Raw genomic sequence first — 57,671 nt, forward strand, 5'->3', positions numbered from 1 at the left:
TATCCTACAAATCCTATTTTGCACAAGATTTAGTAGCACCTGTTAACCATGTTTATGCGGCAACTATTCAATCTGGTGTGACAGGGGATGTAGCGAAACAACTAATGATTTGGGCTATTCCAGGGGCATTGATCCAATTGATTGGTGGCTCGAAACGACAAATGGGTATTCTTTTTGCGACAGGTTTATTACTGATCAATCCAATTGCTGGATGGGCGGTATTAGCAGGTATCTTACTTCGTGTTATTTTCACGTATGTGACGAAAGGTAAGAGAGAATCTGAAATGACAGTCTTTGCGGCAGGGGTTATTGCTGGGGATGCTTTATACAGCTTCTTCTCTTCTATTCTAAAAATAGGGAAATAGAAAGGAGTAATGATCGATGGCAAAAGTATTAACATATGAGGATGGAATTGCAGCGGTTTATGGAGGTGCAATCCTTGGCGGAGGCGGAGGTGGCCTCCTAGAGGAAGGACTTAAACTGGTGGAGGAAATTTTTGCAGCCGGGGAACCTCAAATAGTCGATATGACAGAATTAGATGGCGAAGATTTAGTAGCGTGTGTGGCAATGGTAGGCGCACCTTCAGCAGCCGATCAATATATTTCAAACGAACAGCTTTGCTGGAGCTATCGTAATATGAACGCACATACCAATCACCGTCTAAAAGGCATCATTACCAATGAAAATGGTGCCATCACAACGATTAATGGCTGGTTGCAGTCAGTTTTATTAAAGGTGCCTGTCGTGGATGCTCCGTGTAATGGGCGGGCACATCCAACGGGTATTATGGGTTCCTTAAATCTTCATGAACAGCAAGACTATCAATCAGTGCAATTTTACGCAGGTGGTAAAAATGACTTTGCGGTCCAAGGGTTTGTGGAAGGCCCACTACAAAACACGGCTAAAACAGCCCGACAAGCGTCTATTTTAGCAGGAGGGTTAGTAGGGGTAACGAGGAATCCTGTGACGATAGATTATTTACAAAAACATGGGGCACCGAATGCCATTACAATGGCTATTGAGCTTGGCTATCGTTTCCTCAATGGACAAACCTTTGATGATAAATTGTCCAATATTTTACAGCAATTGAATGGGGTGCATATCGTAACGGGGAAGGTCCAACATTATTCATTAACGAAGGAAAATGGCTTTGACGTAGGGAAATTATCCGTTGGCGATTACGATTTGACTTTCTGGAATGAATACATGACGTTATCGAAAGAAGGACAGCTACAATCGAAGTTTCCGGATCTTATGATGACATTTGATACGGAAAAGATGCTGCCAGTTCCAAGTGCGAGTATAAAAGAAGGCATGCATGTAGCGGTCATCCATGTTGATCAATCTCATTTAAAATTAAGTTCAACGATGCAAAATCAAGAGCTATTAAAAGAAATTGATGAGGTCATCAAGGGCGTGTTGTAGGATCTACTGTTAACTAGCAAATAACATAATAAAAGCTGCCATCATCTACATGACTGTAAGATGGGCAGCTTTTATTCGTCCTTCAGCGGGAAGGTATTACATTTTATCACGATCGTTCCTACTTCCTTTATACTTCTAACTATTTTGGCTTACATGAATCTTCATTGTGTTTGTACGACTCATTCATCTGGTTTCATAAACAGGCAGTCATCATTGTGTACGATTTTCATTAAAGGGAGGAGCTACGTTCATACAACTTGAAGAAGGCAGCAACCAATAACGAAAAACAATTACACATGGCTTCCATTTAATAATAACCTTTTGGTCGTAAAAACAACTAACTTGTTGTTCACAATTTTCGGCTGTACATCATGCTATGCGGGTTAAACAAAGAATTTCTAAGGGAAAGTGTTCACTTTTATTTGTTTGATGATTGGTTTTCTTTACTTATGTCATCTTGCAAACATACTATTCAATTGTAAGCCCGCTGAAGTTGATATTCATTCTGTCAAACACATAGCTGTTTGTACATAGCTGAAAAATATGAGGTGCAGAACAAAATGTTTGTTCTGCACCTTTATCTTATAATATTCTGAAAAATTAGTCAATTGAAAAGGTATTGATTTTTTATTTTTCGTGGGGGCTATAAATACAGTATAATCGTGTAGGAAGGGAATGAGTTTGAACTATGGATTATTTAATGAGTAAAGTACGTGAAATTTATGAACAGTTTGACGCTAGCCATGATTTCCAACATATTGAGCGTGTCTATCAAAATGCACTAGCGATTTTACATACAGAGCCAGTAGCAGATGACGAAGTTGTAAAAATTGCAGTGCTGTTGCATGATGTGAGCGACAAAAAGTATACCGATAGTAAGGAACAGGAGGAACAGCTTATTGCAGAGCTCCCTGTTAGCGAGGAAAAAAAGCAACATATTCGAGATTGTATTGCACAAGTATCGTTTAATGGTGGAAATGAGCTAGAGGCTACATCCTTGGAAGCGAAAATCGTTCGCGATGCAGACCGTTTAGATGCGATTGGAGCAATTGGCATCGCTCGAACATTTGCATATGGTGGTGCGAAAGACCGCAAGCTTTATGATAAGGATGAAGAAGCACGTACTAACATGTCGGAATCAGAATATCGTCAAAAAAATACGTCATCTGTCACTCACTTTTACGAAAAGCTATTGCTCCTAAAGGATTTAATGGTAACGGAAAAAGGCAAGCAAATGGCACTTGAACGTCATCAATTTATGGAAAGCTTTTTAAAGCAATTACAACACGAAATTGGTCAATAAAACAACACGAACCGCCTTTCAATTGAAGGGCGGTTCGTGCGCTTCATTAGCATATTTGTTTGACATAATCATTTTATTGTAAGCTGCAGTTTTATTGGATGAAATCTGTAGCACTCGCATAGTGTTGTTATCGCAAAAATGTAAAAGAATGTATTAAACAATATCCTTTTGCGACGGGTTTTTTTAAAATCGGATTTTGTTTTTACACCGCATAACCCTTTTAAAAGCGTCCTAACTTCATCTTCGGGTGTGTCAATTTTAACATTCTCTAATAACTTACTTACTTTATTTACAATTCTTTTTTTATTATCAAGGCAATGATAAAAATTTTATTTCATAATGGAACAATTGAATTAGAATAGAATCAAAAGAATCATCTTATTAAATAGTAAAAATAATTTAAAATTGACTTCTATTCTTTAACAGTTTTTAAAAATATAAATTCATCTTAATATTTTGTCATATAAAAACACCCCAAAGGTTAGATTTTCTACTCTAACTTTTGGGGTGCATCACCTTTTCCTCGGCTTTTGTCGCATCACCTTGTTCTTTGAAACATTGATGATTAATCGTGATATACCAGAGGACTGTTTCGCTATTCAGATACTTCTGGACATTAATCTTGTATTGCTACCAATATTCCATCTTCAAAATAAAGATATTTATCATATGCGGAATACACCCATTGTTCTGATATATGATCAGTAGTAATCGTTCGGTTAATATCATTAGGTTTGCCCCAATTAGTAGCGAGAACTTGTTCTTTTGTCATTCCTATGTATACTCGATTTTTGGCTTCCTCAATTATTCTAGCTTTTTCCTTTGCTTCATTTTCAGCTTTCATATTTGCATAACTTTCACGTGCTTCTTCTTCGTTATTTTTTATAAATGCTTCAATTTCTTCAATGTTTGTTGGAAATTTTTTATTTATAAGAGATAGAACATTTTCATTTAAGTTTTCCATATCTAGCGATAAAAGATTATAATCATAGTAATTAAAGGTTTCAGCCTTTTCTATATATTTTTCAACAGCAATATTATAAAGTTCAATCGTTTTTTCTGTTGGTTTTAATTTTTTATCGACATTTTTAATAAATGAATTTTTATAATGGGTGATTGTATCTAAATAGTTTTCCTGTTCGATAAGTTCAATTATACTTTTCTCAATGTTTTCAGCTTTTTCTTGACGCTTTTGATCTTCAGCAGATAATTCTTTCATTTCCTTTGTATCATGTATTTCTTCATTTCCGTTTAACTTATTTGTAGTCTCTTGATTAGTACAACCAGTAAGTGTTAGTAAGCATAATGTTGACATTATAAACCGTTTGTACAAATTATTCATTTTCAAAACGTTAACTTTGTTTTTCTGCAATTTTGATTCCCCCAAAACTAACTATGGCATATAATATCATTTTACTATATATGACTATATTGGTATATAAAATCAGACTCTAATTGGGATAACCAAAGCAAATCAGTATAATGTATTAACTTTCACTAAAGATAAAAAATGCTAGGTGTTTTTTAAATTGAGCACCGAGCATTTTTTGGTTTCTGCAAGTATTTCGCAGCAGTATTTTATTTAAAAATTACTGTTGAACGAAAAGGTGGCGCACATCAAACCCTTTCAATCACAATAGACTCATTTATTAAATTTGGACAAGTTTAGTAAGTGGCCATTTAAGGTACACTGATAGCTTTTATCATAGATTAAAGGGACTCGTGGAAAAAGGATTGTATAGCTGTCGTTAGTGCTTCCCAAATAATTGTTAGATCTTCTGTGGTTGTACGCCAATTGCTGAAAGCCGCACGCATAGCTGGCACACCTTGGTAAAGAGTTGGTGTCATGAACACTTTGCCTTGTTGATTTAATGTCTTCAAAAATTGTTTGTTCATTTCGACTGTCAGTGCTTCATGATTGATGGCAAAGCACACAACATTTAAACGAACAGGTGCTAGCAAAGTAAATTGGTCACTTTGCTCTATTTTTTGTCCAAGTTGCTGAGCTAGCAGTACATTTTGTTCGATTAACTGTTGATAGCCCTTTTTACCATAAGCTTGAAGTGAAAACCAAGCTGGCAACGCACGGAATCGTCGTGAATTTTCAGGGGTAAGATCACTAAAATTCGGATTTTCAAGCGAGCTATCAAGGTAGGCAGCATTGTTTTGAAATACGGCTACTTGTAACGATTGATGTCGGGTAAATTGCATAGCCGCATCATAAGGGACATTCAGCCATTTATGTGCATCAATCGTAATCGAATCAGCATAGTTAATGCCCTCGACTAAGTGATAGTACTTGGGTGAACACGCAGCAAAGCCTCCGAAAGCCGCATCTACATGAAGCCAGAAATTATAGCGCTTTTTTAGCTTGCCAATTGCTAGTAAATCATCAAAATCAACCGTATTGACGGTTCCCGCATTTGCTACGACAACACAAGGTTCTTGTTGATTGTCTTCGAGAAACTGTTGTAATTTTGTAATATCGATCGCTTCACGCTGTTCTTGACATGGAATAAGATGAATAGACTTTCGACCAAGGCCAAGCATAGAAGTTGCTTTGACAATACTCGAATGCGGCGTACCACTGACGATTTTTATCGGTGGGATATCAAATAACCCATCCATCGCAGTGCTTTTCCCATAGTATTGCGCCACCCACTCTCTTGCTTGAGCAAGTCCTACGAAATTAGCCATCGTAGCCCCGCTGACAAATGTTCCCTGATAATCCTCACTCAATAGCAATAAATCTTTTAACATATCAATCGTCGTTAATTCCATTGAGCCTGCTACAGAATCCTGCGTATTGGATAGATTTTGATCGTAAATACTGACTAACCAATCTCCAACAATCGAAGCAGGCGTAGCTCCACCTGTAACAAACCCTAAATATCTTGAACCTGCACTGCCGCTTAAGCCTTCAGCATAATGCTGTGAAAAGTATTGAAGAGTCGACTGAGCGCCATGTCCTACTTCAGAAAGTGTTGAAGCAGGTACGTTATAAGCTTGACTTGTTACGGCTCTTTCTTCAAGACTGCTAAAAAACTTGGCTGCATGGTGCACTACATCCGTTAAAATCGTTTCAATATTTTCCTGATCTTGCTTCATGTTCGTCATGTATCATCATTCCCCTTCATTTTATATTTAGCTATTTCTGCCTCTACACTATATAGTGATATATATAACAGTCAAATTAGGACTATAACAGTTGGAGGGTAAATGAAAATAAAGCTAAATCGTCAATCAGATCAAACCTTAATCCATCAGATTTCAAATATTATGGCAGAAAAAATACGATCAGGCTTTTTACAGGAGGGAAGTCAATTACCTTCTATACGGAGCTTTTCTAAAGAAAATCAAGTGAGCCCCGTAACGATCAGTAAGGCTTATGCATTATTAGAAAGAAATGGGTATATTCAAGTGATGCATGGCAAGGGGGCATTCGTGCGAAAAAATGAACAGGGTAGCATGCATATGAGCCAACGTAATTATAATTGGCAATTAGCGATCCCCGACTACATTCAACGTTCACAATCCATATTAAATAAAGGAACAGAATATGCGATGAAATTTTCAAGTGCGACCATCCATCCGGGGTTATTGCCCTCAGTTTATTTGACGAATGAAATCGTGGCAACTTTACTCGCGGATCCTCAGATTGTTACGCGCTATGGGACTGTACAAGGTGATGAAGATGTACGAAAGGCAATTCGGGACTATGTACAACAATATGGTGACATTGAAACAACGCCTCAAGAAATTATTGTGACAAATGGTGTGCAACAAGGTATTGATGTAGTGGCTAGAACATTTATTGGACCAGGAGACATTGTCATTACCGAAGCTCCTACCTATACAGCAGCCATCGATGTCTTTAGAAATCGCGGAGCCCATATTATTCCCATTCCAGTAGATGAAGAAGGTATGCAGATAACTATTCTAGCGACATTATGTTTAAGCAAACAACCAAAGCTGATCTATACAAACCCAACATTTCAGAATCCTACAGGAACTGTTTTAAGCAAAGCTAGAAGAAGAGAGTTACTAGACCTTGCCCAACAATACGGCTTTCTTATTGTAGAGGACGATTCATGGAATGAAATTTATTTTGACAATAATCCACCACCACCTACTCTTAAAGCATTAGATGAAAGTGGTCATGTTATTTATTTAAAGGGATTTAGCAAATCGTTAGCCCCTAGTTGTAGAATTGGAGCCATCATCTCGAATGGTACTGTCCATCAACGGCTCTTATCAGCCAAATCCTTTGCCGATTCGGGCAATCCACTATTAACACAAAAGGCACTGATTCCTTTCTTACGATCAGACCGCATGCATGTCCATTTAGAAAAATTACGTATTGCGCTTGAAGTAAGAAGAGATCAGACGATTGCTTTATTGAACAGATATGCACCACAAGGCGTTACGTGGATGGAACCAAAAGGGGGGTTAAATATTTGGGTGTCTTTGCCTTGTAATGGCAATACAGATGAACTGTTGTTTAAAGCACAGCAAGCACATATTACTTTTTTACCCAGCTCTGCTTGTTATCCGGGAGAGCCTCAATATCACCATATGAGAATTAGTTATTCCTATCCAGAACCACAGGACCTAGAGCGAGGAATTATTATACTTTGTCAGATAATGCACACGTATTTACAGGAGAATAGGAACATTGCTAGGACAAACCATTGACAGTTTGTTGTTCTTTGTTTACCTATCAATTGATGTTATGATGAATATTGGATATCAATAATCGTCTACATAAAAGTAGTGTGGGCATGAACAATACCTAACATGAAAGAGATGGAATAGTGGAATGAGTCATTTAATTGTACAAAATTTAACAAAAACTGTGGGCGATAAAACGCTTTTTGAAAATATTGAATTTACCATTTATGAGGGCGAGCGAGCAGGCTTAATCGGTATTAATGGTACGGGGAAATCGACCCTGTTATCGATCTTAGCAGAGGATATCGAAGCAGATACCCTCACAATGGATCGCCCCAATAAATATCGTGTCGCTTATTTACCACAGGAACCGACATTTCAATCAGGAGAAACGGTTTTACAAGCGGTCTTTGCTGGTGACTCACCGGTTTTACAATTAAATCGTCAATATGAGGAAACAGTGGCTGCACTGGCAGTAAATCCAACATCTGAAGGTTTGCAAAAGACTTTATTTGGCTTGCAACAGCGTATGGATGAAGAGCAGGCATGGGATGTCAACGCGCTTGCCAAAACGGCCTTAACAAAGCTAGGCATTGAAACATTTGATAAAGAAGTGCTAACGCTCTCAGGCGGTCAGCAAAAACGAGTAGCCTTGGCTAAAGTATTAATTGAACCAGCAGATCTCTACTTATTAGATGAGCCGACCAACCATTTGGATGTGCAAGCAACAGAGTGGCTTCAAGAGATGGTGCTACGACTAAAGGGCGCAGTTATTTTTATTACCCATGATCGTTATTTCTTAGATGAATTATCAACACATATATACGAGCTAGCTGATCAAACCATGTATCGTCATACAGGAAATTATGGTGATTTTTTAGAGGCCCGTGCCATCCGTGAGGAAATGAAGGCGGCTTCTGCTCAGAAGGATCGCAACCGTTATCGTTCAGAGTTGAAATGGATTCGTCGCGGTGCGAAGGCGCGCTCCACTAAACAAAAAGCGCGTATCCAACGCTTTGAAAAGTTGGAGGAAAATCTAGAGCGTAAATCAGAGGACGTTTCATTGGAAATGGGCCTCGCTACAACACGTCTGGGGCGTAAAGTGCTGGAGGCAGAAAGTATTTCGAAAGCATTTGGGCAGCAAAAGATTTTAGAAAACTTTTCATTTTTGCTCCAACAAGGTGACCGTATTGGCATAATCGGCTCAAATGGTGTAGGAAAATCTACTTTATTGAACATGCTAGCAGGAGAACTTTCACCTGATCAAGGTGAAATTCTTGTTGGATCAACTGTGAAGCTAGCCCATTTCAAGCAAACTTTACCGAAAATGAATGAAAATGAGCGTATGATTGAATATATACGTGAGGCTTCGAATGATATTACAGATGCAGAGGGTGTACGCTATTCTGCGGCTCAAATGCTAGAGCGCTTTTTATTCCCACTACATGCTCACGGTACACCAATTGGTAAATTATCTGGCGGTGAGCGCAAGCGCCTTCATTTATTACGTTTATTAATGGAGCAGCCTAATGTTTTATTATTGGACGAGCCAACCAATGATTTAGATATTGAAACATTGGGCGTGCTAGAGGATTTCATTGAGCATTTCCCAGGCGTAGTCATCACGATTTCCCATGACCGTTTTTTCCTAGACCGTATTGCGAAAAAGCTATGGATCTTGGATGGAAAAGGGCAGGTAGAGGAAACACTGGACCTTTATAGTGAGTATTTGGAGAAGCGTGAGCATACTGCTACTGCAAAAGTTGAGGCACCGAAAGCTGAAAAGCCTAAGTCTGAAAAACCAAAATCCGACAAGAAAAAGCTATCGTTTAAAGAGCAAAAAGAATGGGAAACGATTGCAGATGATATTGAAAAAACAGAAACAGCTATTATGGAGACTGAAGAGGGAATCGCTAATGCTGGTTCAGATTTTACAAAACTACAGGAATTAACAGCTAAGCTAGATGAGCTAAATGCACAGTATGAGCATCTGATTGAAAGATGGTCTTATTTAGATGAAATTGTTAACGGATAAGGAGCGATAGACATGAAGATTATTACAATTGAACCGACACCAAGTCCCAATTCTATGAAGATTGTTGTTGATACAGAGCTACCGTTCGGGAAAAGCTATAATTTTACAAAGGATAATAAAGATGAAGCAACTGGCGAAGCAGCAGCTATTTTAGCGATTGAAGGGATAAAGGGCGTTTATCATGTTGCTGATTTCTTTGCTGTGGAGCGTAATGCCAAATATGCATGGGAAGGTATTTTAGCAAGTATCCGTCAAGTATTAGGTGAAGACGTCGAAACGCAAGATGAAACAATAGTAGCTAACGAGTTTTACGGGGAAGTTTATGTCCATGTACAGTTTTATAAGCAAGTACCTCTACAAGTAAAAGTGTTCGATAACCAACGTGAACATCGTGTGAGCTGTGGTGATCGTTTTGTCGAGGCTTTTAATCAAATTATTGAATCAGCAGTAGATGAAAACTATATTTTCCAGCGTAAATGGATTGATTATGGTGTGCGCTATGGTGAACTGGAAGAAGTCGCAGAAGCGGTCAAGCAGGAAATTGATGTCACATATTCTGCAGAACGATTAGCAGAAATTGTTGCTGCGATTAATAATGATGATGAAAAAGCTATCGTTCAATCAAATAAGCTGAAAATAACGGTGGAGCAGTTCCAACAACCTGAATGGGAGAAACGCTTCCAATTATTAGACCAAATGGCTGATCCGGAGCTGGATGATTTACCACTTTTAGATTTAGCTTTACAGGATGAGCAAATGTCCATTCGACGTCTAGCAACTGTATATTTAGGGATGGTTGAAGATGTTATGGTAGTTCCGTATTTAGAAAGAGCTCTTCAGGATAAAAGTGCTGCCGTGCGACGTACAGCAGGCGACTGTATGAGCGACCTTGGCTTTGTAGAATTTGAAAGCGCCATGCAGCAAGCCCTACAAGATAAGAACAAATTGGTACGTTGGCGTGCAGCGATGTATTTATATGAGGTCGGTACAGAACAATCATTACCAGTATTAAAAGCGGCTGAAGATGATAAAGAATTCGAAGTAAAGCTACAAGTGAAAATGGCCATTGCCCGTATCGAGCAAGGTGAAGAAGCAAAAGGCTCGGTTTGGAAGCAAATGACCGAATCCCGCCAACAATAGTTATGTAAGAAAAACCAGCAGCCGCTGGTTTTTTTATTTTGAGGGGAGGTTTTACTCCAAAGAAATGAAGTCACTCAATATCCTGGGTAATCAAAGATGCTCACACTTCGAAGTATCAAAAATAAGTATAAAGTAGAAAAAAACGTTGTTTTTTAGCGATTTATTGCTAAACAAAAAGTTAAGGTCATTCTATGAATCATTAACATATTGTCTAGTTTCATAGAGAAAGGTCAATGTTAAAATAACATAAATTCAGAATATTCCCTAAAATAGGAGGTCCTTTGCATGACAGTAACTAGTTTAAAAACAACCAAATCGTATGTGCGAGATCGGGAGGCGGTCATCGCGTTAACACAAAAGCTAGTACGAATTGAAAGCGTTTACCGTGAGAATGATCCAAAGGGTAATGAAGAAGAGGTGGCACACGTTGTTGCTGCGTATTTACGGGATATTGGCATTGAGACACATGTAGAGGAGGTTGTGCCAGGACGACCGAATGTTATTGGTATTATTGATTCGGGCAAGCCTGGGAAAACACTACTTTTTGAGGGGCATACAGATGTTGTGACGGAAGGCAATCGAGATGCATGGGCCTATGATCCATTTGGAGCAGAGATTGTTGAAGGGCGTATGTATGGCAGAGGAACGAATGATACGAAGGGCAATCTCGCTTGTATGATTACTGCCTGTCAATCATTACTACTAGATCAGGAAGAGTTTACAGGCAAGATTATTTTATGTATTCCTTGTGATGAAGAAGGGCTTATGCTAGGCATTAAACATTTTATTAAAAACGGCTGGGCAGACGGAGTAGATGGGGCTATTATTTGCGAGCCACAGGAAAATAATGTATGTATTGCACAGCGTGGGGCAATTCGTTTACAGGTTGATATTTTCGGTAAGATGGCACATGGAGCGATCTCGTGGAGTGGCATTAATCCAAACTGGCGTATGGCACGATTGATTGTAGAGCTGGAAAAGCTAGAAAAAGAGGAGCAGGCTCGATTAGGACGTGACCCGATGCTGAATTGGCCATCCATTACTCCAACGATATTACGTGCGCCTGTTAAAGGAGATGCACAAATCAATGTCATTCCTGATCACTGTATGACGACGCTTGATATTCGTACTGTTCCTGCCCAAGATCATGATGAACTACTAGGAAAAATCGACGCGATTATTAAACGCTTACAGGCAGATGATCCGGATTTTAATGTGGAACTAACGATTCTTGATAATAGACCTGCTACAGCAACGGCTAAGGAGGAAGCTGTTGTACAGGCCATTTACGAGGCAGTGGCAGAGGTGACAGAAAAGGAACCAAAATATAATGGTGTTCCTGGTGCAACAGATGGTACGTTTCTTCATGTCCATGGTATTCCAATAGTGACGGTTGGTGCAGGAGATCGTGAAATTCCTCATCAAATCAATGAATATGTAGATATTGAAGAATTGGCGGAAACAACAGCCATTTATCGTTTAGCCGCATTAAAATTTTTGGCTGGTGATGCACAATGACAACAATAAAAATGGCGGTTATACCAGGGGATGGCATCGGAAAAGAAGTCATGCAGGAAGCATTAAAGGTTGTAAAATGTTTGCAAGAACGGGATTCATCCTTACAAATGACAACAACGGTTTTTCCGTGGAGCTCTGATTACTATTTAGCGCACGGCCGCATGATGCCAGAGGGTGCACTTGAGACACTACAAAAATATGATGCGATTTTATTTGGAGCTATTGGGGATGCTCGCGTACCAGATGATGTCACGGTATGGGAACTGATTATGCCGATTCGGAAAAATTTCCAGCAGTATGTGAATTTCCGTCCCATAAAGTCATTGCCTGGGATCTCCTCACCTCTAGCTGGCGAGAACGAGATTGACTTTGTCATTTTTCGAGAAAATGCTGAGGGTGAATATTCGGATAGTGGGGGTCGATTGTATCAACAGCAGCCACAAGAAATGACGATTCAAAATACGATTATGACGCGTATAGGGATTGAAAAAATTGTTCGAGCAGCCTGTGAATATGCTCAGCAGCATGGGAAAGCCAAGCTGACAAGCGCGACGAAATCTAATGCGATTATTCATTCCATGAAATTTTGGGATGAGCATACAAGAAAAACGGTGACACAAATTGCACCAGAACTACAGCTTGAAGCCATTTATATTGATGCATTAGTCGCTTATTTTGTCGAACGACCACAGGATTTTGAAGTCGTTGTGGCTTCAAATTTATTTGGCGATATTTTATCTGATTTAGGCTCTGCCATTGTTGGGGGGCTGGGCTTGTCCCCGTCTGCAAACTTAAATCCAGAGAAGACATTTCCATCTATGTTTGAGCCTGTGCATGGTTCAGCGCCAGATATAGCTGGCAAGGGAATTGCCAATCCAATCGCTCAAATATGGTCGCTCGCCTTACTACTTGGACATCAAGGTAGAAAGGATTTAGAACATTTGATTGTCCAAGCTATTAGTAAAGTGCTAGAAGAAGGCGTCGTGAAAACAGCTGATATTGGTGGGCAAGCAACAACAGCACAAATGGGCGATGCGATTTGTCAGGAAATCATTCATATGACTTTAACAGCAGGGGGGGTATAGTATGACAACTGAGCCAAAGGTGATTGTTGTGACAGGTGCAGGTGGCGGAATGGGAAAAGCCATTATGGAAGAGCAGCTTAAGCAGGGTAATCTGGTTATAGGGCTTGATTTATCTGTAAAGGCGCTGTCCAATTTAACACATGACTCCCTGAAATGCTTTGAAGTCAATGTATTGCAGGAGGAGCGAGTGAATGACATCTTCCAGCAAATTTTTGATAAGTACGGGAGAATTGATGGGCTGGTCAATGCACTTGGGATTGCACAGGCAGCTACGCCAATTGAACAAGTAACAATGGATGAGTGGAATCGCTTAATGGATGTCAATGTGAAAAGTTTATTTATTACAGCAAAAGCTGTTGTTCCTTTTATGAAAAAAAAGCAAAAGGGGTCTATTGTTACGATTGCTTCAATATCAGCAGTTCGCCCTAGACCTGGCTTACAAGCCTATATTGCATCGAAGGGTGCAGCGGAAAGCTTTACGAGAGGGCTAGCGATTGAGCTGGCACCAAACCAAATTCGTGTTAATACGATTCATCCTGGGCCTGCTGATACACAAATGCTCGGACAATTTGCCGCACAGGGCGCCGATGTCGAGCAAACAAAGCAAAGTGTGTTTGTGCAATCTGTCCCACTAGGACGATTGGTGAAGCCTTCTGATATAGCAGGAGCAGTTAGTTATTTATTGTCTGATGCAGCTAGCATGGTCACTGGGACGACCTTACATGTAGATGGTGGTCGTGGATTATAGGAGGGGTACGATGAAAAATATTCCTATGTTGATTAATGGGGAATGGATTTATGGTGATGCAGAAGCATTGCTAGATGTGGGGAATCCATCAACAGGAGAAATCATTGCGCAAATTAGTAATGCGACTCAAGCGCATGTAGAAGAAGCGGTGCGATCAGCACGTAGAGCTTTTGAAAGTGATGAATGGCGTCAATGGAAAGCTTTTGAACGTGGCCAGTTATTAATCGACTTCGCTCATTATATTCGTCAGCATGCCGAGGAATGGAGTTTACTAGAATGCCGTGATGTCGGAAAACCTTTAACGCAAGCTAGGGCAGATATTGAAGCAGCGGCTCGGTATTTTGAATTCTACGGTGGAGCGGCTGATAAAGTGATGGGGGATACGATTCCAATTGAGGATGGCCTATTGAATGCAGTAGTGCTCGAACCCGTTGGTATTACTGTACATATCGTGCCATGGAACTATCCGATTCAAATTACAGCACGAAGTGTCGCTGCGGCCATTGCTACAGGCAATGCAGTTATCGTGAAAAGTGCGGAAGATACGCCACTTACAACACATGCCATCACGGAGTGGCTTGCAGAAAAACTGCCGAAAGGGATCTTTCAACATATTACGGGCTTAGGACGAGATGTGGGACCGTATTTAACATCACATCCTGATATTAATCATATTACCTTTACGGGGTCGGTGCCTACTGGTGTTGCAGTGATGAAGGCGGCAGCGGAAAATGTTGTGCCTGTAACATTAGAGCTTGGCGGAAAATCACCCAATATTGTTTTTGCGGATGCCAATATAGAGCAAGCATTGGAGGGCGTTGTACGGGCTATTATTCAAAATTCAGGGCAAACATGTTCTGCTGGGGCTCGATTGCTCATTGAAGAAAGTATAAAAGATACATTTCTCCCACAATTAATACAAAAATTTCAAGCGATACAGGTGGGGCCAGGTGAGGCGGACATGGATATGGGGCCGTTACTCAATGAACGTCAGTATATAAAAATTACTACATTATTACAGCAAGCAAAGAAAGATGGCTATGTCATCACTGGTGGTGAGCCATTGACGATGGAAGGGTATGAAAATGGCTTCTATGTGCAGCCAACTATACTAGATGGTGTACAGCCGAAGGATCCTTTAGCGCAGGAGGAAATTTTTGGACCCGTGTTGACGGTTTTAACATTTACTAGCGTGGAGGAAGCCATTACTCTTGCCAATAGCACAGATTATGGCTTAGTAGCGGGTGTTTGGTCACAAAATATTGATACAGCTCATTATGTGGCGAGTCGTGTGCAAGCAGGACAAGTATTTATTAATAATTATGGGGCAGCTGGTGGTATTCAAATGCCATTCGGAGGCTATAAAAAAAGCGGGATTGGTCGAGAGAAGGGCTTTGTTGCTCTGCGGAACTATACGCAAATGAAAAATATTGCCATACGCTATGCACCACCTATTCAACGCTGACAGGGAGGGACTCCTATGGAACATGCAAAAGATAAACAAGTGCTCTTAGAGGTCAATCAATTATCGATTCGATTCCATTTGAAGAATGGCAAAGAGGCAAAAGTGGTAGACGATGTGAACTTTACCATTCATAAAGGAGAAACGGTTGCATTAGTGGGAGAATCGGGCAGTGGCAAAAGTATTACCTCCTTAGCAATTATGCGTTTACTGCCAATCCCTCCTGGGGAAATTACAGCAGGAACTATCACTTTAAACGGCAAAAATCTATTAGCCTATAAAAATAAAGAGATGAGCCATATTCGTGGCAATGATATTAGTATGATTTTTCAAGAGCCTATGACTTCATTAGATCCGGTATTTACGATCGGCAATCAAATGATTGAAGGCATTCGTAGACATCAAAAGGTTTCAAAAAAAGATGCTTGGCAAAAAGCATTACAATTCTTAAAAGAAGTGGGGATTGCCAACGCGGAGAAAGTAATTGCCGAATATCCTCACCAATTATCAGGGGGGATGAGGCAACGTGTCATGATTGCCATTGCGATGTCTAATAATCCCCAGCTATTAATTGCGGATGAGCCGACTACAGCATTGGATGTAACCGTACAGGCACAAATTTTAAAGCTGATGATGAAAATGAAGGAAGAACATCAATCGGCGATTTTATTCATTACTCATGATATGAGTGTTGTTGCAGAAACAGCGGACCGTGTCATGGTTATGTATGCAGGGCAAATAGTGGAGGAAGCTCCTGTAAGAGAGCTTTTTTTAAATCCCCAGCACCCTTATACGACAGCGCTGCTAAAAACAATGCCGAGTCTTGAAACAGAGGTGAAAAGACTGCCATCGATTCCTGGCACTGTGCCACCCGCATATGCATTACCAGAAGGTTGTCGCTTTGCACCACGATGCCCGCATGCTATGGCGCAATGCCATCAGGATAGTCCGGCCATACACCATATTCAAGAGACACATAAAGTGCGCTGTCATTTATTCACAGAGAAGGGGGAGCTGGCACATGACGGAGAAAGAAGTTTTGCTGGAAATTAATCATTTAAAAGCTTACTTTCCCGTGAAGCGCAAGTCTATGAAAGAAGAAAAAAGGATGGTCAAAGCGGTCGATGATATTTCCATTGAAATTTATCGGGGAGAGACGCTAGGCATTGTAGGTGAATCTGGCTCAGGAAAATCTACATTTGGACGAACAATTTTGAGGCTCGTTGAACCAACAGCTGGGGAAGTATTATATAAAGGGCAACCGATCCAGCATTTAAAAGGTAATAAGCTTCAGTCTTATCGCAATCAAATGCAAATGATTTTTCAAGACCCCTTTGCCTCACTTAATCCCAGAATGCGCATTGGAGCGATTATTGAGGAACCGATGAAATTACAATTAACGCTGACGAAGGAACAGCGAAAAGAGCGCGTGATGGAATTGTTACAGAAGGTTGGGCTTCCTGAGGATGCCATGCATAAATTTCCACATGAATTTTCAGGAGGTCAGCGACAAAGAATTGGGATTGCAAGAGCTCTTGCCATTCACCCTGAATTCATTATTGCGGATGAGCCAGTATCGGCATTGGATGTGTCGGTTCAATCACAAGTGCTTAACTTAATGATGGATTTACAGGATGAATTTCAGTTAACTTATTTATTCATTTCCCACGATTTAAGCGTTGTGAAGCATATAAGTGACCGTGTGGCGGTGTTGTACTTAGGACGGGTTGTGGAAATTGGGACGAAGAAGGAGCTATACGCTCATCCATTGCACCCTTATACACAGGCATTGCTATCTGCCATTCCAGTCGTCAATTTTGATGAGTCAAAGCAAGAAGTACTTTTACAAGGTGAACTACCTAGTCCGATCAATCCACCTGTTGGCTGTGTTTTTCATACACGCTGTCCACATGTCATGGAAAGGTGTCGGCAGGAGAGACCTAAGCTTCAGGAGGAAAATGCAAATCAGCGAGTAGCCTGCTTTTTATATGATTAATAATCTGAATATTTAATTTATTAATGGATAGAGGTGTTGATATGTTTGGCAATATTACCGATGTTCCAGGTATCAAGGTGGGGCATCGTGAAAACGAAGAGGGGATTACAGGCTGTACGGCTCTATTAATGGATGGCGGGGCAGTATGTGGGGTAGATGTTCGAGGGTCTGCACCAGGTACTCGTGAAACGGATGCATTAGATCCCATTAATGAAATTGATCGTGTGCATGGTATTTGTCTGTCAGGAGGCAGTGCCTATGGATTAGATGCTGCCACAGGAGTAATGCGATTTTTAGAGGAGCAAGGGATTGGGGTTGATGCAGGTGTTGCCAAAATACCAATTGTGCCAAGTGCTGTCCTCTTTGACTTATTTATCGGTGATCCTCAAGCTCGACCTACAGCACAAATGGGCTATGAAGCGGCTCAAGCTGCGCAAGTAGGTTCATTTCAAAATGGCAATATCGGCGCGGGCTATGGGGCAACGGTAGGTAAACTGGCAGGACCAGACTTTGCCATGAAGGGTGGTCTTGGCAGTGCATCAATTGCGGGCAAGGATGGGCTTATTGCTGGGGCTATTGTGGCTGTTAACGCAGTAGGAGATGTCAAGAATCCTAATACACGGCAAATTTTAGCGGGAGCGAGAAATCCTCAAACAGGGCAGTGGCTGGATTGCTGTGACTATCTCGAGCAGCATGCACAATCAGAGGCACTTGCTGGCACGAATACAACCATTGGCGTAGTAGCGTTGAATGCAAAATTAACGAAGGCAGAAGCAAAAAAGATTGCCCAGCTTACGCAAAATGCCCTTGCCCGAACGATATATCCTGTCCATACGATGCTTGATGGCGATACTATTTTTGTGCTAGGTACAGGAGAAAGGACATTTGCGCTAGATTATTTGGGACATTTAGCGACTAAGGTGATGGAGGAAGCTATTCTTGCTGGTATTCATGCGGCGGATAAATTGGCAGGGGTGGAAAGCTATACAAGCATTCAAAAGATAAGCACTTAGGAGAAGGGGGAACGGCAATGAATTTGAAAAACAGTGGGGTAATACTCTTAATGTTCATGATGGCAATCATCATAAGTGCATGTTCTAGTGATGGAGAGAAAGCTTCAACGAGCTCTAATAGTTCTGATGGACAAACTACAGCAGATGTGCCGCAGGAAATTGTAGTACGTGTAAATGATGATCCGGATTTTTTAGATCCACATAAGGCAACAGCATCCATTTCGTATCAAATGATTATGAATTTATTTGAAGGACTAATGGCGCCAGAAACAAATGGTTCTTTAAAAGAAGGACTTGCAGAGAGCTATGAAGTTTCAGAGGATGGTTTAACGTATACATTCAAAATTCGCCAAGGAGTGAAATTCCATAATGGTGATGACTTAACGATGGACGATATTCAATATTCCTTTGACCGTTTAATGGGGAAAAACGGTGGGGAAAAAATGTCCAATAACTTCGATAACGTGGCATCAGCTGAAGCACCAGATGCCAGCACATTTGTAATTAAATTAAAGGAGCCTAATTCTAACTTCCTGTATTCATTAACGGCAAGACAATCAGCTATTATTCCTAAAAGTAATGATGGGAAGCATAATGAAAATCCAATCGGAACAGGTCCTTTTGCCTTTGTGAAATACGCGCCAGGGACAAATTTAGAACTTAAGAAAAATGATAGCTACTGGCAGGAAGGCTTACCTTATTTGAATAAAGTTACGTTTACCTTCCAATCGGATGATCAAGCAGCGATTATGAGCTTGATGGCAAATGAGGTTGATTTAACAAGTGTGCCATGGCATCGTGTGAGTGAAGTTGAGGGGGGCTACAACTTAACGCATCAAAATAATAACTCTTCCTTAATCATCACATTTAATGAAACAAAGACTCCATTTGATAACGTAAAAGTTAGACAAGCTATTAACTACGCGATTAGTAAATCCGATATTATTGATTCGGTATTTGCGGGCTATGCGGTCCCACTTGGTTCTAATATGAGTCCAGCGATGGGTGATTTCCAAAAGAAAGGCTTAGAAAGCATGTATGAACGCGATATAGAAAAAGCGAAGGCGTTACTGGCAGAGGCCGGTTATCCGGATGGCTTTAAAACAAAAATAACGGTATCTTCCCACAATGATATGTATTCGAATATTGCGCAAATTGCAGTTGCGAATTTGCAAGAAATTGGCATTGAAGTGGAGATTGAGGTTGTGGAGTGGGGGATTTGGCTAGATCGTGTTTATTTTGGCCGTGACTATGAAATGACAACGATTGATTTAACAGGTCGTGCATCAGCTTACGAGGTTTTAAATGATTATATTTCTATAAATGATAGTGAAAACTTCTTCCTATTTCAAAATGACGAGTATGACAAAATTATGACGGATGTGCTTAAGGAAACAGATCAAGCCAAACAAATTGAGTACTACCATCGAGCACAGGAAATTTTAGCTGAGCAGGCTACTGCGGTTTATATTGCTGATTACCAAATTGTTTGGGGTTCTGACAAACAAGTGACGGGGCTTAAGGGCTATCCATTCTGGTTCCATGATATGTCAGAGGTTCAATTTTTAAACTAGGAAGGGATGAGTGCTCATGATGTATATTCTACGTCGTATCATCCTGTTAATAACAACCATCCTGCTAGTATCCATCATCACATTTGGTGTTTTTCAAATATTACCTGGAGATCCGGTTCGAACGATGTTAGGGACAGAAGCGGATTCCACACAAATTGAAAATTTACGATCTGAACTCGGCTTAGATCGTCCTCTTTATGAACAATATGTGGATTGGATGAAGGGCTTATTGACAGGTCAGCTAGGCGATTCCATTCGTTTTTCAATGCCTGTAAAAGATTTATTATTTGATCGACTTCCTGTCACTATGTCGTTGGCGGGGATTACCCTGCTCATTGTTTTATTCATTTCCTTACCTTTAGGGATGTTTGCGGCAAGAAGACAAAATAAAATAAGTGATGTGTCATTATCCACTGTGACACAAATTGGGATGGCTGTACCATCCTTTTGGCTAGGGATGATGCTTATTCTTTACGTTGGGTTACAGTTTAGCTTCTTTAAAATTAGCGGTTATATCCCATGGACACAAAGTGTTGCAGGAGCGCTCAGTACGCTCCTTCTCCCAGCCCTAACCATTGCGATACCACAAATTGCTGTGAACTTCCGCTATGTGCGTACAGCTATTTTAGAGCAGGTTCAGCTCGACTATGTACGTACAATTCGAAGTAAAGGAATGTCTGAACACAATGTCATGTATAAGCATGTATTGAAAAATTCCATGATTCCGATTTTAACCGTATTTGGCCTAATTATGGCAGAAGTTGTAGCGGGGACGATTATTGTGGAGCAAGTATTTTCTTTGCCTGGTATTGGGCAGCTTCTCATAACGGCTATTAGTAACCGTGATTTTCCACTTGTGCAGGGGATCGTCATGTATATTACGGTCGCTGTGGTCATGATAAATTTTATTGTCGATATTTTATATTCTGTATTAGATCCTAGAATCCGATTACGTTAAGAGGTGGATACAATGAAACAGCTACAACGTTATACTAAAAAACTGAATTTATCCATTGGTCTCCTCGTCATTATCGGCTTTTTGCTCGTCATGCTGGTCAGCTTTTTTTATACACCGCATGATGTCAACGCCATGAAAATACCTGAGAAATTGCGTGGACCAGGTGGTGCTTATCTTTTTGGGACAGATGAATTCGGGCGTGATATTTTTAGCCGAATTATGAAGGGGACACAAACTGCTTTCGCCGTTGGGCTATTAACTGTAGGAATTGGGACATTTTTTGGTATTACCATAGGTGGAATTGCAGGCTATGTTGGCGGCTGGATTGATGAACTATTTATGCGAACGATGGACGCTTTAATGGCATTTCCGGGCATTATTTTAGCGTTAATGCTAGTAGCTGTATTTGGCCCAGGGATTGTCAATACGGCCGTAGCATTGGGCATTATCGCCATCCCTGCTATTGCCCGAATTGCGCGAAGTGGCTTTGTCCAACAACGTGATTCAGAGTATGTATTGGCAGCGAAATTAATTGGCGTCAAGCCTCATAGCATCATGTTTCGTCATATTTTACCTAATATATCATCGCAAATTATAGTCGCGGCGACCGTCACATTTGCAACTGCCATGCTAGCAGAGGCAGCACTAAGCTATTTAGGGCTCGGTGTTCAGCCACCAAACCCTAGCTGGGGCAGAATGTTAAAAGATTCACAGGCATATTTAATCGGTGCCCCTTGGTATACGTATGCCCCCGGAGGAGCCATTACAATTCTTGTTCTTGGTTTATATATGCTTAGTAATGCCTTACGTGATTTTATGGACCCGCGTTCAAAATCGTAACAAATCAGGTGCTGTTTTTTTCAAAAGCTCATAGGCCTTGACTGCGATTTCAATGTTTAGTCGATGTGGCGCTTGCAAAAAATCAGCACCGAATATACTTTCTAGTCGTTCAATTCGTTTGTAGAGCGTTTGACGGACGATAAACAATTGCTCAGCCGTATCATTTTTAGCTCCATTGCAAGCTAAGTAAACAGCTAATGTTTGGAACAAATCATGGCCATTTTTTTGATCCAGTAATAATAGTTCTTGCAAATAATCTTTCACAAATTGTAATAGGGCGGTCTGCTCTTGCTGTAATAATAGCCGGAAAACACCTAAATCCTTATAATAAATGGAGCTAGCTAATTGATGATGTTGCATTTGGATAACCGATTTAGCCTCCTTATAGCCAAGATGGACACTTTCTATCGTTTGATAAACATTGCTAATCCCGCAAGAAAGAGTGAGCTGTTCAAAAAATTGAGATGCTTTTCTAGCAACAATTTGTGATATAGCTTGATCGAAGGAATCTCGATTATCCTTCATATAATCAGCAGCAATATAGAAGGCTAAAATAATAATTTCATGCTGTCGTACTGAAACGGTAGGGAAGAATCCTAGTTTCTTTAAGATGGAGCGAACATACATAGCATTTTGTAATTGAATTTCCTGCCACTCTTCCTCTGGTACCACTTTGGCTTCGTTATGTAAATTGAATACGACGACACGGTAAAATAAATTGCGACTTTCAATCGGTAAATAGCTTTGATAGTATTGGATATCCACAGGCTGACCTTGAATTAAAGCAAGAATAAATTCATCCTCACGGCTTTGCTGACGTTCCTGTAGCATGCGATTTCGCATTAAAATATGAGCAATCGACATCGTAGCACGTTCCAAGTTTAATAAGGTGTAATCATTCGGTTTTGGCAGTCCAGAATGCATACATAAATAGCCCCAAACTTGTCCAAGACCATTTACTGGGATAATAACAAAATGATCCTTGTCAATTGATAAAAGATGCAAGGGCTCTTGTAGTTCTAACTGCTGACAATGTTCTTCCATAATACGTAAGTACTTTTTGGCTTCGACTGGATAATAAAAGCTTTTTGTATCTTCAGAGACAAATAAAAATGGTGCCTCAGTATCTTGATGAAGGACTTGTAAAATTTTCAAAATACCATTTGGCATTAACGATAATTCCATAAATGTTTTGGAAAGGGTATCGAGCTGTGTAAGTGCCTGTTGATGTTGGTTAATTATGTACGTATGTAAATCTTGTGTAATATCGATAAAACGAACTATTTCTTCAAAAACAATGATTGGGAAATGATGCGCATTCGCCATGGCAATCAGCTCAACGGGGACATGATCAAAATAGTCTCCAATTTCAATACAAAGTCCTGCTGCTTCGTTCCGAATAAGGTTTTGTAAGTAGGCGATTTGTGTTTCGCGCTCTAACTGTAAACCGACACCAGTAGTTAAAATGAGCTCACCACCATTAATTAATGTATCAAAATCTTTAATTTCTAAAATATGTGTCCACTGAACTTGACGTTCAAGGCCATGATGTCCTGCTATAAGCTTCGCTGATTCAAAATATTTGCGCTTCAGGACATCACGTACAAGTAGAGGATGTTTCGACATAAATTAGCACCTGCCCTTCAAATGTACAATGTCTATTTTTTATTATGTTTGAGAAGTCAGAAAATTTCAACACGAATGAGAAGAAATTGATGAAAGACAAAAAAAGACATCTAGGATACACGATTGGAGGTCATGATTTGGAACGAAGTGATCAGTTCACCCATACCTTACAGCAAAAAGATCGTGAAAACGTTTGGCACCATATGTCCATTTATAACGACCATACACCCGTCATTATTGAACAGGGAGAAGGTGCCTGGATAACAGACAGTTTAGGCAATCGATTTTTAGATGGCATGTCAGGCTTATGGGCGGTCAATGTAGGTTATGGACGTGAGCGACTTGCTAAGGTCGCTTATGAGCAATTAAAAAAACTATGCTATGCTCCTTTAACTCAAAGCCATGAACCGGCTATTAGATTAGCTGAAAAAATCAACAGCTTATTAGAGGATGACTATATGATGTTTTATTCAAATAGTGGTTCTGACGCAAATGAAGTAGCGTTCAAGGTAATACGACAATACCATCAACAAAACGGGGAAGGGACCCGCTATAAAATGATTGCTCGTTATCGTGCCTACCATGGTAGCTCGCTTGGAGCATTAGCCGCTACTGGCCAGGCTTTACGTAAATATAAATATGAACCCTTAACACCAGGCTTCCTGCACGTTGCCCCACCTGATCCTTATCGCCGTCCAAAAGGACAATCTATTGAAGCATATAATTTAGCAAGAGCGCGTGACATTGAGGAAAAAATTATTTGGGAGCAAAAAGAAACAATTGCGGCTGTTATTATGGAGCCATTCATAACAGGAGGGGGTGTCTTAATTCCACAACCAACGTATGTTCAAGAAGTAGAGCGCATTTGTAGAAAATATGGGGTATTACTCATTATCGATGAAGTGATTTGTGGTTTTGGGCGAACAGGTAAGCTTTTTGGACATCAGCATTTCGGGATTCGCCCAGATGTTATTACAATGGCAAAGGGACTTACTAGCGCCTATTTACCATTATCAATTACAGCAGTAAGAAAAGACATTTATGAAAAGTTTAAAGAAACAGATGGCTATAGTCATTTTCGACATATTAATACGTTCGGTGGTAACCCAGCAGCCTGTGCAGTAGCATTAGAAAATATTAAGATCATTGAGGAAGAGGGACTTGTACAACGAGCAAAAGATTTGGGAATTCAACTACTCCATGACTTACAAGACTTATTAGAGCTGCCCTTTGTTGGTGATATTCGGGGACTTGGATTGCTCGTTGGTATCGAGCTTGTTGAAGATAAAGCCTCACAAATACCTGCCAAGGAAGAACGTGTGGCAAGCATCATAGCTTCTTGTAAAGCGAATGGCTTAATTATTGGGAAAAATGGCGATACAGTGGAGGGCTATAATAATATTATTACGTTGAGTCCACCACTTTGCTGTACCGATGAAGATCTTGAATTTATGGTAGCTGTATTAAAAAGAGTATTTGCCGCCCATGTCTAGTACGAGGCGATTCCAGAACGGGATAAATGAGGAATCGCCTTTAATAGTGTCGCTTCTGCCCTTTTTTTACAGATTCCCAATCAATTTCAATGTTTTGTAGGACGCGCGTGAGTAAATGGTGAATGCTATCGACTTCTTCGCTAGAAAAACCATCAAGTGCTCGTTCGTTGGAGTACTCGCCCTCCCGTTTTAAAAATGGATAGATGTCTAAGCTCTTTTTGGTTGGGAAAAGTAATTTATTTTTCTTATTTCCTTGGTCACTACGTTTTTCAATAAAGCCTTTTGTTTCTAATTTTTGAATGGCCCGAGAAGCGGTTGTGCGATCCACCTTCAATAGCTCTGCCACTTTTTCTTGAATGATACCAGGATTTTCGCAAATTCGGATTACATATAAATATTGTCCCTTCGTTAAATCCAATTCCTTAAATTCTATATTACTAATCGAGTCTAATGCCCGTGCGATAGCACCTATTTCACGTAAAATTTCTTTCATTTTCTATCCTCCAGAGATTTTTGTTGTATTTGCAATAAAAATCGTTCTATACTAATAGTATCATCTTCAGGCGAAAAATGCACCTGAAGATGAGGATGATTGAAGCTAGGAGGAGTATTCATGAGCATAAAAAAAGTAACAACTGAAGCAGACTTACAATTAGCATTTGATTTTAGACGAAAAGTTTTTATTGAAGAGCAACAAGTACCTGAGGTAGAAGAGTTTGATGAATTTGATTCACTGCAAGCACCATGTGATCATATCCTTGTGTACTATCAGGAGCAGCCAGTAGGAACGGGTAGACTTCGTGTAGTCGAGGGCTATGGTAAACTGGAGCGTATTTGTATCGTAGAAGAGTTCCGTAAATTTGGACTTGGCAAAGAAATCATTATGGGCTTAGAGCAAATTGCCCGAGATAATGGTCTTACAAAAGCTAAATTAAATGCTCAATCGTATGCAGAGGGCTTTTATGAAAAATTAGGCTATAAGCGTGAAGGAGAAGAGTTTATGGATTGCGGCATTCCCCACATTTTAATGAAAAAATATTGGTAAATGGACTGGGGATTGAAAAGTAGGTAGAGTTTCCATGTACTCTTTATTGAAGAAAGCATGAAGTTAAATCAAATAACTTTAAATATTTTGTCATTAAATAACACCTCCTCCTGTTAACCTTGGGAGGAGGTATTTTATTGCTAACTATGAATTTCGCATATATGGGATGATCCATCATACTCCATACGTCATGGTGTTTCTTATCTACAATTAATTTCAGCTATTCGTTTATTTTTCTTTCACAACCGTACCCGCAAAGCTGTCATGGGGAAGGCATTGTCCTTGCTGTTGCTCGAATGCTTGGCGACTTTTTAAATAGTGAAATGAACTGATTGTGTCGCGATAAGCCATGCGTTTAATAATTTGACGGTCTGATAATTCATGACCCTCTTCATGTTCAAGTACTAGTCCCATAGCTTTGTAGCCAATGGTTTGTCCATTTTTACGAAGCTGTGCATACTCTAATGCCCATAACATAGCGGTTGGTGTAACGAGTGTATGAACAACCTCATTTTTCACTTTCTTCCGTAGAAAATACTCAACGCCTAAAGTGACAGCTGTGGAAATAGCTGTATCCATTAAAAAAGCAATGGCCCGTTTTCTAGTTATCGATTCCATGCAGGTCCTCCTTCCATTGATTTCTCACCAATACATACGGAAAATAAGGATAAAAAGTTCCGAATGATGCTAGATTCATTCCAAGGATAGTTCAGGATAAGAGGGGATCGCCCCGTGCTTCATTGTTGTGATTCCTGCGTAGCGGTTTGCAAAAGTAAGCAGGGATATCGCATGCTGTTCACAATAGGCCACCAAATGATCTACAGATAATTGATGTTGTAGGAATTGACTTAATATCGCCCCAATAAAAGCATCCCCAGCGCCAGTCGTATCAACTGTTTGTACGTTTTCAGCATTGACCTTACTATGACATTTTTTTGTATATAATGTTGCGCCTTTTGCTCCATGTGTAATGATAATCGTCTCCAGATGTCCCTGAAATAATGTTTGCACAGCCGACAATTCTTCTTCTATGGCTGTTAGAAATAACAGTTCTTCATTGGAGAGCTTTACAATATGGGCTTTTGGTAAAAAAGCTAGAATCGTATCTCGACATATAGTCTCATCCTGCCATAAAGGCAAGCGCACATTCGGATCAAAGGAAACGATGCTGCCTGCTTGATGTGCCTGCTCAATAAAAGCTATATGGGCAGACTTCATCGGACTTTCTACAAGATTAACAGAACAAAAATGAATGATATCTTTGTCTGTTAATAGTTGTGAGGGGAGATACTCTTGTTTATACAATAGATCTGCTGCATGACGTCGGTAAAATTGAAAATCACGCTCCCCAGTTTCAGAGAGTGCTACAAAAGCAAGGCTTGTTTCTCCCTCAGTAGTCTGACGAATATATTGTGTATCCACACCTGCTTGCTGCAAAGTCTTCTTCAGAAAATCACCAAACGCATCCTGACCTACTTGTGTTAGGATTGCGGCCTGTTGACCAAGCTTAGCACACACTACTGCGACATTTGCAGGGGCTCCACCAGCATGCTTCGTAAAATGCTCAATATGGGCTAGGTCACCGTGCTGCTGGGTTGGCGTAAAATCTATTAACAATTCGCCAATTGTAAAGAGTTTGCCCATTAGGATACCTCCTGTGGTAGCCGTTTTTTCTTCGGGGTATAGATCGTGTAGAAAATCCCGCCGAAGATGAATAGAATGCCCAATGTTTGCATAAAGTTCGGCATAAAATCAAGCAGCAACATATCGAGTAAAATCGCGACAACTGGATCGACGAATACTAATACGGAAACTAGAATGGTAGAAAGACTGCGGATACTATCAAAAAATAAATAATAAACAAATCCAGTATGAATAAATCCTGTGCCTAAAATATAGAACCAATTGGTTGAGGTTAAACCTTCAAAGAGCGAGAAATCGATGAAGGGCAGTAGTATTACAATGCCCACCGTTGTTTGTATATATGTTAAGGCGTAGGAGCTAAGGTTTGTAATGGTCTTGCTTGTTAGCATAGTAAGGGCATAAAACACCGCTGACAGTAAGGCCCAAACAAATCCTGATTGCATAAATTCAGAGAAAGATACAAAATTTTGAAGACCCATAATAAAAATACTACCGATAAAGCAAGTAATGGTCGCTACGAGTGCTCGAATAGTCATTTTTTCTTTTAAAAAGATAGCGCCTAAAATTAAGACAAAGATAGGGGCTAAATTATAGATAGAAATCGCAATCGAAATAGACATTTCCTCAAAGGCTTTAAATAAAAATACCCAATTTAACACTAAGAAAACACCACAAATAATTGTTTGGATAATTTCTTTTTTTTCCCATTTCTCCGTTTTATGTCCACCTGTGATGAGCCACAATCCTCCTAGAAAGAGGGTTGCGCAAATACATCTTACAAAAACAAGCTCTGTTGCAGGAACACCAGTATGAACGGTAAAAAAGCCGATGGAGCCAAAAAGTGCCATCGATACGGTTAGTTTAATAATGGCTGAGATGTTCATACAAAACCTTCTTTCTAATTTTTATTTGTAAATATGAAAATGAAAGCTAGTAGGGTAAATCCCTACCAGCATATATCTTGCTATAGCATTATTCGCGAATTTGCCCATTACCATATATAAAATATTTTGTAGAGGTGAGGGCAGGTAATCCCATCGGGCCACGCGCATGTAGCTTTTGCGTACTAATACCAATTTCTGCTCCATAGCCAAATTCAAAACCATCCGTGAAGCGGGTAGAGGCGTTATGATAAACGGCAGCTGCATCGACGCTGTTTAAAAACGTTTCCGCCACCAATGGATCTTCTGTAATAATCGCTTCAGAATGATTTGTACCAAAATGATGAATATGCTCAATGGCCTCGTAAACATTTTCAACTAATTTAACGCTTATTTTTAAATCAAGGAACTCAGTCGCATAGTCATCTTCAGTCGCTAGAAGGGCTCCCGAAAATGCCTCGCATACTCGCTCATCCCCAATAATAGTAACACCTGCTTTATGGAGCGTTGATAAGAGCTGGGTGCCATTTGTTTTAAACCATACAGGATGAATTAATAAACTTTCTGCAGCATTACAAACAGAAGGACGCTGTGTTTTGGCATTCAAACAAATTTTTTCTGCTTTTATGTAATCCGCCATTTCGTCCACATAAATATGACAGTTGCCTGCACCTGTTTCTAATACAGGGACAGATGCTTCTCGGACGACTAAGTCTATAAGGGCCTTGCCGCCACGAGGAATTAATACATCCAGGTACTTGTTTAAATGAAATAATTCTTTAGCTGTCTCGCGGCTTGTATCCTCGATTAATTGGACAGCATCTGTCGGTAGAGACGTTTTTGCTAATGCACGATGAATACTTGCTACAAGGGCACTATTTGAAAACTTAGCAGATGAACTCCCTCGTAAAATCACGGCATTGCCTGTTTTTAGGGAAAGTGTCGCGGCATCCACCGTAACATTTGGTCTTGCTTCATAGATCATACCTATGACACCAAGTGGTACCATGCGTTTTTCGATGTGTAGTCCATTATCTTTATCGATACGTTCGATGACTGTGCCAACCGGGTCCTTGAGAGAGACAAGTAAATGAATGGCATCGACCATCGCTACAATTCGTTCCTCATTGAGCATGATACGGTCCAATGTAGAAGCGGACATACCTTGTTGTTCTCCATTGACAAGGTCTTTCGCATTTTCTGCAATGATGTCATGTTGGTCCATCAATAGCTGCTCGGCAATTTTAGTTAGAGCTTCATTTTTCTCACAAGTAGTTTTAATATTTAACATATAGCTAGCGGCTTTGGCACGTTGACCCTTTTTTTGAATTTCACTTACCATGTTCAGACCTCCTTATTTAGTTTGAATTTTCAGCCATTTATCTCTATGAATGACCTCAATCGGGCATTTTGAAAATGCATTTGACCGTTTGCCCATAGTGGACACCAATTCTTGTGAGGAATACAGCACTTCACCACGTCCAAGTAGACCTTGTTCACTATACACTTCAACTACATCCCCATTGTTAAAATCACCTTCAACCTGATAAACACCTGCGGGTAACAGGCTTTTACCATTGACCATAAGTGCTTGTTCAGCACCACTATCTATAAAAATTTTACCAGAAACTTCCGTAAGTGCAATCCACTGTTTGTGATTCTTTAACACGGCTAGGTCATCATGTCCAATATAAGTTCCATCACCACGTCCTGCTAAAATATCAACAAGCTTTTGAGCGCTACTCCCAGTTCCAATAAAAACTTTAACTCCTGCCTGTAAAGCAGTGCGGGCAGCCAATAGCTTAGATGCCATGCCACCTGTACCAACCTTAGATCCTGCACCGTCTGCAAAGTTTAACAGGTCATCGGTAATGGACGTTAAAAAATCAATGCGCTCCGCATGAGGGTTTTTGCTAGGGTTGGCGTTATATAAGCCGTTGATATCTGTTAAAATGATGAGTTGATCTGCATGAACAAGTCCACTAACAAGGGCAGACAGCATATCATTGTCGCCAAAGGTTAACTCACTTATAGAAACGGTATCATTTTCATTTATGATAGGTAGCATCGAGCGTTCAAGTAATTCCTCGAAAGTAGCATAGGCATTTTTATAGCATTCCTTTTTAGAAAAATCGGTACGCGTCAGTAAAATTTGAGCAGGCATTATATCATAAATACTAAATAATGCACTGTACGTTTGAATAAGCAAGCTTTGCCCTACTGCTGCCGCCGCCTGTTTGCCCTTTACCGTAACAGGACGAGCAGGGTAGCCAAGCTGTTTAAAGCCCGCTGCTACTGCACCTGATGATACAAGTAATAAGTCATGTCCCTGTTTTTTCAACTCCGCGATTGCCTGAACATGATCCATTAAGCGAACTTTATCGATTTCGCCTTTCGCATTTGTTAAAGAGCTACTCCCAATCTTGACGACAATTCTCTTTTTTTCCACCACATGACCTCCAATTGTCAAAATAAAAACCCTTTTCATCCTAAAAAATTAGGACGAAAAGGGTTGCTTTCCGTGGTACCACCTACATTGAATATCGTGCGACATTCCACTTTGCTCATAACGCTAGAGACTGCGCCTAGTTTAGCTAGGACGGTAGACAAAGTAGGTTCATTAGTCTTTCTTGCACAATGTCTTGCAGCCGATGGACATCGCTCTCTGTTCAAGCAGTTACTAATTACTGGTCTTCGTTCGTTTTCTCATCATAAAGTTTTTCAACTATTGAGTAAAGAATGCACTACTTCCAAATGCCTGTCAAGATGATTGGGAAAATTACTTGAAAGTTTTGATAAATTAAGAAAAAAAGATAGAAAGGGAATGATGTTGTTATTTAAACCACCAAATGGCGATGAAAAGAGGGAGCATTGCTAGCATAATTACAAAGAAGCTCCAAAGTACTTGTTTTCCTGAGGACATGTTTTTTGGCTTAATGCTCATTTGTTCATAAAGCTTGTTAATAGCACGTTGTTCTTTCGAATAAAGCATTGCTTGAAATTCTTCATAATCCTGTATATAGCTTGATGGGGGACGCGGACTAAAACGTAAATTTCTAATCGAGTCGGTAATATCTTTATCATTCATCCAGTAGGTGATAACAGGAGCTAAGCCTGTATTTTGTGTAGCTTTTACTTGAATGTCATGGGACTTCATTTTATAGTAAACCTGACCGTACTCGTCTTCATACTGTGAAACAATATCACTAACTGCCACTAATAATCACCTCTTGTTGAAGTTGTCTAATTTATTATGAGTTTCTTCTATTATAATGTAATAAAGGAGAAAAGTATTGCTTAAACGAGCATTAATTGTGAAACGAATGTTCATGAAAAATTTTTAATAAAGTCATAAACTTACATCTAAAGTAAAGTACGGCATGTAGTATAATGAAAATAGTTTGTTAAAAGTAGTGAAGGAAGGGCATTATTGGAGATTTCCATGATGCATTGAGTCATTGCGATAAAGGCGATTCATTTACCTGCAATCTTATTTTTTATGATATAGAAAAGGGATAGTAATGAATATCTTCAATCCAGAAGATCTTTAATTTTCCTTGTGTTGTTACCATAGTTCGTCGATTCATCATTTGAACATATTGCGTTTCAAATGCTTATTTTGGGTATAGTATTTTTAGTACAAGCATGATTAATATTTTTATTGTTTAGTATTATCGCAGGAAAAGCTAGATCCATCATTATTGGAAAGCCTGTGATTGCTAAGCGATTAATATGGTTCAAGGTATCTTCTTTACATTTATCGGGATACAGATTGCCATTAGCAAACACGAGGAGGACTTCACATGGCTATTTTACATATAACCTTTAGCTTAGCAACCCAGGGTTCCATGAAGCTTGCTATACGCCAACATCTTTTGCAACGTAATGAATCAGTTTTAAGTGTCCATGATGATTTCTCTATTGGACCTCTTCACAGCTTAGAAGAGCGGATAGTATGGTTAAACACTCATATTATAAAGGATAATGAAGATCAGCAATTATACGTAGATATGTATGAAAGCTGGAAGAAAAAAATTGCCGAACTGCCATGTGATGTGGATGTTTGGGTTTGGTATAGTCAAAATACACATGAACAGATTGGTTTGCGCTATGTCATGAATGAGTTTATTCATAAATGTAGTATGGTTTATGGGATTGACGCAACAGATGGCCTGAAGCAAATTCGACCACATCTCAATATTCGCCATACAGGAGAGCTTTCCTCAGAAATGCTCATGAAGCTTCGTCCTTATGCAAAACGATTTTCAGTTCAGGAATGTCAACAGCTTGCCAAGGAATGGGAAGACCTTAAAGAACATTCAAGTCCACTCCGATTGTGGAAAAAGGGCGTTGTACATGTAGAGGAAGATGCTCTGGATACGCTCATCATTGCCGCTGTGAAGGATATGCAAGCACAACATAATGAAGAATGGCTTTTACTTATGCCTACGATCAGTACTATTAGCGTTGCCTTGGATGATTATATTAGTGATGAATTCATTATGAAACGCATTATGACTATGATTGAGCAAGGCTTCTTTCAGATAGAAGGAGATTTATCAGATTTCCATTCCTGTAGGGTGAAGTATATAGATGTATAATAAAAGCGGTAGGCTGCATTGGGCAACCTACCGCTTTAGTTTTCCTGAGAGGGAGGAGACATTTTCTTTTCATAAAAATCAAAGACAAATTGTTGGAATTGGCGTGCAGATGGTGACAAATAACGATTGTCAATCCAGGCCATGCCAATAATACGTTCACAAACCATATCCTCCACATGGATTTTGACGATTTTTTTCGGATTCAAATCCTCATCATCAGGTAGCAATGAAACACCGAGACCAGCACCAACAAAACCTGCAATGGTAGATACCTCATCACCTTCATAAGAAATTTTAGGCTTAATGCCAGCAGCATGTAACAAGCGATCAGCTGAGCGGCGGAGGGCATACCCTTTTTTCATTAGCACAAAGTTCTCATGCTCCAATTCTTTCATTTTTATGCTTTTGCGATGGGCAAGAGGATGGTCAATCGGAACCATAATAAATAACTCATCTCGCCATAGTTCCTTCCAGCTAACGGGAGGCTCTGTATCAATCGCTGCTAGTAAGCACAGGTCTAACTCTCCAGCAAGCAATTGTTTTAACTGAGAATGCGAGTAATTTTGTGTGAAATGAAAACGGATATGGGGGTGCTTCTGGCGAAAAGCACGAATTAAGTCCGGTACAATACTAGTCCCAAGAGTGTGTAAAAAACCGAGTGACACATCCCCAAGCTCCGGATTATTAAGCTCTTGTAATTCTAATACAGCTTTCTCATATTCTTTCCGCATTCGTTGCACACGATATAAAAAAAGTTCACCATAGCGATTGAGCATAATGGAACGTCCCTGCCTATCAAAAAGCGGTACACCTAGTTCTTCTTCCAGCTTTGAAATTGAACGACTTAACGCTGGCTGTGAAATTGCCAATGCTTCAGCAGCACGTGTCATATGTTCTAACTTTGCCACGGTTACAAAATATTCTAATTGTTGCCACTCCATTTTTTCACCTCTATTCTCGTAATTTTTAAGTTAACTGCATTATAACGGGAAACAGGGAGGAAGTATAGGTGGCAAAAACTTTTTAAAAAGACGTTGCCTTTAATTAGAAGAATGGAAAAGTTAAGTAGCAGAAAGTGTGATAGTACAGGTGTTAAGTTGACATCATTCATGCATGAAACACATTGATTTGATAAAAACTATAAATTGTACATTATGAATAAAGGGTGTTAAGATAGACACATAAAATACACAATTAATAATTTCCGTGAAGGGGATATCCTAAAATGAAGTTAACAAAGCCGCAACCTCTAACAATTGAGGGAGGCAAAAAAGCCGTACTATTATTGCATGGATTCACAGGTAGCACAAAAGATGTGAAAAAGCTAGGAGAATTTTTATCTCAACGAGGTTATACCGTTCATGCACCGATTTATAGTGGGCACGGAGTAGAACCAGAAGCATTATTAGAAACAAAACCAGAAGACTGGTGGAACGATGTTGTTGAAGGCTATAACTTCCTTCAAAGTAAAGGCTATGAAGAAATCGCAGTTGTTGGCATTTCACTAGGTGGTGTTTTCTCATTGAAAGTCGCAGAGACATTCCCAGTAAAAGCATGTGTAGCGATGTGTGCACCGATTACACGTGATAACTCAAAAGGCTTATTTACACGTTTGTACCACTATGCTCGTTTATATAAACACTTTGAAAATAAATCAAAAGATCAAATTATTTCAGAATTACATGAATTACGTATTTCTCCAAAAGATTCATTAGATGGTGTAACACGTTTAACGACTGAAACACGTGATGATTTATCAACAATTAAAGCTCCGACCTTAGTACTACAAGGGTCATTAGACGATGAGCTTTATCAGGAAAGTGCACCGTTTATTTTAAATACTGTAGAAACGAATGACAAAGAAATCATTTGGTATGAAAATTCAGGTCATATTATTACGTTAGATAAAGAACGTGATAAAGTATATGAAGATGTTTATAAATTTTTAGATCATATTGAATGGTCAGTTGCAAATTAAAGAGGGGCTGTCAAAGGGCAGCTCTTTTTTTATGCGCTAATTTTCTATATTCATAATGATATATGAAAAAACTATTGTAATTATAATAAATGCTTGTTAACATAATTGAATTGTAATGAAAAATCATTCGATTAAAATAATTTGCTATAGTTAAAAACTTCTAAGGAGCACATCAATTATGCAACAAAAAATACCTTTCTCAACCTATGCAGTCATTGGCACTATGTTATTCGGGCTGTATTTTGGAGCAGGGAATCTTATCTTTCCAATCCAATTAGGTCAACTAGCAGGGACCAATTTTTGGCTTGGTTTAATCGGATTTTTAGTCACGGCTATCGGTCTACCATTCCTCGGAATTTTAGCGATTGGTTTATCAGGTAGTAACGGCTTACGCGATCTAGCGAGCCGTGTTCATCCCATCTTCGGTATTGTCTTTTCATTGGCTCTTTACTTAACAATTGGGCCATTTTTTGCCATTCCACGTACGGCGACCGTACCATTTGTTGTGGGCTTTGAGCCATATATTCAAGCACAACATGTTACATTATTACTTGCCGTGTTTAGCTTCATTTTTTTCGCCATCGTTTTTTATTTCTCGTTAAATCCAGCAAAAATTATGGATTACATTGGAAAATATTTAACACCGGCCTTTTTAATTGTGTTATTCATTTTAATTATTACGAGTATCGTAAAGCCGATGGGGGATTTCCAGCAACCGATGGGTGATTATATAGATGCTGCCTTTATGACAGGCTTTAAAGAGGGCTATAATACGATGGATGCTTTAGCTTCCCTTGCCTTCGGAATTGTGGTCATTCATGCAATTAAAAGTGCAGGCATTTCAGATCGGAAGGAAATAGCGAAGGCGACATGGACGTCAGGTATTTTTGCAATGGCCCTAATGATGCTTATTTATGGCCTGATTACGTACATGGGCGCTTCGAGTATTTCAGCTGTAGGTACCTTTGATAATGGTGGTTTAATTTTTGCCGCAGTGGCAGACCATTATTTCGGTTCATTCGGTGCTATTTTATTAGCCGTTATAATTGTTCTCGCTTGTTTAAAGACAAGTATCGGCTTAATCACTTCTTGTAGTGAATTTTTCCACGAAGTGTTTCCGAAGATTAGCTATAAATGGTTTGTATTTTTATTGTGTGTTGTATCCTTTGTCATTGCCAACTTCGGATTAAACAATATTATACAATTTGCCATCCCAGTTCTTATGTTCCTATATCCACTTGCGATTGTTTTAATTTTACTGGCTCTTAGCTCATCGTTCTTTCACAATAAGCAAGCGGTGTATGCCATCGCCATGATTTTCACATTTTTCATTAGCGTAATAGACGGCTATAAAGCCCTAGTAGTAAGTGTACCTGAAGCACAATTACGTGTATTTGATGCTGTAGAGAAGGCTTATTCATCAATTTTACCGTTTTATGATATTGGGTTAGGTTGGATATTGCCTGAGGTCATTGGAGCAATACTTGGGGCTCTAATTCCATCTAAAAAAATACTATAATTAAAAGTAAGCACGCACAGAAAATAATATCTGTGCGTGCTGCTTTACTATATTAGTAAGCTGTCCATCCACCATCAACAGCAATAACCTGTCCGTTCACAAAGCTTGCTTCATCAGAGCCAAGGAAAATTGCTAATTGAGCAACTTCCTCTGGTTGACCAGCACGAGGATTAATCGATAAACCAAGTGATTGGCGTGCTGCACCTGTTTGACTCATATTTGTCATGGAAGAGGCGATATTCGTCATAACTGCCCCTGGCGCAATACCATTGCAACGAATATTTTTATCCGCATACATAAAGGCTGTATTTTTAGTTAATCCAACAACAGCATGTTTAGACGCAGTGTAAGCAGCACCTGCACGTGCACCATATAAGCCACCAGCAGAAATATTATTGACAAAGACACCATGTCCTTGGGCAAGGAAAATGTCTGTTGCCATACGCATTGAGCGCATCACGGCTGTTGTATTAATCGCAAATACTTTATCCCAACGTTCATCAGAAATTTCTCCAACTGGCTCCATACCATCCATGATACCTGCATTATTGACTAGAATATCTAATTGTCCATAGTTACTTTTTGTTTCATCAAATAAACGTTGTAAGTCTTCTGTTGATGCGACATTTGTTTGAATGGCAAACGCTGTACCCCCAGCCGCTTGAATGCCTTCCACAACAGCTTGGGCACCATCTAAATTTAAATCTGAAACGACAACCTTAGCACCTTCTTTTGCATAACCTTCTGCTATAGCTTTCCCCATCCCTGAAGCTGCACCTGTTACAATTGCTACTTTACCTTCTAATCTCATCTCAAAGACCTCCTCATACTATTTTAGATAGATATTGAACATCTGTTCATTAAAATCATATAATAAATATGAAAGCGATTTCAATATGCAAAATATTTGAATGTGTTGAGTAATCAACACTTTTGGAAAAACTGTTTACTAAGGAGCTGAAAAAAATTGTCTACAACAGATTTAAGAATTATTAAAACAAAGCAAGCCTTACACGCCGCCTTATTGACCCTGCTAAGTCAAAAGCCATTGGAGCAAATATCCATTGCAGAAATATGTAGAGCGGCCAAGGTAAATAGGGGAACATTCTATTTGCATTACGAGCAAAAGGAAGGACTCTTTGAAGAATACTTTCAAGAAATTATGGAGGATTTATACCAATCCTACGAAGAACCTTACCGTGCCGTGCCAACATTGGATACACATCAACTTGATCCAAACACTATTCGTATTTTTCATCATATTGAACGCTTTAAAATGTTTTATCGTATCGTGTTTTCCAAAAACGTTCCATTGACATATTATTACATGCTGTTTGACGGAATTTACTCATTGCTAAAGAGAGACATCACCTTGCATCACGAACATCAAATAACAGAATCGATTTCGATTGATTATTATAGCGCCTACCAAGCAAACGCGATTATCGGACTCATTATTCAATGGTACCGTGGTGACTTTAGCGACAGCGTAAGCGTCTTAAATCAGCAACTCGCCGCGATTTTGAAAAATGTCCGAAGCGGCGGGTAGAGCATGAAAAGAGGTGATGAAACGCTTGAAATGAAGTGAAAAGATGAAATTGGTGGATAGGACGCCCGAAGTGTCGGATAGGGAGAAGAAAGTGGCGGATAGGACGCTCAAAGTGACGGATAGAGGAGAAAGAAAAGGGAAAAACGCTCCAAGTGATGGATAGAGTGTGAGAAAAGTATGATAGCTCACTCAAACTAACGGATAGCCCCACCCCGTTCATCCAGCAAATGAACAGAGCAATGGGCTATATAATACAACTAACTAGAGGTAAGAGCGGGCTTGATTGCCACGGTTATTGTAGCGATTACCAGAGTGACGAGTATGATGATGCCTAAGGAGCTACTGTTTTGTAGTAAATTATCGGCACTTCCCCCAAAAATGATAGTGTAATAGCCGTCGGCACCGTAAGTAGCGGGGAGCATGGCAGCTATTTGCTTGTAACCTTCAGAAAGCATGGTTTTAGGAACGAGCACTCCAGAGGTTACTAATTGGAGGGATAGGGCACAAATATTGAAGACCATGCCGATATTTCCAAAGAGAATGACGAAAACTTGTGCTAAACAAAGGAAAGCTAGGAACATCACAGATTGGAAGAGATAGATGGATAGAAAGCTTTCATTGCTCGAAATAGTAAATAGATGCATTAAACCGATTGTAAGGAATGGTAACGTGAGAGCGACTCCAACATTGAGCAACTGTCGTGCAAGGAACAATTGCCACTTTGAAACGCTACTTTGTACCATTTGTGCGGCTTGCTGATGTTGCATAATCATCACCATGGCCCCTACAAAGGAGGAGATAATGACCATAAGTGGGACAAAGTTTGCTGCAAATCCTTTTACATCATTCGTTTTAACGATGGTAGCATCGACGGTGTGATCTTTAATGGTCATCACGGTTGTTTGAACAGATGCGTTTATTTGCTTTGAGGTTTTTTGCTCAAATGGAAGCTGGGCAAATTGTTGGGAAAAAACCTCGATCGCCTGATTTTGTTGTAATGGGTAGAGCATTTGGTTCATTTCTTCTGTTAATTGCTTAGCTACACCATCCATCATGTTTTTCGCAACACTAGCATTGGCCTGATTAATCAAATAGATAATTTCAGCTTTTTCTCCCGCCTGAAGTTGATTCGTAAAATTAGCTGGAATTTGCATAATCATATTAATTTGGCGTTCATTTAGTGCTTGCTCTGCTTCCTTCATAGAGGAATATTCGTTTAACGTAAATGGAATGTTGTCCTTCATGTCCTTTACTATTTGCGTCCCCATTTCCGTATCTTCCGTCAACAAGCCTATCGATAATTGATCAGCTCGCTCATTGACACCGTCATAGGCTGTCATCCAAATTGTAAAGAAAATTAATTGAAAGGCAATCGTAGCAACAATGCCAATATATGTTTCACGAACTCTCAATAAACTTTGTAAACCTCTCATTTTTAACCCCCCCTTAATAAAGTAAGTACTTACTTGCATTGAAAGGAAAAATTTTTTCTAGGAAACGAGTCCCCTAGAAAAAATAGCAACACTTGTCTGTAATAGTTTTTCGGTTGGTATGTCAGACACCATAGTACCAAGACGGGCACGTGACATAAAATGACCAAAGTTAAGCGCAATAAGTGATAACGCTGCAGCTTCAAAATCAACCTCTCTTATCTTCCCTCGCTGTTGCATTTCTTGAAAGTACTGGCATAGTTCCTTTTTGATCAGAAGAGGAATATTTGCAATTTCCTCACTGATTTCAGGAAACTGAATGGACTCCTTAAAGCCGATCATCACCAAGTCTTTAATCGACATTAAAAATTCAAAATGCTTTAATGAGAAGTTGAATAAATCTTTTTCTAAATCCCACGTGACGTTTTGATTGATCTCCTGTTGTAAAAGGGGATAATACGAAAATTGTTCAACTATGGCTTTCAAGAGGCCACGCTTATTGCCAAAATGGCGAAAAAGTGTAACTTCATTAACGCCGGCTAATTCAGCAATCGTTTTCGTTGTGGCGGCAGTATAGCCCTTTTCACTAATCAATTGTAGAGCAGCTTCAACGATTCGTTCTGCGGTTCCCTTTGTTGTCAATCATAAACTTCCTTTCATGCAAGTAATCACTTACATACTAGCATAGTGCATGATTCTCTGCAACAAAGTAATTCGATTCAAGGAAATAATAGGAAAAAGAACATTGACAACTATATCGACTGCTGATATATTTTAAATGTATCGGCTGACGATATATTGGTGGACGATATAAAGGGGGATTGTATGACACAGGAGCATCCGCCGTTAACTGAAGGCGTTTATTATATTTTATTAGCTTTGTATGAGCCTAGACATGGTTATGGCATCATGCAATTAGTAGAGGAAATGAGTAGTGGGCGAGTTCGTTTAGGCGCAGGTACCATTTATGGGGCAATTAAAACTTTGCTTGAGCGAGGCTGGATTGAGGCGCTCGACGAGGATGGTCGCAAGAAAGAATATGTAATTACAGAAACTGGGAAAAAAGTAGTTGAATATGAAATTCTGAGATTGAGGGAACTTTTTGACAATGGTATCCGTATAACGAGAGGAGTTGAATAATATGCATAAATATCGTTTAATGATTAATCCATATGCAATTGAAAATTGGGTCAATAACCTGGCTTGCCAGGGCTGGCATCTGAAAAAGTTTACATGGATTCGTTTTACGTTTGAACGTGGAGAACCAGGCAGCTATATTTATCGCCATGATGAATTAGAGCGATTTGGCACTTACTACGAAGAGGATTATCTAACATTTTTAGAAAGTACTGGCATTGAACAAGTTGATCGCTCTGGCAATTTTGTGTTTTTTAGAAAAGCTGCCCAGGGAGGTCCGTTTGAGCTTTATACGGATAAAAAAACTAAAATAGGAAGCCTATCAAAAAAGATGGCACTCTTTTTCTCTCTTATTCTACTTAATTTATATTTTGGTATTTCAGGCTTGATTGGCGATTTTTCTTATGAAATGACGAATTGGATAGGATTTATCTTACATAGCTTTAATCTAATTATAGTCATATTATTCTCTTTCCCATTATATAGGCTTAGACGTGTACGTAATCGATTGAAGAAAGAGTTAAATATATTTTCAGATTAGTGGACGTCTATTATTTTCTGGGAAATCAGAAAATAGCAAAAAATCTATTAGGGGTGAGAAAGGATGGAAAAAAGAATATACCGTTTTTTTATAGATTATGAAAAGGAAGAACGGTGGGTCAATGAAATGGCAGAACGGGGGTGGAATCTAAAAAAAGCAGTTGTAGGTTATTTTGTCTTTGAAAAAGGAATGCCACAACAATATATTTATCGGAATGAATTTGTAAGTAGGAAATCGAAGGACTATTTTGAGTTTCTAGAGGCGATGAATATAGAATGTGTGCACAAATTCGGTGTTTGGGCGTATTACCGAAAACCAAAGGCTGAAGGGCCATTTGAATTATTCTCAGATACTACCTCTAAAATTAGCTATTTAAAGTCGATGAATCGTATTTTTATAGTACTGTTGTTATTCAATATCGTAGCTGGTCTTTATAATTTTTCAATGGGAGCTTGGGGACCTTCTGTAACAATCGTCAACACTAGTGTAGGATGCTTAAATTTTATCGTATCCATAATGTTGTGTATTTCTATTTTAAAAAATGAAAACCGTAAAAAAAGATTGAAAGAAAATTTACAAATATTCGAAGGATAAGGAGGATGACAACATGACTTTACAGTTACAGCATGTCACGAAGAAGTATAAGGATTTTACGGCTGTAGATGGATTGAATTTTACAATTGAAAAAGGTGAAATCTTTGGTCTGATTGGTCAAAATGGTGCAGGGAAAACAACTACCTTCCGTATGATTTTAGATTTACAGGAGACAACGGCAGGTACGATTACTTGGAATGGTCAGCCAGTTAATGCGATTAACCGAGATGTCTTAGGATATTTACCTGAGGAACGTGGTATTTTTCCAACGATGAAAGTCGAGGAGCAATTGTACTTTTTTGGTGAGTTACGTGGTATGAAAAAAGCCGAGCTGAAAAAGGAAATTGATTTTTGGATTCAACGTTTTGAGCTGGAAGAAAAACGAAAAGATAAGGCTGAAACACTATCAAAGGGGAACCAGCAAAAAGTACAGCTTATTGCTAGCTTTATCCATAAACCAGAATTTTTAATTTTGGATGAACCGTTTAGTGGATTGGACCCGGTTAATAAAGACTTACTGAAGGATGCCATTTTACTTTTAAAGGAACAAGGTACAACAATTTTGTTCTCTAGTCACCAAATGGATAATGTTGAGGAACTTTGTGATCACTTATGCCTATTAAAAAGAGGTGTTTCTTTATTTTCTGGTAGCCTACTAGATTTAAAGAAACAATATGGCAAAACAAAACTGGCAGTACGGACAGATTGGTCAACAACACAGCTATTGGCGTTAGAGGGCGTTAAGGATGTGCGTGTAGAGAAGGAACAAACGGTTCTAACATTAACGGATGAAAACTTTGCCCAAAGTATTTTTGAGCAGCTTTCCAATGGAAAGTATATTGAAAAATTCAGCCTGGATTATTTATCATTAGATGAAATCTTTAAAGATAAGGTAGGTGGCAATGTTGTCGAAGTTTAATTTATTGATGAAACAATTATATAAATCAAAAATAAAATCAAAATCCTTTATTTTAATGACATGTTTATATGTCCTTGTTATGTCTGTAGCTGTTTTCTGGTCTGAAATTAAAGAGCTATTTACAGGTGATGATGAAGCACAGCAAATTGCCATTATCAATGAGACATCCGCTGATTTAAGTGGTATCTTTGTTTCTAATGGGGATATGGCCTTTATCCAAGATGAAAAGGATATACCGACACTTGAAAAAAAAGTGAAGGATGGCAAACTAGATGCCATTGTGACGATTAATGATCAAGGTGGTCAGCTACAAGCAGAAATTGCTACGTTTACACCACTGAAATTAAACGATCAATCGACATTGTCATCCTTATTGCAATATGCTGGTCAGCACTATGCGGTACAGCAATTATCGCTTTCACCCGAACAGGCAGCACAAATTATGGCTGCTCAAACTACGATTTCCACTAAAAATTTAAATGAGGAATCAACGGGTGGAAAAAGTGAGGAAGAAAAGCAATCAGGATTAGTTGTTTCCTATGCAGTTGGTATTTTAATTTATTTCTTTATTTCTACATTCCTATCTATGATTACTACTGAAATTGCCTCTGAAAAGGGTTCACGAGCAATGGAAATGCTTTTAGTAAGTGTCAAACCAACTACTCATTTTAAAGCAAAAATTGCAGGTGTATTATTGCTTGCTTTAACACAGATGGGTATTCTTGTAGCAGTATTTCTAATCTATGCTAAGCTCGTAAAAGGAGGGATCGTTTGGGATGCGGCTGCCAGCATTGTCAAAGAATTGTCTGTTGGCTATGTCATCTATGCCATCGTATTCCTATTGCTAACGGTTATCCTGTATCTTATCATTGGCGCATTATTCGGCTCATTAGTATCGAAAGTAGAAGAAGCAGGTCAGGTATTAATGCCAGCCATGATTATTACGATTATCGGCTTCTATGTCATGCTAACAGGGATGGGTAATCCAGATACAATCATCATTAAAATATTCTCTTATATCCCGTTAACATCAGGGATGATCATGCCAATGAGGATTGGTGCTACAGATATCGGAGGGATAGTTCCAATGCTATCTTTAGGTATTTTAATCGCAACGATTATAGTCGTGTACCTATTTAGTTTATCGTTCTATAAACGCAGTGTACTGACATATAGCTCAGGCGGTGTGATTCAAAAAATTAAAACAGTTTTAAAGGTAACCACTTAAATGATAAGCAGCTACACGATGATGTAGCTGCTTTTTGGTTGTTTCGTGCCAATGTTAGAAAACAATGTAAAGGAATTTGCATAATCAGTCGAATTTTGTTTAGAAAGAAGCTATAATTTAAAAAAGAGCTTGAAATTGGCTTTGTCTTTCTATCGGAAATGAAACCTTTTTCCAAGGTAATCGTAAGTAAATTGTAGAGATAAATTGCAGGGGGTAAAACGTATGTCTGAATTCAACAATGATCTTTTAAAATCCAAGGACCCATTCGCTACTGAAAATCCTTTATTACAGCCTAATCCACTAATGCAACAAGAGCCTGAACAAAAGCCGGTACTTGTATCTGAGCAAGAGTTATCACAAATTGCGCAAAACCAGCTTATGTTAAAGAAAGATCCAGAGGTTCATGCACTTGCTCAACGAATTGATGTTAAAGATCAAATTGCCATGCTAGAGCTGGGGAAAGAAACAGCAAGTGGCATTTCTACTTTTTCAGATAAAATGCTGGCTACTATGAAGTCCAGCAAACTAGAAGAATCGAGTGTCCTATTAAATAATCTCAATAAAATTATGGATAAATTTGATCCTCAAGATTTCTCGGAGGAGAAAAAGGGTGGCTTCATCTCCAAGCTCTTTAATAAAGGAAAAGAGCAATTGGAAAGATTTTTATCTAAATATGACAGCATGAATAAGGAAGTAGATGTCATTTACCGCGAAATTCAAAAATATGAAGGTGAAATGAAACGTAATACAATTGATCTTGAAAATCTATACGATCAAAATTTAAATTACTTCCAATCTTTAAGTAAATTTGTCGCTGCGATTGAAGTAAAGATAGAAGATGTTCGTTCAACATTACCAGCCCTTGAACAAAAGGCTCAGACGGGTGATCAATTAGCAGCAATGGAATATGAAACAATGCTGCGTGCAGTGGAATTATTAGAGCAACGTCGCTATGATTTAGAAATGGCGCAGCAAGTGTCATTCCAATCTGCACCTCAAATACGTTTAATGCAGCAGGGTAATAACCATTTAATTGCGAAGATTAATTCAGCCTTTGTGACGACAATCCCTATTTTTAAACAAGGTTTAATTCATGCCGTTACTTTAAAGCGTCAAAAGCTTATTTCCGATTCTATGGTTGAGCTAGATCGACGTACGAATGAAATGCTTGTGCGCAATGCTGAAAACATTAGTAAAAATAGCGTTAATATTGCACGTGCAGCAGGTAGCCCGAGCATAAAAATTGAAACTATTGAAACAACATGGCAAACAATTATGGCAGGTATTCAAGAAACGAAGCAAATTCAAGCTGAAACAGCTAGAAGTCGTGAAGAAGGTCGTAAACGTATTGAACGTTTGCAATTAGAATATGAAAAATTGAAAAAAATGTAATACTCGAAGCTTCTTGTAGAAATTTTTGCAAGAAGCTTTTTTATTTTGTATGCAGTAAATGTTCTTTGACAAAATGGAAAATACTGATTATGATAAAATTAAATGAGAATGATTATCAAATGAAAAAGGAAGCGAACAGATGTTATACAAAGCAATACGATTACATGAAATCATTCGTGGAGGAGTGAAATGATGACCAATAAAATAAAATCCTCTACATTGTCGTATGAGCGTTTTGAAGATGGAACGCTTGCTCTTAGCGCAACTGAAACTTTAATGCTTATTCCACAAAGCCGTTATTTAGAGTTATTGCATAAGGAAAAAGTGTATAGTGCGAGACATACAGATTTAGATCATAAGCAAAATGGGATAGAACAAGAACGAAAAACATTAAAAAAACAAAATGCAGTATTGACAGAGGACTTGCAAAAATCTAAGCAGCAAAACATTGTCCTTCAAAAAAAAGTAACGGAATATAATTGTGTTGTAGAGGAAATGCAGGTGCTCCGCCAACAAAATACAGAGCTATTAATTGAACTGAGTAAATATACGTCCTTGTCTAGAGAGTCATTAACGGGACCTCTTAAGTCAATGATCCGAAATATGCGAGAGCAAGGGGTTGGCATAAAGGAAATCCACATACGCATCAAACGCCAAATCAATCCAGATATTAGCTATAGTACAGTGCGCAAATATATCTCAGAGCTAGAATCAGAGCAGAACGATGGACGGTGATCTAAGAAGTTTAGAAGTTTTGCATTTACAGTTGCCACTCAAAGCCCTATAATAAGTCTATTCTTTAACTAGTTTAATATTATGTGAGGTCGCAATTGATTTCACTATGAGTAGGGAGCGTTAGTGGCAATGTCAAATGAGAAAAAAGGGGTTTTGGCGGCATTTTTTGCCTATGTCTTTTGGGGTGCCTTTCCTCTCTATTGGAAACTACTTGAACATGTACCAAGCATGGAGATTTTATTATCCCGAGTGATTTGGTCGTTTGTCTTTACTGTACTGGCTGTCATCGTATTTCGAATGCGTAAAGACCTTATCGCTGACTTAAAATATTTATGGTCACATCAAAAGCATTTCTGGCAGCTTGCGGGTGCCTCCTTCGTCATTTCAATGAACTGGTACTTGTATATTTGGGCAGTAACCCATAACCATTTAATTGAGACAAGCTTAGGCTATTACATTAATCCGCTCATATCTGTTATTTTTGGAGTGATTTTCTTTAAAGAATCGTTGAGTCGCGCACAATGGGTAGCGACAGGAATTGCCTTTATGGCTGTTATTATTTTAACGATCAATTATGGCTCTGTACCATGGGTAGCACTATTGATTGCGCTATCTTTTGCGATATACGGCGTATTGAAAAAGAAAATTACACTGGATGCAACGAGAGGATTAGCTATTGAAACATTATTAATCCTACCATTTGCTTTAGGCTATTATGTGTATCTATTTACAACCCATCAAGCTTCGTTTTTACATGTAGACGTAAAAACAGATATCTTGATGATTTTCAGTGGTTTAGTAACAGCTGTGCCACTCATCCTATTTGCAAAAGGTGCACAAAATATTCCATTGTATTTATTGGGCTTTATTCAATATGTTTCACCAACCATTGTATTGATTTTAGGTATCGTACTGTATAAAGAGCCATTTAGTCAGATAGAGCTTTTGGCATTTAGCATCATTTGGGCAGCATTATTACTATTCTCAGGTTCCAAGATTATAGAAACAAGAAAAGCCCATCATAAATCAGTAGACTTGTAGAATTTTCTACAAGTCTTTTTTTGTTAAATGGACAACGCACCTTTACAATTTAGTCAGCATATAGTAAGATGATGTCAATAATTAGATAACAATGATAAAAATTGAGAGGTGCTTTTTGTGAGTGCGGTAGGTTCTAACTAGGTAAAAATTAAATGAAATAAATGATATGGCGACGGGGGATATAGGTCATGAACAGACCCCTTATTTGCTCATGGATTTATTTCAAAACCTATGTAGATACCTACAATACTTTATCAAGCGGTGCATATATGGATGAAACTTCTGAAAATGAGGTTTTATTTGTAGTGCTATGAACACTCGCCTTTTGAAGATAGAGCTGTGGGGGATTCCTCACAGCTTTTTTTAGTTTGTTTAACACTTCATTGCTATCTAATATTGGGTAGGTATCTTCATGAATGATAAATATCAGAATGAGGAGCATATACAAATGAATTTTACTACGCTAGAGAAGTTACAATACCAAGAATTAAAAGATATCGTTAAATCCTATTGTGTAAGTGGATTGGGTAAACAGTTATTAGATAAATTAATGCCAAGCTCAAACTTAGCAGTTGTAAAAACTCGCTTGAATGAAACAACTGAGGCACGGGTAATCGTAGACGCGGAGGGTCATGTCCCATTTCTAGGTGTATCCAATATTGAGCATATCATGACCAAACTGGCAAAAGGGATGATCTTGGACCCTAGTGAGCTCATCAGCATGTCAGACTTTTTACGAGGCTGTCGTAACATTAAAAAATTTATGTTGGATAAGGAATTTTTTGCGCCAGTTCTTTCATCTTACGCGCATTCGATGGCTGAATTTAAAAGTGTGGAAGAAGAAATTAATTTTGCCATAAAAGCTAATCGTGTTGATTCAGCTGCTAGTCGCGAATTGAAGCGGATTCGTCATCATATCGAAACGACAGAGGAAAAAATAAAAGAACGCTTAACAAAATTCCTGAACAATAGTGCCAATAAAACGTATATACAGGAGTTCTTTATTAGTCAAAAGGATGATCGCTATACAATTCCAATTAAGGCTTCCTATAAAAATCATGTACAGGGGACGATAGTGGAAATCTCCTCAAAGGGTGCAACCGTTTTTATGGAGCCAAGTGTGGTCGCTAAATTAAATGGAGAATTAGCTACTTTAAAGGCTGAAGAGGCGGTGGAGGAGTATCAGATTTTAGCATCTTTATCAGGGCTTTTAATAGATCATCTTCACGCCCTCCATATTAATATGGAGCTGATTAGCCAATATGATATGGTTTTTGCTAAAGCAAAATTTAGTAAACAAATTGACGGCATGGAGCCACGCCTCAATGATTATGGCTACATCCAAGTAATCAATGGTCGACATCCTTTATTACCAGGAAATGCTGTGCCACTTCAATTTACGATTGGAAAAGATTATAGAAGTCTAATTATTACTGGACCAAACGCAGGCGGGAAAACGGTCGTGTTGAAAACAATTGGCTTATTAACATTGGCGACAATGTCCGGCTTTCATATCGTGGCAGATGAGGGCACTGAATTGGCTATATTCGATCATATCTTTGTCGATATAGGTGACAATCAAAGTATGGAAAATGCGCTAAGTACGTTTTCATCACATATGAAAAATCTCTCCGACATTATGAGAGCATCCAATAACCATACGCTATTATTATTTGATGAAATCGGCAGTGGTACTGAGCCGAATGAAGGTGCGGCACTGGCTATTGCGATTTTGGAAGAGTTCTATCAAATGGGCTGTATGACAGTAGCGACAACACATTACGGAGAAATTAAACGATTTTCAGAGATGCATCCAGACTTTATGAATGCGGCTATGCGATTTAATAGTGAAACATTAGAGCCCTTGTATCAGTTAATGATTGGCACGTCTGGAGAGAGTAATGCTCTTTGGATTTCTAAAAAAATGAATGTCCGTGCAGAGGTTTTGCAACGAGCACAGGATTATATGGATAATAAGGATTATCAGCTGACTCGGGTGCAGGATAGTAAAATTCGTAAGCCGAAAGAAGGGAAAGCTGGCAGGGCAGCAATCATTAAATTTGCCAAAGGGGATCGTGTGAAATTATTGGATCATGATGATGTCGGGCTTGTTTATCAAGAGATGAATCAATTCTATAATGTCACTGTCTACTATAAGGGTCAAATGCTAGAGGTTCATGTGAAACGACTTGCATTAGAGCTACCGGCAACCGAATTATACCCTGAAGGATATGATCTTGAGACCTTATTTGTCGACTATCAAGAACGTAAGCTTCAGCATGATATTGAGCGTGGTTCTAAAAAAGCATTGCGCAAAATTCATAAGCAAATAAAAGAAGATCAGCAAAAGTAAAAACAAGGGATTGCACGAAGTAGTGCAATCCCTTTCATATTAAGATGTAGAATCGATCTGTGCCTTAATCGTCAGATAGACTTCTTCGATTTTGCGTTTATAAGGTAAATCAACTAAATCCAGTGAATCGTTGTATGCCATTTTTGCGATGTCATAGGCGGTTGTCAGTTCCCCGAAATGGGCATAGCAAAGGGCCTTATAGGAAAAGCATTCATTTAAGCCTAAAATATCATATGGATGGCTGACGAAAATAGGTGTTGCTTGGAAATGCTCAAACGCAGTCCTTGCCTCCTCATAACGACCGAGTAAATATAAGGACTTTCCTTTTTCCGCATAATAATAGTTTGAATCCAAAATTTCTAAATCCTCATGCTTGAGCTCATTAAAGCTCTCGATTTCTATTAACGCCTGCTCATAATTAAACATGTAATTATTATAATAATGTGCCCGTAAAATATAGATTAAAGCATCTACTAGTGCGCGTTCGGCAAATGCCCGATATTGCTCTAGCTTCATAAACATATGCTCAGCTTGTTCAAAGTCATGGTCAATCATTGCACAATAAGCGCCGATACGATACATATCATCAATTTTATAGAACAGTTGGTTTTTATGAGCATTTGTAATGGTTTCGTTTATCAATTTTTTCCCTACCTCATGTTCTCCGATGGCAAGCTGTAAAATGCTTGTATAATAAGCCATTAATAAAGCGTCACGAGAATCAAACTGATAATCCTCTTGTTCAATAATTTCTTGCGCCTGTAAAATACAGGCATAGGCCAAGTCATATTGACGTTTTTCCGCCAATATGTTCATTTGCAGGATGAATGTTTTGAACCAATGGCTAAGTAAATTAATCTCCTTAAAGATAGTGCGAGCTTGAAGGAGGGATGTTTCCCATGAAGTTAATCCCATTTCATACTGTGTGACAGCATATATATACAATAAACGGCCTGCTTCGTAACTATCAGGAAGGCCCTCTACTGATGGTTTTATCAAATCAACAATTTCTTGATGACGAACTATGTCTCCCCATTTTACCTCTGCAAATAAAATTTCTACCTGCTCTAAAAGTGAACGAATGGATGAGGGGGCTACTTCTTCGAGTAATTCACTAGCCTTTACACCTAACCGTTCAGCAATATAGTCAAGACTTTCCATAGAGGGCTTGGCCTTTTCATTTTCTATTTGACTTAGCATTCCTTTTGTTAGACGATCACCGGCAAGCGCCTCTAATGTTAATTTTTTTTCTTTCCTTAATTTGCGAATTCGTGCGCCTAGAGAGTTCACTGCCTCGCCTCCTTTTGTTTAATTATATTAAACTTTTCCTTGCGTGGGAAGAGGAAGCTATGGTATATTTTGTTTAATAAAATTAAACTTTTTAATTTAGTTAAAAACGGAGGGGTTTTGAGATGAATGAAGCGGAGAAATTAAAAAAGGCGACCTATCATTTATGGACATTTACAGCGAGTAAAATGATTGCCATGCTAGGGGCACATGTCATGGCGTTTGGTTTTAGCCTATATATATTAGCCATGACAGGGTCCGCCATGAGCTTTGCGACTAATATGATTTGTTCTGTGTTACCTCGTGCTCTCGTAGCGCCTTTGGCAGGTTATGTAGCGGATAATTTTTCAAAAAAACGAACGATTTTATTAGCACAGGCAGGGACCATTTTGACCGTAGGGGGATTACTGATTTATACAGAAACGGTAGGGATGTCGGTATATGCTATTTACATAGCTACAGTCTTTAATACAATATGTTCCGCATTTTCAGGGGTCACGTTTTCATCTGCAATTGCTACACTTGTAAATCCAGAACGTTTACAGCGTGCGATGTCATTTAATCAATTATCAATGTCGGTGGCTGCCATTGGGGGACCAGTCATTGGCGGCATGATGTATGGATTTTTCAATATTGACGTATTTTTAATGGTTAATATCGTAGCGTATATCATGGCGTTTTGCTTAGAGGCAACAATGGATTTTAAACTCTATAGTACAAGAGGAGAAGATGTAAAGAAGGAAAAAGTGTGGGAAGGGCTTAAAGGCGGCTTCTATTATATCAAACAGCGTAAAGTCATAAAAACAATCATGTGGGTGGCATTATGGATTAATCTATTCTTTTCTGCCATCGCTGTTGGAGGAACGTTTATTATCATTGAATTGCTAAAAGTAAAATCAACGCATTTTGGTTTTATTCAGGCATCAGGTGCAGGGGGTATGCTTATAGCTTCTCTTTATTTCGCGACAAGACCAGAAGTCAAAGCACCATTACGTTTCTCAAAAATAAGCTTATTACTGTTAGCAGGTAGTCTAGCCTTAGCAATCATTCCATTAGTCACGAATTTTTCCTATATCGCGATTGTTAGTTTTTATCTAATCATTTATTTTATTTTCGCCATTTTCGAAATGGGTATTAATATGCCAATAGGGGTCTATATGCAAAAAAACATCTCAGAAGAATTCCGCGGACGCGTTTTCGGTCTGATGGAAACAATGGCAATGTCCATGATGCCAATTGGTATGGTTGTATATGGAGTATTATACGATGCTATACCAGCCACGATCATATTGCCTGTTACAAGCGTCATAATCATTACGATTTCACTTGTGATGCTACGTACTTCCATCTTAAAAGAAGCACATCCAGAGTATTATGAAAAAGAAGACATAACAAAAAGCGTGCCTCATTCAACAACATAAATGCATGTCTATGACTATAGAGTAAAAGCTATCGTGACGTCACGATAGCTTTTGTTTTCTTTCTATAAGAGTACTGCAACCGCCTGAAGTAGCAAATACCAACAACTTTAATGAGCTTAGCGATCCTCGATGACGATATAGGTGGCTTGAATTGGCCCATGTACACCAACGATTAAAATCATTTCGATATCCGCTGAGTTACTAGGACCTGTAATGAAGTTAATACAAGAAGGAATTTTTTCTCCATTTTTGATTTTTTCACGAATCCACTGTGCTGCTTGTGTCATACGTGGAACAATTGTACTTTTCGGGATTAAAATGATTGATTTTTTAGGTAAGAAGCTAATACTTCTTCCTTGATCCCTACTGCTAAAAAGTACAGCCGTCCCTGATTCAGCAAGTGTCATCTCGCTAATGGTCAAACCAATATTGGCTTTTTCAGCATAGTGAATATTTTCCTCTGGTTGCTGTGAATTCCATTCATAATATTGAATATTAGACTGCGGCCATTTTTCTGTCATTAATTTAGATAGTCCGTAATCTTGAAATCGTTCATCCTTAGAAGTAATGACGGATTGTCCGCCATAATGGTCCACAACAGATTGAAGATCTTGAGGAAGCTTGGCACAATTGGAAATCACGATATTCGTATGAATGTTGGCGCATTGTTTCATGAAAATCTCTAGTAATTCGTCGCTTGTAGCATCTTTTAATGTACGATTTTGTGGTTGATACTGCCAAGTGGGGCGTTGAAGCGTTGTAATAGGTGAACGCCCAAACTGCTGTGCAATGTTTGCTAAAAAATTCTCTCGATCCAGAATGGTACCCGTCATGATTCCTCATCTCCTTTTGTGCGGTGTTTCATCCAATCTCTGAAACTGTTTTTATTCGGTGCAGGGAAATCTCGTGCTTCAGTCCATGCTTTTAAAGGACCTGGACCTTTAGTAATCGTATGGTCTTTCGTGAATGGAGCCATTGCAGGAGCGGCCATTTTTGTAGCTATTTTATACAAAGTAGGAGAAGATGCCCCTAAGCCAAATGCCTTCATTAATAGCTTTTCGGAAACGGGTGCTTTGCCTTCATTTTCAACGATGACCTGACGATGTCTATGAATAAGCTGATGTAAAGGTATTTTTACGGGGCAAGCATCCGTACAGGCACCACATAGCGTTGAGGCATAGGGGAGCTCTTTAAAATCATCATAGCCTCCTAATAATGGAGAAAGGACCACACCAACAGGGCCCGAATAGATAGAGCCATACGTATGCCCACCTACATGACGATAAACAGGGCAAGCATTGACACAGGCGGCACAGCGAATGCATTGTAAAATAGGCTGAAATTCACCACCAAGAATGGCAGAGCGACCATTATCCACTATGACTAAATGGAATTCTTCAGGCCCATCTGTATCATCCTCATCTTTAATTCCTGTAAGCGTGGTAATATAGCTTGTCAGCTTTTGACCTACAGCACTACGTGTTAATAAGCTAACAAGAACCTCCATTTCTTCAAAGGTAGGAACAATTCTTTCCATACCCATAACAGTGACTTGAGTTTTTGGCAGAGCCGTAACTAAATCAGCATTGCCTTCATTGGTGACTAGAGTAATCGATCCACTTTCAGCAATGGCAAAATTACAGCCTGTTATACCGATATCGGCAGTTAAATATTCATCGCGTAGTTTTTCACGCACATAAAGAGCAAGCTCCTCGGGCTTTTCCGATTGATCGTAACCCTGTTTTTCTTTAAACACATCTCGAATTTGCTCTTTGTTTTTATGCAGAGCAGGAGCCACAATATGGGATGGAGGTTCGTGATCTGCAACCTGCAAAATGTATTCACCTAAGTCCGTTTCTATCACTTCACAGCCTAGTTCCTCTAAAGCAGCATTAAGGTTAATTTCCTCGGTTACCATTGATTTTGACTTAACAATTTTAGAGGCATTTTTCTTTTTCGCAATATCTTGAATATAAGCTGTCGCTTCTTGAGCAGTTTGAGCAAAGCAAACATGGCCACCTCTTGTGGCAACATTTTCACTTAATTGGTAAAGGTAATAATCTAGATTTTCTAAAACATGTTTACGTATTTCCTCTCCATGTGAACGCCATTCTTCCCAATCTCCAAGTTCCTGAATTTGTTGTAGACGACGAGTTTGAAAGCGCTCCTGAGCATTAGAAACAGCACTACGCATAAATGGATTGTCAAGCTCATTTGTGACACGGTCCTGAAAGCGTTCATTACTAGTTTTCATGGCCATTAATGTTTCCCCCTCTTATCGGCAATTTAAAACCTCTGCAATATGCATCACTTTAATCGGTTTACCTTGGCGATGAATACGGCCACCAATATTGATTAAACAGCCAGCATCTGCTCCAATTAAATAATCCGCCCCTGTTTCCTCTACATGGTGGACCTTTTCATGAACCATTTCGCCAGAAATATTGCCCATTTTGACAGAGAATGTACCACCAAACCCACAGCACCTATCTTTTCCGGGGAGCTCCACATACTGTAAACCATCGACGTTTTGTAATAACTTTATTGGAGCCTCAGTCACTCCAAGGAGTCGAGTCATATGGCAGGATGTATGGTAAGTAGCTTTGCCCTCTAATTGTGCTCCAACATCCTCCAGCTTTAATACATTGACAATAAATTCAGTAAATTCATATGTTTTGGCTGCCAATGCACTTGCTTTTGATTCCCATACAGGATCTCCCTTAAAAACCTCTGGATATTCCTTAAACATATAAGTACAAGAACCAGAGGGGGAAACAACGTATTCGGCATGCTCGAAGGCAGTGATCATTCTTTTCATCGCACTTTTGGATTCTTTCACATAGCCACTATTATAGGCAGGCTGTCCACAGCAAATTTGCTGCTCAGGAAAATCAATTTCACAGCCAAGTCTTTCTAATACTTCCACAACGGCTTTCCCGACATCTCCTTGAAACATATCTACTAGGCAAGTAGCAAAGAGAGTTACTTTCATATGCATCGCTCCTTTTTATAAACAACAGGTCATCAGATGACTTATAGCTATATGTATCATACTACAAATTTTTCTAAGAAAGAAGGTGTTTTGATGGAATTTTCAGAAAAAATAAAACAACCTAGTCGAGAGCTAGGCTGTTTTAAAGTGGATTAGAGTCGGTTGTTTCAAAATACTGTAATAGAACTTTTTCAACATTGCTTAAATGAGAGGTCATCGCCTGTTTAGCCAATTCTTCATTTTGTTGCTGAATAGCAAGGAAGATTTTCATATGTTCTTCATATAGTTGCTCGCTTGTTGTTTTTTTAGAGTACAACCAAATGCGGCGTGTTTCTTTCATCGTATCAATCATTAGACCAGAAACTTGATCTAGAATGGTAGCAAGTAGGGGATTTTGGGAGGCCGTCGCAATCGCCACATGAAATTGATAATCCACTTTTTCACCAAGTTCACCGTCTCCATGGGCTTGTTTCATGTCATCTAAAATTTGGAACATTGCTTGAACATCCTGTTCTGTACGGTTGATGGCGGCACTTGCTGCTGCTCCTACCTCAATGATCTTGCGCACTTCTAATAAACGGGCAATATCAAGTTTATTTGATAACATGGCTGTAGATAATGGGAAATCCAGTCTATTTGGCGGCACACTTTTTACAAAAGTCCCAGAGCCTTGTTTGATTTCAATCAATCCCATTGCCTTTAAGGCAGATAGCGCCTCTCGCACAGCAGAACGGCTAACTTGTAATTGTTCAGCAAGCTGTTCTACTGAGTCCAGTCGATCACCAGGCTTTAAAACACCCGCTCTTATTTTTTCATGCAAAATTTCGGTCACTTCTTCATAGATTTTTTTAGGTTTTATTTTTCTTAATTCCAAGGAGCTACACCTCTTTTTTCAATCAAATGCGCGTTTGTTATGAATAGTATACATGAAGATCAGTGATTCACTCACTAATTAACCATATATGGACTATAAAAAATGGGTGCAGAGCTGATTTAAATGAGATTTACCAACCTATTTGATGATGTAGAATAATGGCGAATTTTGTTGACAGAAAATCAACAGGGGCGCATAATGCAGAAGTAGCTTATTAAGTGTTCTACATGTATGGGAAGAACTTTTCAGAAATCTCATCATTTTGCCATGAAACGTTCACAATCAGGAAGGGCGCAATTTATCATGTTTTTTGGTACGATGGATGCAGTAACTGTAAGGAGCGATCGAAAATATGGGATCAGATATTAACGTATTTTTAGCTTTTGGTGCAGGGTTTTTAAGTTTTATTTCACCATGTACCCTCCCATTGTATCCAGCATTTTTATCGTACATAACTGGTATGACATTAGATGAGCTAAAATCAGAAAAAGGGATGCTACAAAAGCGTGCCATTTTCCACACACTATTCTTTTTACTAGGATTTTCAATTATTTTTATCATAATTGGACTAAGTGCCTCATATGCGGCAGAGTTTTTCCTGAACTATCAAACTTTACTACGTCAGGTTGGTGCCATTTTAATCGTAGTATTTGGTTTAATGATTGTAGGATTACTACAAATTGATTTCCTCATGAAGGATCGAAAGTTTCAATTTAAAAATCGACCATCTGGCTATTTGGGATCCGTTTTAATTGGTATTGCCTTTGCGGCAGGATGGACACCATGTACAGGACCAATTTTAGCTTCTATTATAATGTTGGCTAGTACAAACCCAGGAGCGGGCTTTAGTTATATGTTCGCCTATTATTTAGGGTTCGCGATTCCATTCTTTGTGTTATCGTTCTTTATTTCACGTATGACATGGATTCGCACACACAGCCAAAAAATCGTGAAAATCGGTGGTTATATAATGATTGCCGTGGGTATTTTGTTATTCTTTGATGGATTAACGTATATTACTCGTATATTACAGCCTATTTTCGGTGGATTTACAGGCTTTTAATTTGATACACTAAAGAGGCATACCGTACTTTAACGTGGAGGGAGATGAACATGTGCCTACAGTTTTAGTAGTGGATGATACGCTATTTATGCGTGTTGCAATCAGTAATATGTTTTCAGAATGGGGTTACGAGGTAGTAGGTAAGGCAGCAAATGGTAAAGAAGCTGTGGCTATGTATCGAGAGTTACAACCAGACTTAGTAACAATGGATGTAACGATGCCCGTTATGACTGGTATTGCGGCAGTAAAAAAAATTATCCCAGAGTTTCCAAATGCAAAAATAATTATGGTAACAGCATTAGGCCAACAAAAGTTAATTGTAGAAGCGATTGAAAGTGGGGCAAAAGATTTTATTACCAAGCCTTTTGAGCCAGAAAGATTAAGAGCCGTCGCTGACCAATTACTTGGACAAAATTGCTAATTTGACATTAGAGGAGGATCTTTTATGTTAAGCAATATCCCTTCTCACTATTATGTTATTGGGTCAACCATTATGGCCATTCTTATGGGTAGCTTTGTCATGGTCATACGTATGAGAGCTTCCAAAATTCCAACAAATG

At 39.0% G+C, this 57,671-nt stretch carries 54 protein-coding genes (2 of these 54 running past the window's edge); 35 read left to right on the forward strand and 19 right to left on the reverse strand.

Translation table 11 applies throughout. The features are described 5' to 3' along the window. The 3 genes from B3D94_RS16135 to B3D94_RS16145 form a co-directional block, all read left to right on the forward strand. Window positions 1-365, forward strand: the end of a protein-coding gene (locus B3D94_RS16135) for an OPT/YSL family transporter (protein ID WP_291758357.1). 1,210 nt of this gene lie to the left of the window's left edge; only the last 365 of its 1,575 coding nucleotides appear in the window; its start codon lies off the left edge, out of view; it ends in the stop codon at window positions 363-365. A gap of 16 nt (window positions 366-381) precedes the next feature. After that, window positions 382-1,425, forward strand: coding sequence for a DUF917 family protein (locus tag B3D94_RS16140; RefSeq protein ID WP_291758359.1), 1,044 nt, complete (start codon window positions 382-384; stop codon window positions 1,423-1,425). Between the two features lie 688 nt (window positions 1,426-2,113). Continuing rightward, window positions 2,114-2,728 carry an HD domain-containing protein gene (locus tag B3D94_RS16145; protein WP_083244637.1) on the forward strand — a complete coding sequence of 205 codons (615 nt, stop codon included), beginning with the start codon at window positions 2,114-2,116 and terminating at the stop codon, window positions 2,726-2,728. A gap of 616 nt (window positions 2,729-3,344) precedes the next feature. Here B3D94_RS16145 and B3D94_RS16150 read toward each other — a convergent pair. Together B3D94_RS16150 and B3D94_RS16155 are read right to left on the reverse strand one after the other, a co-directional pair. Continuing rightward, complete coding sequence (locus tag B3D94_RS16150) at window positions 3,345-4,100, reverse strand: hypothetical protein (RefSeq protein WP_193831533.1); 756 nt, start codon at window positions 4,098-4,100, stop codon at window positions 3,345-3,347. A gap of 338 nt (window positions 4,101-4,438) precedes the next feature. Further along, window positions 4,439-5,845 carry a pyridoxal phosphate-dependent decarboxylase family protein gene (locus tag B3D94_RS16155; protein WP_069480855.1) on the reverse strand — a complete coding sequence of 469 codons (1,407 nt, stop codon included), beginning with the start codon at window positions 5,843-5,845 and terminating at the stop codon, window positions 4,439-4,441. A 102-nt stretch (window positions 5,846-5,947) separates the two neighbouring features. Between B3D94_RS16155 and B3D94_RS16160 the strand changes: the two genes are divergently transcribed. From B3D94_RS16160 to B3D94_RS16220, 13 genes are all read left to right on the forward strand, one after another. Further along, on the forward strand, window positions 5,948-7,423 hold the full coding sequence (locus tag B3D94_RS16160) for a PLP-dependent aminotransferase family protein (RefSeq protein ID WP_291758363.1): 1,476 nt from the start codon (window positions 5,948-5,950) through the stop codon (window positions 7,421-7,423). 124 nt (window positions 7,424-7,547) lie between these two features. Further along, complete coding sequence (locus B3D94_RS16165) at window positions 7,548-9,434, forward strand: ABC-F family ATP-binding cassette domain-containing protein (protein ID WP_291758365.1); 1,887 nt, start codon at window positions 7,548-7,550, stop codon at window positions 9,432-9,434. Between the two features lie 12 nt (window positions 9,435-9,446). After that, window positions 9,447-10,574 carry a conserved virulence factor C family protein gene (locus tag B3D94_RS16170; RefSeq protein WP_291758366.1) on the forward strand — a complete coding sequence of 376 codons (1,128 nt, stop codon included), beginning with the start codon at window positions 9,447-9,449 and terminating at the stop codon, window positions 10,572-10,574. Window positions 10,575-10,859: 285 nt separating this feature from the next. Then, entirely contained in the window at window positions 10,860-12,092 is a 1,233-nt protein-coding gene (locus tag B3D94_RS16175) for a M20 family metallopeptidase (protein WP_036124988.1), read from the forward strand. Then, window positions 12,089-13,177, forward strand: coding sequence for a tartrate dehydrogenase (locus B3D94_RS16180; RefSeq protein WP_193831539.1), 1,089 nt, complete (start codon window positions 12,089-12,091; stop codon window positions 13,175-13,177). The genes B3D94_RS16175 and B3D94_RS16180 overlap by 4 nt, the downstream gene beginning before the upstream one ends. Before the next feature lies 1 nt (window position 13,178). Further along, window positions 13,179-13,925: an SDR family NAD(P)-dependent oxidoreductase gene (locus tag B3D94_RS16185; RefSeq protein WP_291758372.1), complete on the forward strand. Its 747-nt coding sequence runs from the start codon at window positions 13,179-13,181 to the stop codon at window positions 13,923-13,925. Window positions 13,926-13,935: 10 nt separating this feature from the next. Continuing rightward, a complete protein-coding gene (locus B3D94_RS16190) occupies window positions 13,936-15,390 on the forward strand; it encodes an aldehyde dehydrogenase family protein (RefSeq protein WP_193831541.1) in 1,455 nt (484 codons plus the stop codon). Between the two features lie 15 nt (window positions 15,391-15,405). Then, the gene (locus tag B3D94_RS16195) at window positions 15,406-16,440 is read left to right on the forward strand and encodes an ABC transporter ATP-binding protein (protein WP_291758375.1); all 1,035 of its coding nucleotides are present in this window, start codon (window positions 15,406-15,408) and stop codon (window positions 16,438-16,440) included. Then, the gene (locus B3D94_RS16200; RefSeq protein ID WP_291758377.1) at window positions 16,409-17,383 is read left to right on the forward strand and encodes an ABC transporter ATP-binding protein; all 975 of its coding nucleotides are present in this window, start codon (window positions 16,409-16,411) and stop codon (window positions 17,381-17,383) included. The genes B3D94_RS16195 and B3D94_RS16200 overlap by 32 nt, the downstream gene beginning before the upstream one ends. A 41-nt stretch (window positions 17,384-17,424) precedes the next feature. Next, the gene (locus tag B3D94_RS16205; protein ID WP_069480865.1) at window positions 17,425-18,396 is read left to right on the forward strand and encodes a P1 family peptidase; all 972 of its coding nucleotides are present in this window, start codon (window positions 17,425-17,427) and stop codon (window positions 18,394-18,396) included. A gap of 17 nt (window positions 18,397-18,413) precedes the next feature. Then, window positions 18,414-19,970: an ABC transporter substrate-binding protein gene (locus B3D94_RS16210; protein ID WP_291758380.1), complete on the forward strand. Its 1,557-nt coding sequence runs from the start codon at window positions 18,414-18,416 to the stop codon at window positions 19,968-19,970. Between the two features lie 16 nt (window positions 19,971-19,986). Next, window positions 19,987-20,928: an ABC transporter permease gene (locus tag B3D94_RS16215; RefSeq protein ID WP_069483299.1), complete on the forward strand. Its 942-nt coding sequence runs from the start codon at window positions 19,987-19,989 to the stop codon at window positions 20,926-20,928. Window positions 20,929-20,940: 12 nt separating this feature from the next. After that, on the forward strand, window positions 20,941-21,768 hold the full coding sequence (locus B3D94_RS16220; protein WP_291758382.1) for an ABC transporter permease: 828 nt from the start codon (window positions 20,941-20,943) through the stop codon (window positions 21,766-21,768). Here B3D94_RS16220 and B3D94_RS16225 read toward each other — a convergent pair. Next, entirely contained in the window at window positions 21,757-23,394 is a 1,638-nt protein-coding gene (locus B3D94_RS16225) for a PucR family transcriptional regulator (RefSeq protein WP_291758384.1), read from the reverse strand. The genes B3D94_RS16220 and B3D94_RS16225 overlap by 12 nt on opposite strands. A 137-nt stretch (window positions 23,395-23,531) precedes the next feature. On the opposite strand from B3D94_RS16225, the gene B3D94_RS16230 reads away from it, so the two are divergent. Beyond that, complete coding sequence (locus tag B3D94_RS16230; protein ID WP_291758386.1) at window positions 23,532-24,887, forward strand: aspartate aminotransferase family protein; 1,356 nt, start codon at window positions 23,532-23,534, stop codon at window positions 24,885-24,887. Between the two features lie 40 nt (window positions 24,888-24,927). Here B3D94_RS16230 and B3D94_RS16235 read toward each other — a convergent pair whose 3' ends face one another. After that, the gene (locus B3D94_RS16235; protein WP_069480870.1) at window positions 24,928-25,380 is read right to left on the reverse strand and encodes a MarR family winged helix-turn-helix transcriptional regulator; all 453 of its coding nucleotides are present in this window, start codon (window positions 25,378-25,380) and stop codon (window positions 24,928-24,930) included. A 120-nt stretch (window positions 25,381-25,500) separates the two neighbouring features. Between B3D94_RS16235 and B3D94_RS16240 the strand changes: the two genes are divergently transcribed. Next, window positions 25,501-25,932 (forward strand): GNAT family N-acetyltransferase, encoded by a 432-nt coding sequence (locus tag B3D94_RS16240; RefSeq protein WP_069480871.1) that lies wholly within the window; start codon window positions 25,501-25,503, stop codon window positions 25,930-25,932. Window positions 25,933-26,160: 228 nt separating this feature from the next. On the opposite strand, the gene B3D94_RS16245 is transcribed toward B3D94_RS16240, so the two are convergent. From B3D94_RS16245 to B3D94_RS16270, 6 genes are all read right to left on the reverse strand, one after another. Continuing rightward, entirely contained in the window at window positions 26,161-26,550 is a 390-nt protein-coding gene (locus B3D94_RS16245; RefSeq protein ID WP_069480872.1) for an RDD family protein, read from the reverse strand. A 75-nt stretch (window positions 26,551-26,625) separates the two neighbouring features. Then, complete coding sequence (locus B3D94_RS16250; RefSeq protein ID WP_291758388.1) at window positions 26,626-27,576, reverse strand: carbohydrate kinase family protein; 951 nt, start codon at window positions 27,574-27,576, stop codon at window positions 26,626-26,628. Beyond that, window positions 27,576-28,460: a DMT family transporter gene (locus B3D94_RS16255; protein WP_069480874.1), complete on the reverse strand. Its 885-nt coding sequence runs from the start codon at window positions 28,458-28,460 to the stop codon at window positions 27,576-27,578. Before B3D94_RS16255 ends, B3D94_RS16250 begins: the two co-directional genes overlap by 1 nt. 88 nt (window positions 28,461-28,548) lie before the next feature. Then, a complete protein-coding gene (locus B3D94_RS16260; RefSeq protein WP_291758391.1) occupies window positions 28,549-29,799 on the reverse strand; it encodes a glutamate-5-semialdehyde dehydrogenase in 1,251 nt (416 codons plus the stop codon). A 12-nt stretch (window positions 29,800-29,811) separates the two neighbouring features. After that, window positions 29,812-30,906 (reverse strand): glutamate 5-kinase, encoded by a 1,095-nt coding sequence (proB, locus tag B3D94_RS16265; protein WP_291758393.1) that lies wholly within the window; start codon window positions 30,904-30,906, stop codon window positions 29,812-29,814. Between the two features lie 384 nt (window positions 30,907-31,290). Further along, on the reverse strand, window positions 31,291-31,674 hold the full coding sequence (locus B3D94_RS16270; protein WP_069480877.1) for a sodium:proton antiporter: 384 nt from the start codon (window positions 31,672-31,674) through the stop codon (window positions 31,291-31,293). Window positions 31,675-32,260: 586 nt separating this feature from the next. Here B3D94_RS16270 and B3D94_RS16275 point away from each other — a divergent pair. Continuing rightward, window positions 32,261-33,058: a DUF1835 domain-containing protein gene (locus B3D94_RS16275; RefSeq protein ID WP_291758395.1), complete on the forward strand. Its 798-nt coding sequence runs from the start codon at window positions 32,261-32,263 to the stop codon at window positions 33,056-33,058. A 35-nt stretch (window positions 33,059-33,093) separates the two neighbouring features. Here the strand turns inward: B3D94_RS16275 and B3D94_RS16280 are convergent, their stop codons facing one another. Next, on the reverse strand, window positions 33,094-33,999 hold the full coding sequence (locus tag B3D94_RS16280) for a LysR family transcriptional regulator (protein WP_069480879.1): 906 nt from the start codon (window positions 33,997-33,999) through the stop codon (window positions 33,094-33,096). A gap of 284 nt (window positions 34,000-34,283) precedes the next feature. On the opposite strand from B3D94_RS16280, the gene B3D94_RS16285 reads away from it, so the two are divergent. Further along, on the forward strand, window positions 34,284-35,036 hold the full coding sequence (locus B3D94_RS16285; RefSeq protein WP_025115009.1) for an alpha/beta hydrolase: 753 nt from the start codon (window positions 34,284-34,286) through the stop codon (window positions 35,034-35,036). Between the two features lie 178 nt (window positions 35,037-35,214). Continuing rightward, the gene (gene brnQ / locus B3D94_RS16290; RefSeq protein ID WP_291758398.1) at window positions 35,215-36,555 is read left to right on the forward strand and encodes a branched-chain amino acid transport system II carrier protein; all 1,341 of its coding nucleotides are present in this window, start codon (window positions 35,215-35,217) and stop codon (window positions 36,553-36,555) included. 52 nt (window positions 36,556-36,607) lie between these two features. Here brnQ and B3D94_RS16295 read toward each other — a convergent pair whose 3' ends face one another. Then, entirely contained in the window at window positions 36,608-37,366 is a 759-nt protein-coding gene (locus tag B3D94_RS16295) for an SDR family oxidoreductase (protein ID WP_291758400.1), read from the reverse strand. A gap of 156 nt (window positions 37,367-37,522) precedes the next feature. Here B3D94_RS16295 and B3D94_RS16300 point away from each other — a divergent pair, with 156 nt between their 5' ends. Next, on the forward strand, window positions 37,523-38,104 hold the full coding sequence (locus B3D94_RS16300) for a TetR/AcrR family transcriptional regulator (RefSeq protein WP_069480882.1): 582 nt from the start codon (window positions 37,523-37,525) through the stop codon (window positions 38,102-38,104). Window positions 38,105-38,361: 257 nt separating this feature from the next. On the opposite strand, the gene B3D94_RS16305 is transcribed toward B3D94_RS16300, so the two are convergent. Further along, entirely contained in the window at window positions 38,362-39,537 is a 1,176-nt protein-coding gene (locus B3D94_RS16305) for a YhgE/Pip domain-containing protein (RefSeq protein ID WP_291758402.1), read from the reverse strand. A 57-nt stretch (window positions 39,538-39,594) separates the two neighbouring features. Beyond that, window positions 39,595-40,176 carry a TetR/AcrR family transcriptional regulator gene (locus tag B3D94_RS16310; RefSeq protein ID WP_258268329.1) on the reverse strand — a complete coding sequence of 194 codons (582 nt, stop codon included), beginning with the start codon at window positions 40,174-40,176 and terminating at the stop codon, window positions 39,595-39,597. Between the two features lie 183 nt (window positions 40,177-40,359). On the opposite strand from B3D94_RS16310, the gene B3D94_RS16315 reads away from it, so the two are divergent. The 9 genes from B3D94_RS16315 (at window position 40,360) to B3D94_RS16355 (ending at window position 49,474) form a co-directional block, all read left to right on the forward strand. Continuing rightward, a complete protein-coding gene (locus B3D94_RS16315; protein WP_069480885.1) occupies window positions 40,360-40,674 on the forward strand; it encodes a PadR family transcriptional regulator in 315 nt (104 codons plus the stop codon). Between the two features lies 1 nt (window position 40,675). After that, window positions 40,676-41,212, forward strand: a complete 537-nt coding sequence (locus B3D94_RS16320; protein WP_291758404.1) for a DUF2812 domain-containing protein — start codon at window positions 40,676-40,678, stop codon at window positions 41,210-41,212. Between the two features lie 63 nt (window positions 41,213-41,275). Beyond that, window positions 41,276-41,806, forward strand: a complete 531-nt coding sequence (locus B3D94_RS16325; protein ID WP_291758406.1) for a DUF2812 domain-containing protein — start codon at window positions 41,276-41,278, stop codon at window positions 41,804-41,806. Between the two features lie 13 nt (window positions 41,807-41,819). Next, window positions 41,820-42,725, forward strand: a complete 906-nt coding sequence (locus B3D94_RS16330) for an ABC transporter ATP-binding protein (protein WP_291758408.1) — start codon at window positions 41,820-41,822, stop codon at window positions 42,723-42,725. Continuing rightward, window positions 42,709-43,953: an ABC transporter permease gene (locus B3D94_RS16335; RefSeq protein WP_291758410.1), complete on the forward strand. Its 1,245-nt coding sequence runs from the start codon at window positions 42,709-42,711 to the stop codon at window positions 43,951-43,953. Before B3D94_RS16330 ends, B3D94_RS16335 begins: the two co-directional genes overlap by 17 nt. A gap of 222 nt (window positions 43,954-44,175) precedes the next feature. Continuing rightward, entirely contained in the window at window positions 44,176-45,345 is a 1,170-nt protein-coding gene (locus B3D94_RS16340; protein ID WP_193831565.1) for a toxic anion resistance protein, read from the forward strand. A 189-nt stretch (window positions 45,346-45,534) separates the two neighbouring features. Then, a complete protein-coding gene (locus tag B3D94_RS16345; RefSeq protein ID WP_083244639.1) occupies window positions 45,535-46,080 on the forward strand; it encodes a hypothetical protein in 546 nt (181 codons plus the stop codon). Between the two features lie 129 nt (window positions 46,081-46,209). After that, complete coding sequence (rarD, locus tag B3D94_RS16350; RefSeq protein WP_069480892.1) at window positions 46,210-47,121, forward strand: EamA family transporter RarD; 912 nt, start codon at window positions 46,210-46,212, stop codon at window positions 47,119-47,121. Window positions 47,122-47,569: 448 nt separating this feature from the next. Beyond that, on the forward strand, window positions 47,570-49,474 hold the full coding sequence (locus tag B3D94_RS16355) for an endonuclease MutS2 (RefSeq protein WP_291758414.1): 1,905 nt from the start codon (window positions 47,570-47,572) through the stop codon (window positions 49,472-49,474). A 39-nt stretch (window positions 49,475-49,513) separates the two neighbouring features. Here the strand turns inward: B3D94_RS16355 and B3D94_RS16360 are convergent, their stop codons facing one another. Further along, on the reverse strand, window positions 49,514-50,764 hold the full coding sequence (locus B3D94_RS16360) for a helix-turn-helix domain-containing protein (protein ID WP_291758416.1): 1,251 nt from the start codon (window positions 50,762-50,764) through the stop codon (window positions 49,514-49,516). A 122-nt stretch (window positions 50,765-50,886) separates the two neighbouring features. Between B3D94_RS16360 and B3D94_RS16365 the strand changes: the two genes are divergently transcribed. Next, window positions 50,887-52,182, forward strand: a complete 1,296-nt coding sequence (locus tag B3D94_RS16365; RefSeq protein WP_069480895.1) for an MFS transporter — start codon at window positions 50,887-50,889, stop codon at window positions 52,180-52,182. A gap of 116 nt (window positions 52,183-52,298) precedes the next feature. On the opposite strand, the gene B3D94_RS16370 is transcribed toward B3D94_RS16365, so the two are convergent. The 4 genes from B3D94_RS16370 to B3D94_RS16385 all read right to left on the reverse strand — a co-directional run bounded on the left by B3D94_RS16370 (window position 52,299) and on the right by B3D94_RS16385 (window position 56,048). Then, the gene (locus B3D94_RS16370; protein WP_291758418.1) at window positions 52,299-53,015 is read right to left on the reverse strand and encodes a LutC/YkgG family protein; all 717 of its coding nucleotides are present in this window, start codon (window positions 53,013-53,015) and stop codon (window positions 52,299-52,301) included. Next, entirely contained in the window at window positions 53,012-54,442 is a 1,431-nt protein-coding gene (locus B3D94_RS16375) for a LutB/LldF family L-lactate oxidation iron-sulfur protein (protein ID WP_069480897.1), read from the reverse strand. The genes B3D94_RS16370 and B3D94_RS16375 overlap by 4 nt, the downstream gene beginning before the upstream one ends. A gap of 15 nt (window positions 54,443-54,457) precedes the next feature. Beyond that, the gene (locus tag B3D94_RS16380) at window positions 54,458-55,174 is read right to left on the reverse strand and encodes a (Fe-S)-binding protein (protein ID WP_291758420.1); all 717 of its coding nucleotides are present in this window, start codon (window positions 55,172-55,174) and stop codon (window positions 54,458-54,460) included. Between the two features lie 142 nt (window positions 55,175-55,316). Then, a complete protein-coding gene (locus tag B3D94_RS16385) occupies window positions 55,317-56,048 on the reverse strand; it encodes a FadR/GntR family transcriptional regulator (RefSeq protein WP_069480899.1) in 732 nt (243 codons plus the stop codon). A gap of 352 nt (window positions 56,049-56,400) precedes the next feature. Between B3D94_RS16385 and B3D94_RS16390 the strand changes: the two genes are divergently transcribed. The 3 genes in view from B3D94_RS16390 to B3D94_RS16400 are tightly spaced (at most 34 nt apart) and all read left to right on the forward strand, a layout consistent with a single transcriptional unit that may run on beyond the window. Continuing rightward, entirely contained in the window at window positions 56,401-57,111 is a 711-nt protein-coding gene (locus B3D94_RS16390) for a cytochrome c biogenesis CcdA family protein (RefSeq protein WP_008175625.1), read from the forward strand. Window positions 57,112-57,145: 34 nt separating this feature from the next. After that, window positions 57,146-57,532, forward strand: coding sequence for a response regulator (locus B3D94_RS16395; protein ID WP_008175626.1), 387 nt, complete (start codon window positions 57,146-57,148; stop codon window positions 57,530-57,532). A 24-nt stretch (window positions 57,533-57,556) separates the two neighbouring features. After that, a protein-coding gene (locus B3D94_RS16400) for a CcdC family protein (protein ID WP_291758425.1) crosses the window boundary here: on the forward strand, window positions 57,557-57,671 show its 5' portion. Its footprint extends 380 nt past the window's final position; the window shows 115 of its 495 coding nt (coding positions 1-115); its start codon is at window positions 57,557-57,559; its stop codon lies off the right edge, out of view.

This window comes from Lysinibacillus sp. UBA5990, from assembly GCF_002429815.1.
Classification (GTDB): Bacteria; Bacillota; Bacilli; order Bacillales_A; family Planococcaceae; genus Lysinibacillus; species Lysinibacillus fusiformis.

Coding starts and splice junctions, on each gene's coding strand:
- B3D94_RS16375 (WP_069480897.1), bottom strand. CDS start 54,442: ATGGCCATGAAAACTAGTAATGAACGCTTTCAGGACCGTGTCACAAAT.
- B3D94_RS16170 (WP_291758366.1), top strand. CDS start 9,447: ATGAAGATTATTACAATTGAACCGACACCAAGTCCCAATTCTATGAAG.
- B3D94_RS16245 (WP_069480872.1), bottom strand. CDS start 26,550: ATGGAATCGATAACTAGAAAACGGGCCATTGCTTTTTTAATGGATACA.
- B3D94_RS16180 (WP_193831539.1), top strand. CDS start 12,089: ATGACAACAATAAAAATGGCGGTTATACCAGGGGATGGCATCGGAAAA.
- B3D94_RS16160 (WP_291758363.1), top strand. CDS start 5,948: ATGAAAATAAAGCTAAATCGTCAATCAGATCAAACCTTAATCCATCAG.
- B3D94_RS16155 (WP_069480855.1), bottom strand. CDS start 5,845: ATGACGAACATGAAGCAAGATCAGGAAAATATTGAAACGATTTTAACG.
- B3D94_RS16315 (WP_069480885.1), top strand. CDS start 40,360: ATGACACAGGAGCATCCGCCGTTAACTGAAGGCGTTTATTATATTTTA.
- brnQ (WP_291758398.1), top strand. CDS start 35,215: ATGCAACAAAAAATACCTTTCTCAACCTATGCAGTCATTGGCACTATG.
- B3D94_RS16140 (WP_291758359.1), top strand. CDS start 382: ATGGCAAAAGTATTAACATATGAGGATGGAATTGCAGCGGTTTATGGA.
- B3D94_RS16250 (WP_291758388.1), bottom strand. CDS start 27,576: ATGGGCAAACTCTTTACAATTGGCGAATTGTTAATAGATTTTACGCCA.
- B3D94_RS16340 (WP_193831565.1), top strand. CDS start 44,176: ATGTCTGAATTCAACAATGATCTTTTAAAATCCAAGGACCCATTCGCT.
- B3D94_RS16165 (WP_291758365.1), top strand. CDS start 7,548: ATGAGTCATTTAATTGTACAAAATTTAACAAAAACTGTGGGCGATAAA.
- B3D94_RS16345 (WP_083244639.1), top strand. CDS start 45,535: ATGATGACCAATAAAATAAAATCCTCTACATTGTCGTATGAGCGTTTT.
- B3D94_RS16190 (WP_193831541.1), top strand. CDS start 13,936: ATGAAAAATATTCCTATGTTGATTAATGGGGAATGGATTTATGGTGAT.
- B3D94_RS16200 (WP_291758377.1), top strand. CDS start 16,409: ATGACGGAGAAAGAAGTTTTGCTGGAAATTAATCATTTAAAAGCTTAC.
- B3D94_RS16380 (WP_291758420.1), bottom strand. CDS start 55,174: ATGAAAGTAACTCTCTTTGCTACTTGCCTAGTAGATATGTTTCAAGGA.
- B3D94_RS16325 (WP_291758406.1), top strand. CDS start 41,276: ATGGAAAAAAGAATATACCGTTTTTTTATAGATTATGAAAAGGAAGAA.
- B3D94_RS16370 (WP_291758418.1), bottom strand. CDS start 53,015: ATGACGGGTACCATTCTGGATCGAGAGAATTTTTTAGCAAACATTGCA.
- B3D94_RS16365 (WP_069480895.1), top strand. CDS start 50,887: ATGAATGAAGCGGAGAAATTAAAAAAGGCGACCTATCATTTATGGACA.
- B3D94_RS16235 (WP_069480870.1), bottom strand. CDS start 25,380: ATGAAAGAAATTTTACGTGAAATAGGTGCTATCGCACGGGCATTAGAC.
- B3D94_RS16145 (WP_083244637.1), top strand. CDS start 2,114: ATGGATTATTTAATGAGTAAAGTACGTGAAATTTATGAACAGTTTGAC.
- B3D94_RS16320 (WP_291758404.1), top strand. CDS start 40,676: ATGCATAAATATCGTTTAATGATTAATCCATATGCAATTGAAAATTGG.
- B3D94_RS16330 (WP_291758408.1), top strand. CDS start 41,820: ATGACTTTACAGTTACAGCATGTCACGAAGAAGTATAAGGATTTTACG.
- B3D94_RS16275 (WP_291758395.1), top strand. CDS start 32,261: ATGGCTATTTTACATATAACCTTTAGCTTAGCAACCCAGGGTTCCATG.
- B3D94_RS16205 (WP_069480865.1), top strand. CDS start 17,425: ATGTTTGGCAATATTACCGATGTTCCAGGTATCAAGGTGGGGCATCGT.
- B3D94_RS16215 (WP_069483299.1), top strand. CDS start 19,987: ATGATGTATATTCTACGTCGTATCATCCTGTTAATAACAACCATCCTG.
- B3D94_RS16225 (WP_291758384.1), bottom strand. CDS start 23,394: ATGTCGAAACATCCTCTACTTGTACGTGATGTCCTGAAGCGCAAATAT.
- rarD (WP_069480892.1), top strand. CDS start 46,210: ATGTCAAATGAGAAAAAAGGGGTTTTGGCGGCATTTTTTGCCTATGTC.
- B3D94_RS16280 (WP_069480879.1), bottom strand. CDS start 33,999: ATGGAGTGGCAACAATTAGAATATTTTGTAACCGTGGCAAAGTTAGAA.
- B3D94_RS16175 (WP_036124988.1), top strand. CDS start 10,860: ATGACAGTAACTAGTTTAAAAACAACCAAATCGTATGTGCGAGATCGG.
- B3D94_RS16220 (WP_291758382.1), top strand. CDS start 20,941: ATGAAACAGCTACAACGTTATACTAAAAAACTGAATTTATCCATTGGT.
- B3D94_RS16255 (WP_069480874.1), bottom strand. CDS start 28,460: ATGAACATCTCAGCCATTATTAAACTAACCGTATCGATGGCACTTTTT.
- B3D94_RS16390 (WP_008175625.1), top strand. CDS start 56,401: ATGGGATCAGATATTAACGTATTTTTAGCTTTTGGTGCAGGGTTTTTA.
- B3D94_RS16305 (WP_291758402.1), bottom strand. CDS start 39,537: ATGAGAGGTTTACAAAGTTTATTGAGAGTTCGTGAAACATATATTGGC.
- B3D94_RS16355 (WP_291758414.1), top strand. CDS start 47,570: ATGAATTTTACTACGCTAGAGAAGTTACAATACCAAGAATTAAAAGAT.
- B3D94_RS16210 (WP_291758380.1), top strand. CDS start 18,414: ATGAATTTGAAAAACAGTGGGGTAATACTCTTAATGTTCATGATGGCA.
- B3D94_RS16195 (WP_291758375.1), top strand. CDS start 15,406: ATGGAACATGCAAAAGATAAACAAGTGCTCTTAGAGGTCAATCAATTA.
- B3D94_RS16185 (WP_291758372.1), top strand. CDS start 13,179: ATGACAACTGAGCCAAAGGTGATTGTTGTGACAGGTGCAGGTGGCGGA.
- B3D94_RS16240 (WP_069480871.1), top strand. CDS start 25,501: ATGAGCATAAAAAAAGTAACAACTGAAGCAGACTTACAATTAGCATTT.
- B3D94_RS16335 (WP_291758410.1), top strand. CDS start 42,709: ATGTTGTCGAAGTTTAATTTATTGATGAAACAATTATATAAATCAAAA.
- B3D94_RS16285 (WP_025115009.1), top strand. CDS start 34,284: ATGAAGTTAACAAAGCCGCAACCTCTAACAATTGAGGGAGGCAAAAAA.
- B3D94_RS16260 (WP_291758391.1), bottom strand. CDS start 29,799: ATGGTAAGTGAAATTCAAAAAAAGGGTCAACGTGCCAAAGCCGCTAGC.
- B3D94_RS16295 (WP_291758400.1), bottom strand. CDS start 37,366: ATGAGATTAGAAGGTAAAGTAGCAATTGTAACAGGTGCAGCTTCAGGG.